Below are 43,413 nucleotides of genomic sequence, written 5' to 3'. Positions count from 1 at the left end.
ACCAGCATCGTTACATTCACGAGGCTTTGGGAGTGCTTAAGGCCTGTATGAAGCGTATCGATGCGGGAGACAGTCGGCCTCTGATAGATTACGTCGATCGTTTTGATGATATTGATCGGCAAGATGACCAAGCCTCTGTGTCCTTATCTGTTAGTGCTCCAGAAGTAAAACCAGAAGTCACGCCTAGCGTCACCGTAGCGTGCCTCTTTGAGCAATACGAAGCGGAGAACGCTCAGAACTGGAAGCCCGCCACCTTAAGGGAAAACAAAGCGTCACACGCTGCGTTAATCGAAATATTCGACCATCTGGGTCTCAATGCTGAAGCCAGTAGAGCAGACATGCTCAGAGTTCGTGATGTGCTCCAGCAGTTACCTAAGAACCGTAAGCAGCGCTTCAAGGATGCCTCATTGGCTGACCTGCTAAGCCGTGATGATAAGACTGATTGTCTGGATGTCGTTACCATCAATAATAAGTATCTCATCAAGATGGCGGCTGTCTTTAAGTGGGCTGTGCGTAATGACTTGATTAAAAAGAACATGACTGAGGGGTTGGAACTTAAGGTTCCCCAGCGTAAAGCCTCTGAGGCCCGTAACGCCTTCTCTACGGAGCAGGTGGGGCAACTACTGGTTGCCGCTAAGTCATACTCTCAGAAGACTTCTGGCAAACCTTATCACTACTACGTTACCGCTTTGGCTGCTATCACTGGGGCAAGGCTTAATGAAGTCGCACAACTTCAGGTCAAGGACGTTAGGACCACCGAGGCCGGGACCGTTTATATTCATATCAATGAGGATGACAGCAGCCTACCCGGTAAGAGTATCAAGAACGCTCACAGTGATCGCTGTGTGCCTCTGGTCGATGGTGCCTATGGTTTTGTATTGGCTGACTTTATGGCGCTTGTAGAGACCCGTAGAGGCTCTGGTGGTGATGACGCTATGGTCTTTGATGGTTTGCGCCTAATGAAGAACGGTTACGGTGAGCAGGTGAGTAAATGGTTTAACCGTACGCTGTTACCTAAGGTTGTAGCTGACCGTGACGGATTGGCGTTCCATTCGTTTAGACATACAGTTGCGACTCAGTTAAAACAACAAGGTGTCGAATTGGCGTATGCTCAGGCAGTCATGGGGCATAGCTCTGGGTCAATTACCTATGACCGATACGCTAAAGAGGTTGAAGTGGATAGATTAGTTAATGTGCTGGCTGATATTTATAAGGAGACTGGTATCAATGGCTGAGTATCATCCGGCTGTATTTAGGGCTGCGGCTTTCAATTGTCCTTATTGCAATGTTTACTCAAAGCATGAATGGCTCCCCTTAAAGGGGACTCGGGTGGGAATTGCTCTTGACCTATTTACTAAGATGTACGTTTCAGTGTGCCTGTGCTGCTCAGAGGAGGCTTATTGGTGTGATGAGCGGTTGATAATCCCGGCATCAACTGATGTCGAAATGCCCAGCCCTGACATGCCGGAGGACTGTAGGTCCGACTACATGGAGGCTAGAAGCATCGTCAATCTGTCTCCTAAAGGGGCCGCTGCGCTTCTCCGTCTGTGTCTTCAGAAGTTAATGGTCCACTTAGGCGAGCCGGGGAGCAACATTAACGCCGACATAAAGTCTCTCGTGGAGAAAGGATTACCTCCTCGCATTCAACAAGCAGCAGACATCTGTCGTATCGTAGGGAATCAGGCGGTCCATCCCGGAGAGATTAACCTTGATGATGACCCACAGTTAACGCATGGCCTCTTTAAGCTGTTGAATATCATTGTCGATGACCGAATCACAAGACCAAAAGAAATCGAGGCGATGTTCCAGAGTATGCCTGAGGGACCACGGCAGGGCATCGAAAATCGGGACAAAAAGAGCGCTTAGGGTTAACGACTCACTGTAGAGAGAGAGAAGGCCTCTGAGGAATCGACGATTAGCTCGTACTCATGCCTTAACTCTCATTCATACACTTATTGTGAAGTCAACAGAATTAATAACGACTCACTATAAGGAGAGAGAAGAGAAAAAGTTTTCCCTCTATGACAACTGCTACTTCAAGGTAGCTCTAACCGTAACTTATCGCATCCTTTCAGGGGCGGGATGACCAATTACAGACACCAAGCGTTCACTTAAAGTGAGTGCTTCCTGTGTGCTCTGGGTCAGTCGATAAGTGAATAGCCAATAATAGAAATCATATTAATTATGGTCTCTGGTCTACAGGGGCTAAACTTAAAGTTTACTTAAAGACCTTAATGTTATATTACTTGTTTACACAAGATAATAATAAGAACTTAAGGTATTACTTAAAGACCATTTAGAGTCATCCATTGATTTTGTCATTATTAATCCTTTAATAACTAATAGTGTCTCCGCAAGACACCTCTCCTATCAATCTCAAAGACATTCTAAATGTGCATCCTTTGTCCTGCTGGTCTCCCTATTGCTTGGGGACTTTGAGTAGGTCAGTAGGGTGCGGCTTAGGGTGCATATTTAAAATGAGGTAATCAAGCAATGAGTAATCGACATAAACATGCAGGCCATATTATCACTATTGAAAGTCACAGCTTCAAGGCCAATGAGTCAGGTATGTGGAATCTTACCGAAATATGGAAGGTCCTCAGCTTGCCTAACAATAAGTTACCTTCTCAGTGGCGCGGTAAAGTGACTAAGAGACTCACCGACATGCAAAAAATGCACGTCGAGAAGATTGGTATTGAAAGCATAACCTATGCAGACAAACAGGCTACCCTAAAGTATGCCGGATGGGTCTCCGAAGATTTTGAGGATATGGTCTACGCAGCCTTTGAGGCTATTCTTGAGATGCCGGAAGTTGCTGAGGCAGTCGCTAATAAGATGGTCGAACTTGGTTATCATGCTGAAGCTGAACTATTGGAACGCCATAAGGACGACTATCGAGAAGCGATGCAGACTCTTAACAAGATAGGTAAACGTGTTGACGGTAGAAAGCCTGAGCGTATCTACAGGGCTGTGCTTAGCGGTAACCTGACGAAACCCCAAGGTCTATCCATGATTCCCCGTAGTAGCGTCTGGTACGCCAGAGTGGTGAATATATGATAGCTATCGACCACGTCAAAATTGACTCTCAGACAATAGAGGGCCGTAAGGCGTTGCGACTGATGACAATCAATACAGCTTCCATTGTGTCCGCTCTGGGTCTACCACCTCTGGGTGAGCGTCCTGTCTATTCAAAGGCCGCCTTATGTCTCATGGCGGTAGCTGCTGGATTATCCCCTAAAGACTTTCATCATCGCCATCATTAATTAACACTACCTCAAATAACCTTTTGAACTGACCGAAATGCGGGGAGACACCGTAGGGATTATTACGCCCTGTGGTCGACCGATAAGTTCAATCAATTCAGACTTCAAAAGGAGATAAATATTATGCCTATTTCATATCGTAAATTAAATATCACTCTGAGTGCTGACAAAGAGACCGTGTTGGTATTCGGTCAGGAGCTATCTACAAAGTATTTCACTGAGATTGTCGTTACAACCATGCTCAATTCCACCGGGTCTGACATGGCTAAATCAAATCGTATTCTTAACGATATTCATGCCATTGGTCTTAATGCCTCTGATTACGGAAAGTATTCCCGCTGGTGGGCTGAAAGTAATGCACAGGAACGCCAAGAGGCTGAGCGTCGACGTAAAGAGGCTGAGGAACATCAAGAGCGTATGGCCGCTATTCATGCAACGCCAGCAGAGATTGCTAAAGCTGCCGCTGAACGTAGAGCACGCGACGAAGACCTGATTAAACGCTTCGGCAATAAAGGGGCCTCTTTCGGATACTAACTGATCACTTTCGGCGGCGCTGCTTGGATTCTGAGATAAGACCAAGGGTGTCGCCAACTACTTTCTACGTAGCGCACTTATATACTAAGGAGATATTTATCATGGCTATTATAAATCAAATTAACAAAGTAACCTCACTGGCTTCTCTGCGTCAGCCTCAGCGTGACAAAGATGGTCAAATTATAAAAGGGTCTGTATGGGGTACTGACACCTCACGCACTGACTATGTTCAGATGACCAACGGTCAAGACGCCCAAGTTCTCAACGTAGGCTTCACGGACCGCTCAGGTCGTCCGATGGCCTTCGGGAATGACTCACATGATTACGTTCAAGCGCTGGAGGACTCTTTGGACGAGACCTTCAACGATGGTGATTTCCGCACTGCTGTAATGGAGCATGTCTTCCCCTGTGAGTTTCGCCCATACGGCACTGACCCTACGCCTATTCGCCGTCAGGCTCTCCAGAATCGTACCGTCCGCTTTAAGCATAATGGTGCGTTTAACCCAGCTAAGGATGCTCCGTCTACTACAGCCATCACCGGGGCAAGTGTAACTGTCACCCCAGTGTTGAACCCTGAGACCAATAAGACTGGCATTCTGTGTTCTGCTGCTACTCATGTATCTGACTTCGATATGATGGGAGGGTGGACTGAAGGGGCGCTAATCCAGACTGTAGGCGATATGCAGGTCCAATACTGTCGTCAAATGTTTGCCGCTGTGGTCGATGTCCTGAAAGATACACCAGACCTACAAGTCATCGAAGCGGTCCCACTGAGTGGGAAACCCTCTGACCAAGCTGAGGACCTTCTGGACATCTTAGCGCTGAATCTTCCGGTCGAGTTGGGTAACACACTGCCTGACTATGCTGTATTGGTCCCTGAGAAACTAGAGGCAGTCTTGGACCGATCTGCTCAACGCGCAGGCCATGAAGATATTAGCGACCTGCTGGGCTGCACAGTATGCGGCTATGCGGGTGATGATACAGGTGTCTATCTCCTGCCTAAGCGGTTCGCTTCTATCTCTTTCAGGTCAACTAAAGGCGCTAAGACCGTGGATGTAAAAGTGACTCGTAATAGCAATACCGCTGGGTATGACCTTGAGTTAATCAGCGTGGTCGATGTGTTGGCTACCGGTTCCGTTAAGGTGAAAACTGGAGCATTCGACGTTGAGACAGACGCCTCTTTCCCGTTGGTCCATGCTATTCGTTTTACTGCCGTAGAGTAGCTATAAACCCTGAGTGAACATACGGAGGACCCCATGAACTTACAGGAGTTGTATGTGTTCGTCCTCTGCGTCCACTTGGTCTGCCAGATACTCTAAAGTGAGTGATAGATACTAGCGATCAATTTCAGTTTACCGATCGAGACAAACGATCATCAGTATGCCCGCATCCGGGCTATCCTTTAGACTCCGTTTTTATGGTTATTTAAAGGAATATCAACATGTTGAAAGGTATCGGGTCATTTATCGGGATGGCTTTACTATTACTGGCTGCTGGTTGTATGGCTGGTTACATCTATGGTGGGGTACAGTGGTCAACATATCGGGCGCTTGCTAGGGCAGTGAGTGCCTTTTGGTGGGCCTCCGGGGCTTTGTTCTTGCTGGGCATCGTGTACCGTATTGTCTTCAATAGATTATCGTCGGTTTGTGGCGTTCTCTTTACTGCCGCAATCGCCATTGCTCTGGTGCTAACTGGTCTTCACTTTGCGGTCGGTGGGGGCTGGTGGCACTAGCAGATGGTTCTTGTGCTTAAAATTCCTCACAAAAATCTCCGCAGGTATCTAATATATAAAGTTTAACGACTTCCCCCTGTAGCCCTCTCAAAGTTGTTCCCTGAGCAGTGGGGGCTACCATCTCTTGATGTTTAAACATTAGGACATTACAGCACTTCTCAGCTTGGTTCTATTCCTCCGAGGGGAACATTACGTTCATTCAGCCTTGACCAGAGATCACTCAATGTGTAACCATTACTGTAACCAAAAGGATTCATGATTCTTTATGAAACAAATGGTTAGTGAGTGATTGTCTTCGATGCTTCGATTCCCTTCGCCCGCTCCAACGCTTTTCTTTTGTTAGTAGTCTACTCAAAACCCTTCACAATGTTGCATGTGGATTTTTAATCGTGGCTAGCGAAATTAGCTGCATGATCGTTACGGCCGGCATTTGGCAATTCACTTCACATAATTTTTAACTGCACCGTAGAATATTGATTACTGCACAGCATCTGCAGTGATTTCTCTGAGTGAATATATAAAAAGGGTTAGCACTTAATCGAATGAATTTTATATATAAACTCAAACATAAAGAAAGAAGGGGAGATAGCCACTGCGAACGTGACTATCTCCAGTTATATCCCGAATCAGGAATTCGGTTTATGGTTTTCAACTACCCAGACGGTGAGTTCTTTTTCCAGCGTTTTATCTCCCGTCATTGCCTTCACCCTCACCCAACTTTCACCAGCGGTATCCGTTCTCAGCTGTGAGTAGGCATTGCCTAACGTAAAGTTGGTTTTATCCGGCGTCATCGTAAAGGTTCCGCTGCTGGGTTGGGCTTTGCTGCCCGCGCTAAATTCGACACTGCCGTTTAACGGGTTACCGAACTTATCCTGCAATCGGGCCATAAAGCCTACCGGTTCAAGGTTGGCAACGGCATAGCCAGGATCCTGCTCCAGAGTGAGTACCGGATTCTGGGCATCAGCATTCAGCGTCAGCGAAGCATTTGCCGAGACGTTGCTACCGTGTTCAGCCAATGTGGCGGTCAGCGTGTAACGACCCGCCTTATGGCCGTGGACATTCACGGTCGCAGTACCGGAGTCATTGGTGGTGACAAGCGTATTATCAATCTGCAGAGGATCGCGTGACGATGGGCCTGTGGCCGTAATTTTCAGCTTACGGTTGCTGACGTTGTTACCCGATGTATCGCTCAGATGCAGGGTAAACGCCACGTTATCCACATCACTCACTATGGCTGAGGTGGTTGACGGTTCGATCGTCAAGACTGCATTTTGCAGATCCGATACCACCTCCACTGCCTTACTCGCCGTAACGCGTTTACCCTCTTTGATGAAGGTTGCCTGCAATTGATAGTGCCCGGCTTCTGCGGCAACAAAGGTTGTTGATGCCATTCCTTTCTCATCCAACGTCAGTTCGGACTGGCCCAGTTTTAATCCACTGGCGGGGTCGCTGGTCAGGCGCACGTCGCCGCTGAACGGATTATTTTCACCGTCAGCAACCTGTACCTGAATGTTGTGCGCCGCTGATGCGTTCGCCACGATGCTCTCTGTCGGTGCGGTCAAATTCACTACCGCGCTGTTGATATCTGGTACAAAGCCCAGTTCGACGGTCGAGGACTCAATACTCTGTTTCCCGTCTGTAGCCATGGCTTTCACGGTGTAATTACCCGCCTTAACCGTGGTTAACGTCACCGTTGCGTAACCGTCTTTATTGGTGGTGATTTTGTCCGGGTATACGAGCCCTTGCGGCGCTACGATAAGCTCCACTTTCTGTCCTTCAACCGACGCGGCGGTATTGTTGAGCCTGATTTCAAGCGTGGCGCCATCGCGACCGTTTGCTGCAATATGGGTGATTGCGCCATTGTCTTTGGCTGCCAGAGACAATGTTGCGCCCGTCATTGAAGAGGCAAATGTTACGCGCAGTGATGAGCTGATGTTCCCCGCGCTTAGCGTAATCTCATATGTTCCCGGCGTTGAACTGATCAGTGAGAATGTTGCTTCACCTTTGGCATCGGTCTTCACAACGCTCTCCCCATTCGCGATCTTGACCTGTGGCGGTAACGCCAGGGTAACCGTGTATCCGGACAGCGCGTTGCCATAACGGTCGGTCAGGGTAACGACCGCGACATTACTCTGTTTGCCATCCGCCAGCGCATTGTCCCTGGTCAGGTTAAACGCCTGAACCACCGGCTGCGTTTTGTCGGCAATCCAGGTGGCTTGTTTTTCCAGCCCGGAGAAATCATGTTTTTGTGATGCCACACCAATGCGTGTCGCCTGAGCCAGTTCAGACGTTGCCTTAGCGCGGTACACGCCGTCTTTCTCTTCTACGGCAGTAAAACGAACCTCGCCGCTGGCTGAAACAGCATAAAAACGTAAGCTGTCGTCGCTGGTAATGGCATTCCCGTCTTTATCTTTTGCCTCTAACGTCAGGCTAATCGGGTGCCCAACGATCTGTTCCATGGGCATTACCGTCAACGTCGATTTTGCCGCCTCGGCGGAAACCGCTTTTAGCTTTACCGTCAGAGTTTCTGTTTTACCCAGGACTTTAGCGGTGATGCGTGCCGTACCCGCCGTTAAACCCGACGTCAGCGTCGCGGTATACACCCCGGCGCGGGTTTCCTGTACTTCGCCGAGCTTGGGTGCCTGTGCCGAACGCTCAAGGTTTTGCTGGGCGTCAGGCGTAAATGCCAATGACAACTCAATGTCATGGGCAAGCCCTGTTAACGGTTTACCATTGGCATCTTTTAGCACCAACGTAACCGGATGCTGCGACTGCCCGTCAGCCGCGATGATCGGTTGATGCTCGCCGTTTAATGTAAAATCCATTGTGCCGATTGAGGCTGAACTCCCCGTCACTGTCACGTTCATCACCGCATAGTTAGAGACGTTTCCTTTAACATCTCGCGCCGTTGCGCCGATCTGCCAGTGATTGGTACCGCCAGGCGTATACGCTGGCAACGTCAGTTGCCATGACGTGCCGCTACCGGAAATACGCCCGCCAGCGGCGGCAAATGCGCTATCGTTCCACTCGACCGACTGAATGCCCCATTGGGATTTATCCAGCGAAATAGTCACCGGAATAACGGCGCCGCCTTCCCCCTGCACGCTTTCAGGCAGGCGGATCTTCAGAACCGATTTTTTGCGGTATTCCAGAACAATGTTGTTATTACGTTCGACAAAATCGTAGCGCCCGTGCTGAACTTCGCGCATCACCGCAACGTTATCGCCGTCCAGTTGCTTCGCCAGCGGGATGCCGGGGCGATAGTTAATTTCAATGCCGAAGCGTGAATCATGAGTATTACTCTGCCCCTGCTTGTGTTCAGCAGAAAGCGTAACCAGCGGAACCGGCGTGTAGCTGATCCCGCCCGTAAAGGCGTATGGATTTTCCTGCAGATGATCGCTGCCAAAGAGGCCGACATTCTTGCCGTAATACTTTTCATATTTAAGCGATGCACCCAATTGCGGATATGACGGCAACCAACCTTCGGTATAGATATCCCAGCCATCCGCCGGACGTTCCTGATAATCGCCCAGATCGTGGGAATCCTTCCATTTTGACAATCTTAAATAAGCATTCGCGCCTGCATGTAAATAATCTCGCCAGTACTCAACGCCTGCACCCATACGTGCGTGATGCCGACTTAAATCGTAGTCATAAAATATGTTCGCGCCCAGCATTGAATTATCCGGCGTGAAGTAACGATAACCCATACCGATATTGGTTTGGGTTCTGTCATCGGTACGGTGAAGCGATGTCTGGCTAAATAAAACATGCTGCTTTGTATCAACCCACGGATAAAGGAAATCGAACGCCGAATCTTTCAACGAGAAAGCGTCATCGACATTGAGTTGAATACGCGCATTACCGTATTGCTGCAGCCATTCTACCACCTCCTTCGTTGCCTGCGCCGAGACGGTATTGGCAGCAAAACTGCCCGCATTGCCGTTTTCAAGGCTTCTGCCAGCCTGCGCGGCGAGGGAAGACAGGCCGCGCAGTTCTTGCTGCTCATCTGCGGCCTGCGATGCCTTAACGGCTGAAGCATGGCTGATGGTCGGCGTGAAGCTGAGAAGGGCTGGATACAGAGCCTGTAAAGCGATTGTTGACCATGCGACAACCTTATTAACGGAGCCTGTTGCCCCATTGTTCCGCGAAATTTTCTTATTTGACATTCGTAACTCCAATATCAATTAAAAAAATTAAAGGTTATTCCATGTACTGAACGGGATGCGTAATATATGTATTTAGTGGGAAAATTCAAGAGCTGTTCACCGCGCAGTTAACTGGATATTTTTACATTGTGCAGAGCCGGAGTAGCTATGATGTCGAACGTTTAAATAACGGGTGCTGTAAAAATACTTTTCTTTTTATAGTGGTGAGTTTAATATTGGCGTCTGTATTTTAACCATGAACGTACGCTGCAAATAAAAATTATCAGGAAATTAATCTGCCTGTTCGTATTCTACCGTCATTCATAATACTCCGCGTTGACCTGACCGACGTCGGCACATTCGTAGGATGTGCATGCTGACCGGTAGAGACATCTCAGAGATCTCTCTGTCTACCGCCCAAGTTAGTTAACAGGCAAACAGTTACGTAACGTTCTTATATTTTTTTGAAATATTATCCGCAATGGCATGGTTTTGCCGCCAAAATTAACCGAAACGCAGTGTTCAATCCCAGGAGTATTAGGAGAACATGGTCTAAAATACTTTTTTTGCTTAAGAGTTTTCCTATCGCGTAGCAACCGTGTTCGCGTAGTGTTAAAATTCATGAGTTTTTGATCTCCTCCTTGTACTAGTGGATGAGGTGCTGGTCGTCAATAAGACGAAAGAATTAAATGGGTTACAACCACATTGCTAAATAAGCGGCACTGTTTCTTTACATGGTCGGCAACCGTCAGGGAGTGACGATAACCTATTGATAACGCTTATTTTTACTCTGGTGTAAGATATAAGGGAAGATATGTTCAGTATGCGTCGACATGCCAAATTCATTACACGCTTTAAGTCTGTAAGTTGTTTATTTACGGCCAGCGTTCTTTTCCCCCTACAAATCTCTGCGGCAGTATCAGATTATGATGCGTTGATTATTGAAGCGCGAGGGGGTAATAGCGCGCCACTATTGCGCTACCTTGAAGATCAGGGAAAGAAAAGCGCGCTCACGCCCAATCAGGTTGCCGACTGGCTGCAAGTCTCCAGTTGGGTTGATAACAACGACAAAACAACAATTGCTATCTGGCAGCAGTATCGCGGGAAGATGGATGTGCCTGCGCGCGGTAAAGTTGCCGCTGCGCGTGCGTATCGCAATCAGAAAAGCTGGAATGATTCCTTAGCTATCTGGGAAAGCGTGTTGCAGGAAGAGCCTGATAACGCGGATGTTCGTACCGGCTGGATAATGACGCTGGCCGATGCCCGTTACAATCAACAAGCCCTGACCGAGGCGAATAAATGGGCGCGAGCGCATCCGGGAGCCGATTCCGATGCCCTGCTTGCCTACGTGTACCATTCGCAGAATAAAAACTGGGATGCATTGCTTGTCGCCAGTCAGGCGGTTGACGTTGATCCGGGTAACAAAAATGCAAAATCAACGCTGTTGTCCGCGCTGGCAGCCAACCGCATAGCCGAACCTGCGTTGGGACTGGCGGAAGAGGTTCCCACATCCGATCCCGTGAAGCGTCGCCTTGCGCTTGATGCCGCGGCCGAAAAGGTGCGCTCTTCGTATACGACCGCGCGCAATGAAGAAGAACGTTTTATCGTGGCGGACAAAGCCCTTGCCCGCTATGACCAACTGCTTGCTGCCTGGAAAGATGATCCCGCAGCCCAGGGCGATGTGCGTCGGGCGAGAATAGACCGTATGGGGGCCTTGCTGGTCCGCAAGCGTACCGCTGACGTTATTACCGAATACGAATCACTGTCATCCGAAGGCGAAGTCCCCAACTATGCAAAACGTTGGGTGGCTTCCGCGTGGTTAAGTGAACGTCAGCCGGAAAAAACCGAAGCGATGCTGATGAGCATCTACTATCCGAACGGGCCGATACCCGTTACGCCGCTTAGCCCTGAAGATCAACAGGATCTGTTCTACGCGCATATCGATAATGAAAACTTTGTTGATGCCAAAAAACAGGTCGATGCGTTAATCAAAGACAGCCCGTACCTGCGACGGATCTATGGTTCGCCTACGCCGCAGCCTAACGATAACTGGCTGCTTGGCCAGACGCTACTCGCGCAATATCACATTGCCGCTAATGAGCTGCCCGAAGCCGAAAAGCTGACGGAACATCTGGCGCGTACTGGCTCGGGTAACCAGGGGCTACGTATCCTCTATTCTTCCGTACTCGAAGCCCGCGGTTTGCCGCATGCCGCTGAGAAGGAGCTGAAGCTTGCGGAAGTGATCGAGCCAAGCAACCTGGAGCTGGAGCGTCAGCAGGCTTACGTGGCGCTGGATCTTCAGGAATGGAAGCAGGCCGATGAACTGACGGATGACGTCATCGCCCGTAGTCCGGATGATGAGGCGACGCTGCGTCTCGCCCGCATTCGCGATGTGCATAAAATGTCTGAACTGCGGATCAGCGGCACGCAGGGGATCTCCTCTGATAGCCCGGTCAGCGGTAAGAATGACTTCAATATCAATACCGCCATTTACAGCCCGCCGATCAATGACAACTGGCGACTGTTTACCGGTTTCAACTTCGCCACCGGTGAATTTGAAGAAGGTAAAGGCATCAGCCGCGATCTGGCGGCCGGTGCGGAATGGACCTCCCGTGACTACTGGGCTGAAATGGAAGTTTCAGGTCGTAATTATGGCGATGGTCAGAAAATAGGTGGCCGTCTTTCTGGCTGGCATGATTTCAACGATAACTGGCGCGTCGGCGGTTCGGCGGAGCGTCTTTCGCGTAATACGCCCCTACGTGCATTGCGTAGCGGCGTGTACGCCAACGGTGGAGATGTGTTTGTACGCTGGTATCAAAACGAACGACGAGAGTATCAGTTGTCGTTTGCCGCATCACATTTCTCGGATGGTAACGATCGCATCGAGTACGGGCTGAGTGGAAAAGAGCGTCTGTGGACGACGCCGCGCTTTACGCTGGACTTCACGCCGGGTATCGGTGGCAGTACCAACACCAAAGAAAATGTGCCGTATTACAACCCCAAAAGCGATTTCTCTGTGGTACCCGGCTTGAGCGCGGAGCAGGTCCTTTACCGACACTATGACACGGTCTGGACCCAGCAAGGCGTGGGCGGTGTGGGTAACTACTGGCAGCAAGGCGAAGATGGCGGTGCGATAGTTCAGTTAGGTTACGGACAGCGGCTTAAATGGAATAACGTCGTGGATGGCGGGGTGATGCTGATGTGGGATAAACGCCCCTACGACGGTAAACGTGAGCGGAATATCTCCCTCGCTTTCGATTTGAATGTTAGGTTTTAAGGATAGAACATGCTGAAAAGATGCCTGTGGCTTGGCGCACTCATCGCTGGCTGGTTGATGATCACCGCGTGTAGTAGCGCGCACAATACGACGCCTCGCTATGTTCCTCCAGGAGAGAGAACCGAGCTGACGGCGGACCATCCGTGGCCAAAAAATAGTTTCCTGGTGTTGGGTTATCACGATGTTGAGGATGGCGCAGCGGATCAACGCTATCTTTCTGTACGTACCAGTGCGCTGAGCGATCAGATCGGCTGGCTGCGTGACAACGGCTATAACCCGATCAGCGTGCAGCAAATTCTCGATGCCCATGACGGCAAAATCGTGCTGCCTGAAAAAGCCGTATTGCTCACCTTCGATGACGGCTATAGCAGTTTTTATACCCGCGTCTGGCCGCTGCTAAAAGCCTACAACTGGCCTGCGCTATGGGCGCCGGTGGGAAGCTGGGTGGATGCCCCTGCCAACAAAAAAGTGGATTTTGGCGGTCTGATGACGGCCCGAGACAAATTCGCTACCTGGAAAATGGTTGAGGAAATGGGTAAGTCACCGCTGGTGGAGGTCGGGGCGCATACCTGGAACTCACACTTCGGCGCAGAGGCGAACCCGCAGGGCAGTAAAGAACCGGCGGTGGCGAACCGTTTGTATGACAAGAAAACCGGTACGTATGAAACGGATGAGCAGTACAACCGCCGCATAAATACCGATATCTCGTTGATCACCAACAAAATTAAGTCAGTAACCGGGAAGTCGCCTCGCGCCTGGGTGTGGCCGTACGGTGCCGCTAACGGTACGACGTTGAATTTGGCCAAAGAGCACGGCTATAAGATGGCGTTTACGCTCAACGAAGGGCTGGCGAATGCAGCGTTTCTTGATGATATTCCGCGTGTACTGATCTCAGATAACCCTTCTCTTAAGCGTTTTGCCAGCCAGGTTGCCCAGGTACGCGAGCCGCAGACCATGCGCGTAATGCATGTCGATCTGGATTACGTGTATGACAAAGATCCGGCCCAGCAGAAGCGAAACATCGATAAGCTGATCCAGCGTGTATACGACATGCGCATTTCACATGTCTTCCTGCAGGCGTATGCCGATCCCAAAGGCGACGGGAATATTCGTGAACTCTATTTCCCTAACCGTTGGCTGCCGATGCGTGCCGATCTCTTTAACTACATCTCTTGGCAATTACAAACGCGTGCTGGTGTGACGGTTTATGCCTGGATGCCGGTGCTGGCGTTTGATCTCGATGCGTCTATTCCACGCGTAACGGCATGGGATCCAAAAACCGGACGCAGTGCGATTAATCACGAACAGTATGTGCGTTTGTCTCCGTGGAGTGGCGAGGCGCGTCAGCGCATTACCGAGATCTATGAAGACCTGGCGAAGCACGCCAGCTTCAAAGGCATATTGTTCCATGATGATGCATTCCTGACAGACTTCGAAGATGCCTCACCGGACGCGTTAGCCGCCTACCGCGCAGCAGGCCTTCCGGACAGCATTGAGAAAATCCGTAACGATCCGCAGGCATTTGAGCGCTGGACTCGGCTGAAAAGCAAAATGCTGATCGACTTTACCCAGCAACTGACGCGTTCGGTGCGTAATATTCGCGGCCCGCAGGTGCAAACAGCCCGCAATATTTACGCTATGCCGGTACTGGAGCCAGAAAGCGAAGCCTGGTTTGCGCAAAACCTGAATGACTTCCTCAATACCTATGACTGGACGGCGCCGATGGCGATGCCATTCATGGAGCAGATCCCGGCCAATGATGCCAACGCATGGCTCGACCGACTGGTGAATGCCGTTGCACAAACCCCTGGAGCGCTGGATAAAACCGTGTTTGAACTGCAGGCACGAGACTGGCGTAAATCCGGGGATCAGGCTGAAATCAGCGGAAAACAAATAGCCGAATGGATGCGCCAGCTTAAGTTAAGCGGTGCAGGTAACTACGGTTATTACCCGGATGATTTCATCAGCGACAAACCCGAGATGTCAGAGATTCGCTCGACGTTCTCATCATACTGGTACCCGCAAAAATGACTGATCGCATTATTGCTTTCCTGATCCTGTGCCTGATGTTCAGCCTGCCGTTTGGCGTGGCGGTCGTCTTTACGGGTGAAGTGATGTTGAACTTTGTCTTCTTCTGGCCCTTGTTCATGTCTGCTTTGTGGATAAGCGGTGGGGTGTACTTCTGGTTTTACCGTGAGCGCCACTGGAAATGGGGGGACGACACACCGCCACCGACGCTGGAGGGGAATCCGCTGGTTTCGATTTTGATCCCTTGTTACAACGAAGGGATCAACGCCCGCGAAACCATCGGCGCTGCGCTGGCGCAGCGTTACAAGAACATTGAAGTTATTGCCATTAACGACGGTTCAACGGATGACACCCACGACGTGCTGGAACAGTTGGCGATTGAGTACCCCAGCCTGCGGGTGATTCATCTGGCTGAAAATCAGGGCAAAGCGTTGGCGCTCAAGACCGGCGCAGCCGCTGCGCGCAGCGATTACCTGGTGTGTATCGATGGCGATGCGTTACTGGATCGCGATGCTGTGGCGTATATTGTCGCCCCGCTGATCCAGTTCCCGCGCGTCGGTGCGGTAACCGGGAACCCGCGTATCCGTACCCGTTCCACGTTGATTGGCCGTGTGCAGGTCGGCGAGTTCTCGTCGATCATCGGCCTGATTAAGCGCACCCAGCGAGTCTATGGGCAGATCTTTACCGTCTCTGGCGTGATTGCCGCGTTTCGTCGTCGCGCGCTGGCGGAGGTGGGGTACTGGAGTCCGGACATGATCACCGAAGATATCGACATCAGCTGGAAGCTGCAGCTGCGCCACTGGTCGGTATTCTTTGAACCGCGGGCGCTGTGCTGGATCTTAATGCCTGAAACCTTGAAAGGGTTGTGGAAACAGCGTTTACGCTGGGCGCAGGGTGGGGCCGAGGTGTTTATTGTTAACATGCGCCGCCTGTGGTCGTGGGAATTCCGCCGCATGTGGCCGCTGTTCCTCGAGTTCTGTTTTTCGACTGCCTGGTCGTTTGCCTACGCGGTCAGTATCCTGCTGTTCGTGTTAGGACTGATCATGCCGATGCCGGATTCGTTGTACGTGCAGCATCTGTTCCCGCCAGCCTTTACCGGACTTATCCTCGGCGTGGTCTGCTTGCTGCAGTTTGCCGTGAGTCTGATGATCGAACGACGCTATGAAAAAGGCATCGGCGCCTCGTTGTTCTGGATAATCTGGTTCCCGGTGGTGTACTGGATGCTGAGCCTGTTTACCACGCTGGTGGCGTTCCCCAAAGTGATGCTCAAACGCAAACGCGGGCGGGCACGCTGGGTGAGTCCTGACCGTGGAATAGGGAGGATCGAACCATGAGCCAGCCACTGATCTTTACCGAGCGGCGTCTCCTGCCACGCATAATTGACGTGCTGTTGACGCTGATTGCCTGGGTTGGGTTTCTGTACCTGATTTATAAAGGGCTGATTACCGCGCTGGCGCACTCACCGTATATGGGCGTGCGGCCGTTTTTCACCACCCTGGATACGGTGACTTTTTACATGCTGGTCGCCTTAATCAACGGACTGGTGCTGATTGGCTGGGCGAAGTACAACCAGTACCGTTTTCGGGTGGAACGACGCAACCGCAGACCTGGGCTTGAACATCATGAGCTGGCAGAAAGCATGCGTATTACCCCGGAACTGGTAACAGAGCTCAACAAAGCCAGGGTGCTGACGGTGCATCACCATGAGAATGGTGAAATCAGTCACGTCGATGTGGACAAGCACATTGCCGATAACCGGTTGCCACCGCCCACGCCGGCCATGCTGACGATGCTGCCGGAAAGAACGCTCGAGTCTGAAGACGCAAAATAATGACCCTCAGGCGGCATGAGACAATTTGTGCCGCCTGTTACATCCTTCAACCCTGCATCGGACTATGATTAGACTCGGTACAATAAAAATAACTGAGGCAATGTCATGGATAAGGAACTACTGGATGCAGGCTACCGGGCCTATACCGGTGAGAAGATCGACGTCTATTTCAATACGACAATGTGCCAGCACTCGGGAAACTGTGTGCGCGGCAGCGCGAAGCTGTTCAACCTCAAGCGTAAACCGTGGATTATTCCTGATGAAGTTGATGTTGCCACGGTTATCAGGGTTATCGATACCTGCCCAAGCGGTGCGCTGAAATACCGTCAGAAGTAAGTGAGGGAACCATGGAAATTCTTGCAGGCCATAACAAATTTTATGTGAATGATGCGCAGGGCAACCAGGTCGCTGAAATCGTCTTTGTGCCGACTGGCGAGCATCTGAGCATCATTGAACATACCGATGTTGACCCGAGTCTGAAAGGTCAGGGCGTAGGTAAACTGCTGGTGGCGAAGGTGGTGGAGAAAATGCGCGCCGAAAACCGCAAGGTTATCCCGCTGTGCCCGTTTGCCAAACATGAGTTTGATAAAACCCGCGAGTACGACGATATCCGCGCCTGAAGTCTGATTTCCGCCGGATAGCGCTATCCGGCACATTACTCCCGATGCAGCAGATCCTGATAAATTCCCGTCAGTACCCCGTGTGGACCAAACTCTTTTTTAATCCACTGCGTTACGCGACCTGTTGCCGAGTGCTGGGTTGCCAGCAGCATGCGGGAATCCTGTCGCGGGTTGTGGATTTGCCGTGTCACCAGCAGCGACTTTTCCATCGCCTCGCGCACCATATAGTCCGGCAGGAAACCGATGCCTTCGCCGAGGATTTGGCACTGGCACTTGGTATTAAAATCGGGAACCAGAATAGACTCCTGCCCGTGCAGCAGCCAGCCAACCTTCTTGTTAATGGTATGCGCGGTGTCTTCCACCATAATATTCGGGTACAGCCGCAGCTGACTTTCTGAAATAGGTTCAGGCATAAAGGCCAGCGGGTGATCCGGGGCGATGGCAAACGACCAGCGTATCGCCCCTATTTCGGTGTAATCAATCCCGCCGCCGTCCAGCAACGTATCCGGCGCGCCAATGGCGATATTGGCCAGATTATTAATAATGGAGTCCCAGACGCCGTTATACACCTCGGTGGTTACGGTTATCTGGCAGGTTGGAAACTGCTTTTTGAGGGCCTGCAGCAGCCGCGCGGTATGCTGCGGGGTGTAGAGCAACTGGTTAATGCAGATGCGCACCCGCGCTTCAATACCCTGAGCGATGGTATCAATACTGCGTTTGATGGCGTGGAAGTCGTTTAGCAGGTCGGTCGCCTTACGGAAGAAATAACGCCCGGACTCGGTCAGCTCAATGCTGCGGGTATTGCGAGTAAACAGCACCACGTCGAGCCCGGTCTCCATTCGCTTAATGGTGTAGCTGATGGCGGAGGTGGTTAAACCCAGCTCCTCGGCGGCTTTGCTGAAACTGCTGTAGCGTGCAGCCATGGTGAATGCCAGCAGGTTCTCCTCGGTAAAAATTGAATTCATCCTCTCTCCCCTCGGGCGCGTCTACCCCCTGCCATACGTTGATTGTTGAATGTATTTGTAATCCTTATGCAGAGCAACCAGTTTTGAACAGAATTTAACACCAGGTTCACATTTGATTTGAAGGCAATCACACTTCTGTCTTTTAGTTGCAGGCCGCTATCCGTGCAGCATCCCGCTTTATTTCCCGGATGACTGAATAATGTCTAAAAGAGCAGCGGTCATAAGAGAAAGATTGCACTACAGCACGTTTTTGCTCTCATTATTAAATACTATTCAATAATCGACTCGCTAACGATGAATGAAATTTAAGCGGATGTTATTCCCATCTCTCTGTTGCTATTCTCAGGTTATCGGAATTTTAAAAAGCCTTAAAAACTGCAGGAGAAGGATTATGTCAGAGAAAGAACTTATTACTGAATTTCTGCTGGCGGCAGAGCAGGGCAATGCGCAGGGATTAACATCCTGTCTGGCAAAAAATGTGGATATTAATGCGACCAATCGCCAGGGACGTACCGCCATCATTATTGCCAGCCTGAATAAACATTATGACTGCGTGTCTTTATTGATTGAGGCTGGCGCCGATATTAATAAACAAGATCAAACCTGTTTTAATCCCTTCCTGATTAGCTGCCTGACCAATGATTTAACGCTGCTGCGTTTGGTGTTACCGGCTAACCCTGATCTCAATGTTCTCAGCCGTTTTGGCGGCGTTGGCATTACGCCTGCCAGCGAAAAAGGCCACGTGGAGATCGTGCGTGAACTGCTGCTGCGTACCGACATCAACGTTAACCACACCAACTTTGTCGGCTGGACGCCGCTGCTGGAAGCCATCGTACTCAACGACGGCGGCGCAAAGCAGCAGGAAATCGTCAAGCTGCTGCTCGACAATGGTGCGAATCCGCACATGACGGACAAGTACGGCAAAACCCCGCTGGAACTGGCGCGGGAGAAAGGGTATCACCAAATTGCCGAGCTGCTGATTGCCGCCGGAGCTTGACCGAGGAGCGCCACTATCGCCACGCCATCACGGCGATGCGTAACGGCGCTAACCGCCGACGGCGCGTTTCTTGAATTTCGGGGAACGGGGCGTGTAGAACAGGTTTTTTCCCGCGCGGTAAACCTGTTCATACCCGAGTTGCAGCGATTGTTCACCTTACTGAGCGAGAGCGGCGATAACGCGCCTAACAGTTGTCGGCTGGCGCTGACGCATTGTGAAGATCTGTTTCATCCCGGCGAGCCGGTGAGTTTTACCGAGACGGGAATAGCCGTTGGCACGGATAAATGGATAGCAACCTCCGGGTGCCAGACCTGGCAAATGCCGAGTTGGTCGCCAGATGCAGACCGCTTCGCAGCAATTTCCTGGCGTTGCTGGGCAGAGGTTATCCGCCAACAGCTGAATCACCGCGACACATTATTTTTGTACCAGGGCGATAACCCGTTTTATCAGGAAATCGCCCGTGAATTACAGAACCGCCGCCGGGCATTAATCGCCGCCCTGAATAATGGCGAAAATATTTCTTTCGCAGTTGGCCAGTTAATCGGTCTGGGAATTGGCTTAACGCCATCATCCGATGATTATTTAGTGGGGCTGAGCACGGTTTTATTTATTAACGGTCACCCGTTAAAAAAGTATCAGCACGATTTTTTAGCAGCATTACGGATTGCCGGAAATAACACAACGCTGCTCAGTAAAATAACGCTGGAAGAGGCTTTTCATCAGCGTTATCGGGAAAGCGTTGCACGACTGGTAACCCATATTATTACGCGGCAACACCACGTTGCTATGCCATTTATTACTGACATTAAAAATATCGGCTCAAGTTCTGGCTGCGACATGCTGTATGGCATGGCGGATGCCTGCGCCCTGAGCCACCGGTCCGGAGGGAATTATGTCGATCAGGATAGTTGTTAAAAAGAACACGTATTTTGATTCTGTGTCACTGATGTCTATCTCAACGCGTGCGAATAAGCTCGATGGCGTGGAGCAGGCATTCGTGGCGATGGCAACGGAAATGAACAAAGGCGTGCTGAAGAATCTCGGCCTGCTGACGCCTGAACTGGAAGAGGCGAAGAGTGGCGATCTGATGATTGTCATTAAAGGCGCGAGCGACGAAGCAAACGCGCAAACGCTGGTGGCCATCGATGAGCTGTTCACGCATAAAGAGCAGGGCGGCCAGCACGAAGCGCGTTATGCCACGCTTGCCAGTGCGAAGAAACACGTTCCCGACAGCAACCTGGCGGTCATTTCAGTTAACGGTCTGTTCGCGGCCCGTGAAGCGCGTCAGGCGCTGCAAAACAACCTTAACGTGATGCTGTTTTCTGACAACGTTTCTCTTGAAGACGAGCTGGCGCTGAAACAACTGGCGCACGAAAAAGGGCTGTTGATGATGGGGCCAGACTGCGGGACCGCCATTATTAACGGGGCGGCGCTGTGCTTTGGCAACGCCGTGCGTCGCGGCAATATCGGCATTGTCGGCGCATCCGGCACCGGGAGCCAGGAGCTCAGCGTGCGCATTCACGAGTTTGGTGGCGGCATTTCTCAACTGATTGGCACCGGCGGTCGTGACCTGAGCGAAAAGATTGGCGGCCTGATGATGCTTGACGCGATTGCCATGCTGGAAGCCGATCCGCAAACCGAGATTATTGCACTGATCTCCAAACCGCCTGCGCCTGCGGTGGCCCGCAAGGTGCTGGACCGCGCGCGTGCCTGTCACAAACCGGTGGTGGTGTGCTTCCTCGGACGTGACGCCGCAATGGCGGACGAAGACGGATTGCAGTTCGCGCGCAGCACCAAAGATGCGGCGCTGCGCGCGGTTCTGCTCAGCGGCGTGAAAAAAGAGAGCCTGGATCTGCACCCGCTCAACTGGCCGCTGATTGAAGAAGTGCGCGCCCGTCTGACACCGCAGCAAAAATATATCCGTGGGCTGTTCTGTGGCGGCACGCTGTGCGATGAGGCGATGTTTGCCGCGATGGAAAAACATGCCGAGGTGTACAGCAACATTCACCCGGACCCGGCGTTCCGCCTGCCGGATATTAACCGCAGCGTGGCGCATACCTTCCTCGATTTTGGTGATGACGACTTCACCAACGGCAAGCCGCACCCGATGATCGACCCGACCAACCGCATCAGCCGTTTATTGCAGGAAGCGCGGGATCCTGAAGTCGGCGTGATCGTGATGGATTTCGTCCTCGGCTTTGGATCGCATGAAGATCCGGTGGGCGTGATGATCGAGGCGATCGCTGAGGCGAAAGCGATCGCTGCCGCAGACGGACGTCCTCTGGAGATCCTCGGTTATGTACTGGGAACCGACCAGGATACGCCATCACTGGAAAAACAGTGCCAGATGCTGACCGATGCCGGGGTTATCTGGGCGAGCAGCAGCACCAACACCGGATTGCTGGCGCGTGAATTTATCTGTAAAGGGGAGGAAGCCTGATGAGCCAGACGCTGTTTACCCAGCCGCTGAACGTGATTAACGTCGGCATCGCGATGTTCAGTGATGACCTGAAAAAGCAAAATGTACCGGTGACCCAGCTCGACTGGACGCCGCCGGGCCAGGGCAATATGCAGGTGGTTGCCGCGCTGGACGAGATTGCCGATTCGCCGCTGGCAGACAAAATTGCTGCCGCAAACCAGCAGGCGCTGGAACGTATTATCCAGTCGCACCCGGTGCTGATTGGTTTTGATCAGGCCATCAACGTGGTGCCGGGCATGACCCGCAACACCATCCTGCACGCCGGTCCGCCGACCCGTTGGGAAAACATGTGCGGCGCTATGAAAGGGGCCGTGACCGGGGCGCTGGTGTTTGAAGGACTGGCAAAAGACCTCGATGCCGCCGCCGAGCTTGCCGCCTCCGGTGAAATCATCTTCTCGCCGTGCCACGAGCACGACTGCGTCGGATCGATGGCGGGCGTCACGTCGGCCTCGATGTTCATGCACATTGTGGAAAACAAAACCTACGGCAACCGCGCATATACCAATATGAGCGAGCAAATGGCGAAGATCCTGCGTATGGGGGCGAACGATCAGAGCGTTATCGATCGCCTGAACTGGATGCGCGACGTGCTGGGACCGATGCTGCGCGACGCCATGAAGTTGGCGGGGGAAATTGATCTGCGCCTGATGCTGGCGCAGGCGCTGCATATGGGCGATGAATGCCACAACCGCAATAATGCCGGGACGGCGCTGCTGATTCAGGCGCTGACCCCATGGATTATCCAGACCGGCTATCCGGTGGCACAGCAGCGTGAAGTGTTCGAGTTTGTCCTTAGCAGCGACTACTTCTCCGGGCCGACGTGGATGGCGATGTGCAAAGCCGCGATGGATGCTGCGCACGGTATTGAATACAGCACCGTGGTGACGACGATGGCGCGCAACGGCGTTGAGTTTGGTCTGCGCGTCAGTGGGTTACCAGGCCAGTGGTTTACCGGCCCGGCTCAGCAGGTGATTGGCCCGATGTTTGCGGGCTATAAGCCGGAAGATTCCGGGCGTGATATCGGCGACAGTGCGATTACCGAAACCTACGGCATTGGCGGTTTTGCCATGGCGACGGCGCCGGCCATCGTGGCGCTGGTCGGCGGTACGGTTGAGGAAGCGGTCGACTTCTCCCGCCAGATGCGTGAAATCACCCTTGGCGAAAACCCGAACGTCACTATTCCGCTGCTCGGTTTTATGGGCGTACCTACCGCTATCGACATTACGCGCGTTGGTAGCACCGGCATTCTGCCGGTGATCAACACCGCCATTGCGCACAAAGATGCGGGGATCGGCATGATCGGCGCGGGAATTGTCCATCCGCCGTTTGCCTGTTTTGAAAAGGCGATCCTTAGCTGGCGCGATCGCTACTGCCAATAACAATACCCGGGGCTAACGCCGTTAGCCCCACGGTAGCGAAGTGCAAAACGTTGCTTACCTGCAGGGCTGGGCGATCCCCGCGATCGCAAACGATGCTTAACCTGTAAAGGATATTCCATGAACAGCATAAAACTAGAATGGAAACGGGGTGACTGGGCGGCTTACTTTGGGCTGATGACCAACAACCTGACTAACCTGCTGACAATGATGGGGCTGCTCATTTTTGTCGTCGGGATCCCGACTGAAATTGTCTATGGCCGTATTGCGCCAGCCTTTGGTCTGGCGGTGCTGGTGGCCAGCGTCTGCTACGCCTGGTTTGGCCTGCAGATGGCGAAACAAACCGGGCGTAAAGACGTGACGGCGCTGCCGTCCGGGCCGAGCGCACCGTCAATTTTCACCGTTACGTTCCTGGTGCTGATGCCGGTGTATCAGCAAACCAAAGATGCCAACTTCGCCATCCAGATAGCCCTGGTGTGGTGTTTTGTCGAAGCGTTGATCCTGGTTGGCGGCTCGTTCCTGGGCGAGACCATCCGCAAGATGATCCCACGCACGGTGCTGCTCTCTTGTTTATCCGGCCTGGGTCTGCTGCTGCTGGCGATGAACCCGATGCTGCAGGCGTTTGAAGCGCCAACCGTATCGTTCATCGTGCTGCTGCTGATCTTCATTAACTGGTTCGGTAAGAAGCCGATTTTTGCCCGTATCCCTACCGGCCTGCTGCTGCTGATCGCCGGTACGGCATTGGCGTGGATCTCCGGCCTGCAAAGCCCGGAAGCGATCAAAGCGTCGATGTCTTCCTTTGGCTTCAACCCGCCGGAAATTCACGTCGACAGCTTCCTGCAAGGCTTGCCGCACGCACTGCCGTATCTGGCTTCTGCGGTTCCTCTGGGACTGGCGAACTACATTTTTGACCTTGAGAACATTGAAAGTGCGCACGCCGCAGGCGATGAGTACAACACCCGTAAAGTCATGATGGCGAACGGCTTTGCATCAATGCTGGGCTGCATGTTGGGTAATCCGTTCCCGGTTACCGTGTATGTCGGACACGCGGGCTGGAAAGCGATGGGGGCCAGTATCGGCTATACCCTCGCGTCGGGGATCACCATGTTTCTGGTGCCGTTGTTTGGTCTGGGGGCGTTTATGCTCGCCATTATTCCGATGACCGCGATCGTGCCGATACTGGTGTTTATCGGCGTAGTAACCGCCAACCAGGTGGTGCGAGAAACGCCCAAAGTTGAGGTGCCCGTCATCTTCATCTGTCTGTTCCCGTGGATTGCCAACTGGGCGTTAACCATCGTGAACAGCGTGATGGGGGCGGCGGGAACGTCAGCGGCTAAACTCGGAACCGACCTGCTGCACAGTAAAGGCGTGTACTACGACGGGCTGGTGCACCTCGGTAGCGGCGCGCCGCTGGCCAGTATGCTGTGGGGTTGTATCGCCATCTTCGCCATTATCAACAAACCATTACGTGGGGCGATTGCCTCCGCCGGTGGGGCGCTGCTGTCGCTGTTTGGCGTGATCCACTCCCCGGCCGTTGGGTTTGCTGAAGGCAGTTCGCTGATGTTTGTCATGGCCTACCTGATGATGGGCGGGATGTTCGTGATAAAGCATGTGCTCGACAGCCGTGAAGCGGTGACTGCCCTTGAGCAGCAACCGACCAAAACCTCCTGAATCGCTTTGCTGTGGAAGATGACGCTATGAAAGAACTTGTGGTCGTTGCCATTGGCGGCAACAGCATTATCAAAGATAACGCCAGCCAGTCGATTGAGCACCAGGCTGAAGCCGTAAAAGCCGTTGCCGATACGGTGCTGGAGATGTTGGCATCGGACTACAACATTGTGCTGACGCACGGCAACGGGCCGCAGGTGGGACTCGATCTGCGGCGCGCAGAGATTGCCCACGAGCGTGAAGGCTTACCGCTGACGCCGCTGGCAAACTGCGTCGCCGATACCCAGGGTGGCATTGGTTATCTGATCCAACAGGCGCTGAATAACCGTTTGGCGCGGCGTGGCGAACAGAAGGCGGTCACTGTGGTCACGCAGGTGGAGGTCGACAAAAACGATCCGGGATTTGCCAACCCCACCAAACCGATCGGCGCGTTTTTTAGCGACGCTCAGCGTGATGCGCTACAGCTGGCCAATCCGGGCTGGCGCTTTGTTGAGGATTCCGGGCGCGGCTACCGTCGGGTCGTCGCTTCGCCGGAGCCGAAGCGTATCGTCGAAGCTGAGGCGATTAAAGCACTGACCCAGCAAGGCTTTGTGGTGATTGGCGCGGGCGGCGGTGGGATCCCGGTGGTACGTAGCGATCAGGGGGATTACCAGAGCGTAGATGCGGTGATTGATAAAGATCTCTCCACCGCGCTGCTGGCGCAGGAGATCCGCGCCGACGTGCTGGTGATCACCACCGGCGTTGAGAAAGTGTGTATTCATTTTGGCAAGCCTGAGCAGCAGGCGCTGGACACCGTGGATATTGCAACAATGACCCGCTACATGCAGGAAGGGCATTTCCCGCCGGGCAGCATGTTACCCAAAATCGTTGCCAGCCTGACGTTCCTCGCCCGTGGCGGTAAACGGGTGATCATCACCACGCCGGAATGCCTGCCCGCCGCGCTGCGCGGTGAAACAGGCACCCATATTGTCCATTCCTGAAAGGAGATGCGAATGAAGGAAAGTAACAGCCGCCGTGAGTTTTTAAGCCAGAGCGGAAAAATGGTCACCGCTGCCGCGCTATTTGGAGCGGTCGCTCCGGTCGCGTATGCTGCGGATCCTGTCGGGACAACCCGTTGCGCGAAGAACACGATGACGATTAACGATAAACACTACTACCTGGATAACGTCCTGCTGGAAGCGGGATTTGATTACGAAAACGCCGTGGTGGTGCATACCCGTACCGCGCTGCAAACCGTAGAGATTCAGGACGGGAAAATTGTTGCGCTGCGTGAGAATAAGCAGCATCCGGATGTCACGTTGCCGCACTACGATGCAGGCGGAAAGCTGATGCTGCCCGCCATGCGCGACATGCACATCCATCTGGATAAAACCTTTTATGGCGGTCCGTGGCGCTCACTCAACCGCCCGGCGGGCACCACTATTCAGGATATGATTCGCCTGGAACAAAAGCTGCTGCCTGAACTGCAGCCGTATACGCAAGAGCGTGCGGAAAAGCTTATCGACCTGCTGCAATCAAAAGGTACCTCGATTGCCCGCAGCCACTGCAATATTGAGCCGGTTTCCGGGCTGAAAAATCTGGAGAATCTACAGGCTGTGCTGGCGCGTCGTCAGCCGGGTTTTGTCTGTGAGATCGTGGCATTTCCGCAGCATGGCCTGCTGTTATCGAAGTCTGAACCGCTGATGCGTGAAGCGATGCAGGCGGGGGCGCAGTACGTAGGTGGGCTGGACCCAACCAGCGTGGACGGGGCGATGGAGAAATCCCTCGATACCATGTTCCAGATTGCGCTCGATTACGATAAAGGCGTGGATATCCATCTGCATGAAACCAGCCCGGCAGGCGTGGCGGCGGTGAATTACATGGTGGAAACGGTAGAGAAAACCCCGCAGTTGAAGGGCAAGCTGACCATCAGCCATGCGTTTGCGCTGTCTACGCTGAACGAGCAGCAGGTGGATGAACTAGCGACCCGCCTGGTGGCGCAGCAAATTACCATTGCCTCGACGGTGCCGATTGGCACGATGCACATGCCGCTGAAACAGCTGCGCGACAAAGGCGTGGTGGTGATTACCGGCACCGACAGCGTGATCGACCACTGGTCGCCGTACGGGCTGGGGGACATGCTGGAAAAGGCGAATCTGTACGCGCAGCTTTATATTCGCCCTAACGAACTCAACCTGTCGCGGGCGCTGTTCCTTGCCACCGGCGATGTGCTGCCGCTCAACGATAAAGGCGAACGCGTATGGCCAAAAGCACAGGATGAGGCCAGCTTTGTGCTGGTGGATGCCTCCTGTTCTGCCGAGGCTGTCGCTCGAATTTCTCCCCGTACCGCAACCTTCCATAAAGGCCAACTGGTGTGGGGGAATGTGGCGAGCTAGTCAGGTTTCACGCGCAGCGGCAAAGGTCGCTGCGCGCTATTGTGACTCGTGTTACCCCACGATCCCCATATAACCGTGAATGCCCATATATACGCCGACCATAGCAATCAACACACTGGAAAAATAGGGGGCTTTGCGCGCCAGCGTGTTAAACCCGCTCCAGCGTTTGGCTGCCTGCTGCACGCTGATGGCCGCGCCTACACCCACCGTAACCAGCGTTATTGCCAGACCGACGCTAAAGCACAACACCATGGTGGCCCCCAGCGTAAAAGCTTTGAGCTGGATGCAAATCAGCAATACGGTGATGGCGGCAGGGCACGGGATCAGCCCGCCGGTCAGGCCAAACAACAAAATTTGCCCGTTGGTAACCTCTTTACCCGCAAAGCGGCGCTGGATATCCGTGGCATGCGCCCGTTCGTGGGCATCCTGATACTCTTTTGAACCTTCAGCAAAGCCTGCCAGCGCGGCATGATCGTGTTCGTGGTGATGATCATGATGATGATGAGCGTCGTGGTGAGCATGATGATGGTGGTCATGGTCATGGTGGTGATCATGGTGATGATCGTGCCCGTGGTCGTGATGCGCGTCGGCCAGCCAGTTCTGCTCCCCGCGCCATGTGCGCCAGAACATCCACAATGCGGTACTCAGAATAATAATCGCCGAGACAAACTGTAACCAGGGTTCGACCGCCTGGGCGGTAAAGGCTTTGCTGATATACATCCCACCCAGCGCAATCAACCACACCACGGCGGTGTGCGACAGCGTCGCCGCCAGTCCCAGCATGATCGCCTGTTTGATGGTGCCTTTAATGGCGATGATAAAGGCCGCCATCATGGTCTTGGAATGCCCCGGCTCCAGGCCGTGCAGCACGCCCAATAAAATCGCACTGGGAATAAAGAACCAGGCGTTGCCCTGCTGAAGAAGCGTCGAAAATTCACCCATGAGAATGATTCTTAGTTGGTTTGTTTCGTCAGATTCTACTCCCCCCCAGTACCGAATACTACCCCCCAGTAGATCGGCACGGTATAGTACGTCATGATTTATGCAACGGGGACAGGACGATGTCACATACGATCCGCGACAAACAAAAGCTCAAAGCCCGCGCGAGTAAGATTCAGGGGCAGGTAGCTGCGCTGAAAACTATGCTTGATGAACCGCATGAATGCGCCGCCGTTTTACAGCAGATTGCGGCAATTCGCGGCGCGGTAAATGGATTAATGCGTGAAGTGATTAAAGGTCATCTGACCGAGCATATCGTGCATCAGGGTGATGAAATCAAACGTGAAGAGGATCTGGACGTCGTGCTGAAGGTGCTGGACTCCTACATCAAATAATTCAGTTTAACGGCTCATCCACATAGTGGAATGAGCCGTTAAACAACACGTTCTAGCCAAAAAACATCACAGATACGCACAGCAGACCGACAATCAGGGTGATCAGATTGCCTATCGAGCGGTACGGCTTCAGGGTCGGGATCAGATAGGTAGACAATGTCGGCATGATGAACAAAATCATGGCGATCAGCGGCCCGCTAATCGCGTAAATCATTGAAATTGCATTTGGATTAATGCAGCAAATGATAAACGTGATGGTGGAGACCAGCATAATAGACAGGGCGCGGTTAAAGGCCTGGCTTTTCTTCACACCGACCTGGTGCAGAGACGTTTTGACCAACTCTGTCGCCCCTTCAATCACGCCAAAGTAGGTGCCGAGGAACGATTTTGACATCGCCACTACGGCGACGATGATCCCGGAAATCGACAGCCATGCGGGCGCGTTGGGCATCATCGACAGCGCGGACAGAATGGTCACGCCCTCGTGCTTCGCATCTTCAATGTAATTTACCGGAATCGACATCAGACAGCTGAAGACGAAAAACAGCACGCTCAGGCAGATGATAACGTAGGCGACTTTCATGATTTTTTTGCATTTACCCATGGCCTGCTCGCCGTATTTCTCACGCCTGTCGATAGCAAACGTGGAGATAATCGGCGTATGGCTAAAAGCGAAAACCATCACGGGAATCGATATCCAGACCTGATGTAGCGTGTGCTGATCAAACGACATCTGGCCGGTGAGTAACGTTGGCTGCCAGCTTCCGGTCAGGTAGAGCGACAGAAACAAAAAGTAAGCGATCAGCGGGAATACCAGAAAACCCATCACCCGAATGGTGGCCTGGCGACCCATCAGAAAAATCAAATTCAACACCAGCACTACGCCGAGACTGACCAGCATACGTACGCGGAGATCGATCACGATATGTTTTGCCAGCTGTTCGGTGAGTGAGTTGGTGATCGCCACGGCGTAGATCAGCACCACCACAAAGAAGGCCACAAAATAGAGGGTGGTAATCAGGCTGCCTATCTTTTTGCCGTAATAGTGGGTGACTGCGCCAGTGATCCCTTCACCCGCTGAGGTTTTGGATGACAGAATAAACTGGCACAGCGCTTTATGTGGCCAGTAGGTTAAAGGCCAGGCGACGAGTGCGGTGATAAACAGCACCACCGCGCCAGCAGAACCCAGCTGTATGGGGAGGAAAAGGGTTCCTGCGCCGACGGCAGTCCCGTATAACGCGAAGCTCCAGAGAGTCTCTTCTTTTGACCAAATTTTCGACATTATTTGAACGTATCAACTATAAAATAAACAAAAAGAAGCGCAATTTACCACAAATGAGCGGGGCTGGGGGAGGTGTGAACACGTGGGCGGGAGAAGGGATGAATAGCCGGAATGGAGATAATTCCGACTATTCATTGGATTATCAGGCAGTAACGCGCTGCTGGCGACGTTTCATTACGCGTTCGCGTAATGTGTCATACGCCCAGTTATAAAACATGGTGTACGGCAGGAAGAACAGGAAGAAACCAATTTCCAGGGTGAATGCTTGCAGCAGGCTGACGTTCAGCACATACGCCATAATGCTCACTCCAATCACAATAAACCCACTTTCAAAACCTAACGCGTGAAATGCGCGGACCTTAGCCGTACGTTTTACCAGGTGAGTCGGCCATAAGCGGTCAAACAGGGCGTTATAAATGATATTCCAGATCATCGCCGTGGTCGCCAGAAGTATGGTCAATCCGCCCATTTCCAGCACTGAGCGCTGCATCAACCACGCGGCGGTTGGCGCGAGAACGGCGGTGGCAATACCCTCAAAACAGACGGCGTGAAAAATACGTTCCATTAACGAACGGCGTTGGACTGTATCGTGTTGCATAACCTAAAACCTTCTTTGATGCCCGGATAACGGAATAGTGGTAATTTTATCGTTTTATGTGATATCTAAAAGATAGAATCCATCGATAAAGTAGATAGTTCATGCGCTACTCTCCTGAAGCATTAACGGCATTTGTTGAGACCGTCTCCTGCGGCTCATTTTCTGCGGCGGCGCGGCGGTTACGCAAAAGTCAGTCCACCATCAGCACGGCGATAGCCAATCTGGAAGCCGATCTCGGCTTTGCGTTGTTTGACCGCTCTTCACGTCAACCCACGCTCACCGAGCAAGGCAAGCGGATTCTTGGCTATGTGCAGGCGATTCTGTCGGCCAGCGAGCGGCTGGACGAGGCGGCGATTTCGCTGTCGGGCGCAACGGAAGCACGTCTGACTTTTGTGCTTTCGGACACCCTGCATCCGGATGTGTTGGAAGATTTGATGGTGCAGTTTGACCGACTGTTTCCGCACACCGAGTTTGAATGTCTGATTGGCGAAGATGAGGACGTAATCGATCTGCTGCAAAAGGGACGTGCGCAGGTTGGTCTCCTTGAAGCGCGCGAGGATTACCCCACGGACATGGGCGTCACACGCCTGCCGATGCAAACCTTGATGGGATTGTACGTGGCGGTTTCGCACCCGCTGGCGGCGCAGGAAAAACTGCAGTGGGAGCAACTGCGTACCTGGCGCGAGCTGCGGCTAAATACCTATCTGGAAAGCGGCACTAACGTGGCGCGCGGTCCGGTGTGGTCAGCGCCTAACTATTTATTGTTGCTCAGTATGGCGGTGCAGGGATTTGGCTGGTGTGCGCTGCCTTGTGCGCTGGTGGAGGAGTTTGCTGCGGAAAAACAGCTGGTACAGCTGAAAGTGCCTGGCTGGCCAAAGGCTATTTCTATCGACCTGCTGTGGAACAAGAAATCGCCGCCTGGCGTGGCGGGAAGCTGGCTACGCGATCACTTACAACAGGGTGGCGTTTCGATGATAGATAAATGATACACATTTCCTTTGTGATAAGACTCACCATTTTTTAAACAACTAAGATAACTATTCTTAACAATCATCTACTATTGCGCTGTCATTTTGCGCTGAGGTAGTGATGAAAGAGGTTGTGATAGTGGGGGCGTTGAGGACACCGATTGGCTGTTTCCAGGGTACGCTGGCACGCCACTCTGCCGTTGAGTTAGGCAGTATGGTGGTCAGGGCGTTAATGGAACGCACCGGGGTGGATGTTCACTCTATTGATGAAGTGATCCTCGGTCAGGTCCTCACGGCGGGGGCAGGGCAAAATCCGGCACGCCAGTCTGCCATTAACGGAGGACTCCCCAACACCGTTTCCGCCATCACCATTAACGACGTTTGTGGCTCGGGCCTGAAGGCGTTGCATCTGGCGACGCAGGCTATCCAGTGCGGTGAAGCCGACATTGTGATTGCCGGTGGACAAGAGAATATGAGCCGCGCCCCGCATGTTCTGACCGACAGCCGCACCGGGGCGCAACTCGGTAATAGTCAACTGGTCGACAGCCTGGTGCACGACGGCTTGTGGGATGCTTTCAACGATTATCACATGGGCGTTACCGCGGAAAACCTGGCGCGGGAATACGGTATCAGCCGTGAATTACAGGATGCCTACGCGCTTCACTCGCAACACAAAGCGCGTATGGCGATCGATGCCGGACGGTTTAAAGATGAAATTGTGCCCGTGGTCACTCAGCGTAACGGACAATCGATAGTGGTGGATACCGACGAACAGCCGAGAACCGATGCCAGCGCAGAAGGGCTGGCGCGTCTGGATCCTACCTTTGATCGCTTGGGTTCCGTTACGGCGGGTAACGCATCATCAATAAACGATGGTGCTGCTGCCGTGATGATGATGAGCGAAGCCAAGGCCCAGGAGCTGAACTTACCCGTGCTGGCGCGCATTCGTGCCTTTGCCAGCGTCGGGGTTGATCCTGCGTTGATGGGCATTGCGCCGGTGTACGCGACGCGACGTTGCCTGGAACGAGTTGGCTGGCAATTGGCGGATGTTGATCTTATCGAAGCCAACGAAGCGTTTGCCGCGCAGGCGCTTTCTGTCGGCAAAATGCTGGAGTGGGATGAACGCCGGGTGAATGTGAACGGTGGGGCCATTGCGCTCGGTCATCCGATTGGGGCGTCCGGCTGCCGTATTCTGGTTTCACTGGTCCATGAAATGGTGAAACGCCGGGCGCATAAAGGTCTGGCAACGCTGTGCATCGGCGGCGGTCAGGGTGTGGCGTTGGCCATCGAACGTGACTGATCCGCTCTAAATTAATCCTCTCAAATACGCCTTCCTGCCGCGCTGTCCATGCAAATGTGACAGCGCTCACCTGTTATATTTTGAAATAAGTAAAATCTATTCAGAAAAACTCTGAAGCAAAATCCCTCCTCTGATTTACCCTTTTCGCTTATAACTTAATTAATAATACAAAAGTGTATAATTATCACAGGTAATATAACTTGCGTTATTAACTGCGTGTTTTGTTGTATCTCATTGTTTTTAATATAAATTGTTGTGATTAATACTTCTGCCATTCATTTTAAATAAAATGAACCGTGATCATGATCTTTGTTTTCGGGTTTTTAGATGATTTTTGTTTGATATTCATCACGCTGTTGTTGTCCATTTTTTTTGAAACAAATAATTACGATCATGATCACTAAAATAGTGGTGTTAAAAAAATAAAATGCAATTCCATAAAAAAGGAACATCATTTTAATTTGAGGGTAGCATATGTTTAAGAACACTCTGGTGCTTGCGTCTTTAATTGGTGCGTCATTTGCAGCGCAGGCTGTCACCGTTGACTTACGACATGAATATATTGATAGCGGGTCTAATGCTGATCGCGTGTCGGTGTCGCATCGTTTTGAAAATGGTTTAGGTTTTACCGTTGAAGCAAAATGGAAATCGGGTGGTGATAAAGCTGACCAGCCTTTTGCTGATGTAGTGGGTAACGGTCATGAAGACTCAATTAACTGGCGTTGGAAAGCAACCAGCAATATTGCGGTAACGCCAGGTCTGACACTTGAAAGTAATGACAGCCGCACCATCTACAAACCGAACCTGCACCTGCAGTACAGTTTTGAGAATGGTTTCTATGTAGCTACCCGCTATCGTTATGAATATACACGCTATCCTTCAAGCTCCAATAAAGAAGATGATAAGGTAAACCGTGGGGATGCGTGGGTTGGTTTTGTGCTGGGTGACTGGCGTACTGAGCTGAACTATGTTTACGCCAAAAGCACCGAAGGTGTCGCGCGTAATAATAATAAAACCTACTCCAATGAATATAACGCCAAGTTAGCCTATAAGTGGGATAAAAACTGGGCACCGTATGTTGAAGTCGGGAACGTGGGTGTGAAAACAACGGATGAGCGTCAAACTCGTTTCCGTATGGGCGTCGCCTATTCTTTCTAAATACCATCAATAGCTGGCGAAATACCCCGGAGATGTTGGCCGGGGTTTTCTGCTGCTTATTATTTATAGTATTGAGCTTTTCTATTAATAAAAAAAGCCCTCCGCGAGGAGGGCAAGGCCAGTTACAGAAACATTAAATTAAAAACAGGGCACAATCATTTCGGGGACTACAGTTGAAACAGTTCCGGCTGCTCGGGCAGTTTGGCAATGTACAACGCCGGTTTGCCATCTTTGTCTGAGCTAAAAAGTACCGCGCGATCGTCTGGTGTAAACGACGGATGCGGGTGGGTGACCTGACGGCTGTTTGCCACGGTAGCCCAGGAAGTATCGTGGCGTGCGATGCGGAAACAGCTTTTCTTCGCTACATCAAATCCATACAGATAAGGGTCGTTATCGATGGTGTAACCGCCAGTATCCTTCACGTCTACCGGTGTACCTGAACCATCGCCGACCAGCAATGTGCCATCAAAATTGCTCATTAAATGCGAGCAGGCAGGCATTAACATTACGGCTTCATTAACGCCGGTATCAGGATTGTAGCTGGAGATGGTGCGTCCTTGCTGACCTTTCAGGTACGAGACATAGACCAGCGCCGAGCCGTTCGGGACCCAAAATTCATGGGTGCAACTTTCACCCTGCGCATGATCCTTAACTTTACGCACGTTACTGCCGTCTTCATTGACCAGCCACATTCGCGCATCGACCAAATCGTGCGGACCTTCATGGCAGAAAGCGACGGTGTTATCGTCGAACGGACGATAAATCGGATGACCCAGCCAGTTTTTCTCTTCGTGAATCACCGCGCTGTCGCCGGTACGTAAATCGACGCGCAGCAGTCGGCAGTGCGGGCCTTTATGGAAGAAGTCATGGAACAGCTGCCAGCTGTTTAACGGTGTCCAGTCGCTTTTAGCAATTTCGATACCGACCAGTTTTGTACAGTCACTGTTGGCAACCCAGGTACCGTAGCCCACCCAGTCATCAGACACGCGGTACACTTCGCGTTCTGCCAACGTCTTGAGATTCACTTCCAGCAGGGTGCGGTCGTTTTTGACATAGTAGAGGGCGCTGTCGTCCGGCGATAAAAAACCGCCGAAGGTATTATCACCTGCGCCTTCGGTCAACTGAACGGCTTCGGCTTTGGCAAGATCCAGTAAATAGTAGTTCCAGTGACCGTCAAACTCACCGGCGAACAGCAGGTGACTGCCATCATTAAAGAAGCATTTCTGATAGAAATAGTTTCGATGACAGGTTACTTCCGGTGGGGTCAGTCGGGTGACTTCCACGCCTGTATCCGGATCGCGGCTGATCTCATAGTTCAGCTTGACCCGCATGCCTTTAGCCATAATGCACTCCTTTTACCGTACGCAGGATTTCAGCAATCTGCGTCAGCACCCAGATTTATGATGAATTTAAAAACCAAGTGATAATTTATCAAAACAGTGTTTCATCATGTGTGATTGATGACGCAATTTGTAACAAAAAGCATAAGAAAGCATTTCTGCGGCGAGAGGTTGTTGAATGCTTTATCTCTACCTCCATGGAGTTATCATTTCTTATTGTTTTACATCTATCTGTTTTATATGGTTTTTAAATCCAGTTGTTTTTTGTTATCTGCCGATTTTCCGTCACTAGCGTGATCGCAACTACACTTTTGATAATAAGATGCAGAAAAAGTGAAACATCGTTTTAGTTGTAATTGAAAACGCGTTCCGAGAGAGATATCATTAACGCATTAGGAAAAACGGAACGATGTTTCGCTATCCGATAACGTATTCACGGTCAATTTATCACTGGAGGTAAATGTGGACGTAAGACAAAGTATCCACAGTGCGCATGCTAAAACCCTGGACACCCAGGCGCTGCGTAACGAATTTTTGGTAGAACAGGTATTTGTCGCAGACGAATACACCATGGTTTACAGCCACATCGACCGTATTATTGTCGGCGGGATTATGCCGGTGGCCAAAACCGTTTCCGTTGGTGGTGAAGTTGGCAAACAGCTGGGCGTAACGTATTTCCTCGAACGCCGTGAGCTGGGCGTGATCAACATCGGTGGTCCGGGCACGATTACCGTCGATGGTCAATGCTATGAAATCGGTCACCGCGATGCGCTGTATGTCGGTAAAGGTGCCAAAGAAGTGGTGTTTGCCAGCCTTGATGCGGCAACTCCGGCGAAGTTTTACTACAACTGTGCACCGGCACACACCGCGTACCCAACCAAAAAAGTCACGCCAGCAGACGTTGCGCCGGTGACGCTGGGTGATGATCTCACCAGTAACCGCCGTACCATCAACAAATACTTTGTGCCGGATGTTCTGGAAACATGCCAGTTGAGCATGGGTCTGACTGAACTGGCGCCGGGTAACCTGTGGAATACCATGCCGTGCCATACCCATGAACGCCGCATGGAAGTCTATTTCTACTTCAATATGGAAGAAGACACCTGTGTATTCCACATGATGGGGCAGCCTCAGGAAACGCGCCATATTGTGATGCACAACGAGCAGGCCGTTATTTCTCCAAGCTGGTCTATCCACTCTGGCGTGGGCACTAAAGCCTATACGTTTATTTGGGGAATGGTCGGCGAAAACCAGGTCTTTGATGACATGGATCACGTTGCAGTAAAAGATCTGCGCTAGTCGCGGGCGGCCACTCAGCCTGTCGGTGATGGGCACTATAAAAAATAAGGATTAACAATGATTTTGAATGCATTCTCTCTTGAAGGTAAAGTCGCCGTTGTGACAGGTTGTGACACCGGTCTGGGCCAGGGTATGGCGCTGGGTCTGGCGGAAGCGGGCTGCGATATCGTGGGTATCAACATTGTTGAGCCGACAGAAACTATCGAACGTGTTACTGCCCTGGGCCGTCGTTTTTTAAGCCTGACCGCTGACCTGCGTCAGATTGACGGTATTCCGGCACTGCTGGAGCGCGCAGTGGCTGAATTCGGCCATATCGATATTCTGGTGAACAATGCAGGTCTTATTCGTCGTGATGATGCGATCGATTTCAGCGAAAAAGACTGGGACGACGTCATGAACCTGAACATTAAGAGCGTATTCTTTATGTCCCAGGCGGCGGCGAAGCACTTCATCGCGCAGGGCAACGGCGGGAAAATTATTAACATCGCCTCTATGCTCTCCTTCCAGGGTGGCATCCGCGTGCCGTCTTACACCGCATCAAAAAGCGGCGTGATGGGCGTAACCCGCCTGATGGCGAACGAGTGGGCAAAACACAACATCAACGTCAATGCGATTGCACCGGGCTACATGGCGACCAACAACACGCAACAGCTGCGTGCTGATGAGCAGCGTAGCGCAGAAATCCTCGATCGTATCCCGGCAGGCCGTTGGGGTCTGCCTGACGATCTGAAGGGGCCGATCGTATTCCTGGCCTCCAGCGCATCTGACTACATCAATGGTTATACCGTTGCAGTAGACGGCGGCTGGCTGGCGCGTTAATTCCCTCTCCAGTATTAAAAAACCTGCCAACGGCAGGTTTTTTTTGGTTTTAAGTTATTTTAATCCATATTATGGTTATAAATTAATCCATAAATAATTTTATATGTATGAAATGGTAATATTTAATACTCTTTAATATCAGTGCATTAAATTTTATTGAGTAATTATCTATAAATTTTAAAATTGTAATGTCCATCACATAACGGTATGGGGTAGCTATTTTATCCATAACTATGCCGTTTCCAGCCTGACGCCCCTGGCAAGGGATCCCTTATTTTCAGTTTTATGTCTTACTCTGTTTCTGGCAGGAAAAAATGGTCTCAATTAATCATGATGCTGCTTTAGCACCGCGCGCAATGCGCGACACGCGACGTATGAATCTGTTTGTCTCAGTTTCCGCTGCTGTCGCAGGATTATTATTTGGTCTGGATATTGGGGTGATCGCGGGTTCGCTGCCGTTTATCACTGAACACTTTGCGCTAAGCAGTCGTTTGCAGGAGTGGGTAGTCAGCAGCATGATGCTGGGTGCGGCAATTGGCGCACTGTTCAACGGCTGGCTCTCTTTCCGCCTCGGGCGAAAATACAGCCTGATGGTCGGGGCAATCCTCTTTGTTCTCGGATCGTTGGGATCGGCATTCGCGACAAGCGTTGAGCTTCTGATCGCCGCCCGGGTAGTACTGGGTGTAGCCGTCGGGATTGCTTCCTATACCGCGCCGCTTTATCTCTCCGAAATGGCCAGTGAAAACGTGCGCGGAAAAATGATCAGCATGTACCAGCTGATGGTCACGCTGGGCATTGTGCTGGCCTTTTTATCCGATACGGCGTTCAGCTACACCGGCAACTGGCGGGCCATGCTCGGCGTGCTGGCCCTGCCTGCGGTGGTGCTGATTGTTCTGGTGGTGTTTTTACCGAACAGCCCGCGCTGGCTGGCGCAAAAAGGGCGTCATATTGAAGCCGAAGAAGTGCTTCGTATGCTGCGAGATACCTCGGAAAAAGCCCGCGATGAACTGAATGACATCCGCGAAAGCCTGAAGCTAAAGCAGGGCGGATGGGCGCTGTTTAAGATCAACAGTAACGTGCGTCGTGCGGTTTTCCTCGGTATGTTGCTGCAGGCGATGCAGCAGTTCACCGGGATGAACATCATCATGTACTACGCGCCGCGGATTTTTAAAATGGCGGGCTTTACCACCACAGAACAGCAGATGATTGCCACACTGGTGGTTGGCTTAACCTTTATGTTTGCTACGTTTATCGCCGTCTTTACCGTCGATAAAGCCGGGCGTAAACCGGCGCTGAAAATTGGTTTTACCGTGATGGCGCTGGGAACATTGGTGCTGGGCTACTGCCTGATGCAGTTTGATAACGGCACGGCATCCCGCGGGTTATCGTGGCTGTCCGTCGGCATGACCATGATGTGTATCGCCGGCTATGCGATGAGCGCCGCACCGGTGGTGTGGATCCTGTGCTCGGAAATTCAGCCGCTGAAATGCCGTGACTTTGGTATCACTTGTTCCACCACCACCAACTGGGTGTCGAATATGATCATCGGGGCAACGTTCCTGACGCTGCTCGACAGTATTGGCGCGGCCGGTACATTCTGGCTTTATACCGCGCTGAATGTCGTATTCATTGGTATTACGTTCTGGCTTATTCCTGAAACCAAAAACGTCACCCTGGAACATATCGAACGCAAACTGATGGCGGGAGAGAAGTTGCGGAACATCGGCGTGTAATGTTAATGCCCGGTGGCGGATTTCGCTTACCGGGCCGACAGGTTCGCATTGGCCGGGTAGGGCGAAGCCGCCACCCGGCTTTTTATTTAGCGCATCGCGCGTTTCAGGATACGTTCAGCCTGACGCTGGAAGTCTGCGGCAGCTTCTTCCACGGTTTTCTGACCGTAGTCGATGTACTGCAGTGACGTACCGAACTGCGCCACGATCTGCGGGTCATCAAAGTATGGCGACACGGTGAGTTTGGTTGGCAGCGACTGCGCCAGACGTAACCCAGCGACGGACGGATCGTTTTCTTTGATGGTGCCGTTTTGCGTCAGGATTTCAACGGCTGCTTTACTCAGCGGCACGCCGCGCTCCAGACCCAGCGTTTCGACACCTTCTTTGCTGTTCAGCAGGAAGTTAATCACTTTCGCGGCGGCTTGCGGATTTTTCGTGGATTTGCCAATAGACAGCATCTGCGCAGGTTTAAAGAACAGCCCTGCGTCCGTGGCACCTTCCATCATCGGGTAGCTACCCAGATCCAGCTTCGCCGGTGGCTTCAGGTTATCTGAATACTTGTTAATGGTGGAGTTCCACATGTAGGTGCCACCCCATTCGCCCTGGATCCACGGCTTCATTTCATACATGTTGCTCTTACCAAACGACGCATAGTATTTGGTGTCTGGCATTACGTGGCTATCAACCAGCTTTTTATAGGTCTGGAAGAACTCAACCCACTGCTCTTTGGAGTAGGAGAATTTCCTGGTCTTTTCATCTACGGCTGGAATGTTGTACTTCTGGATCATGTACGAGTTCAGCAGCGCCAGCGTATCCTGATGCTCCAGTACCACCGGGTAGTACTGTTTGCCGAGCTTGCTTTCGAACGTTTTGCCCGCCGCCATCAACTCATCCCAGGTTTTCGGGTATTCAACGCCCGCTTTTTTCCAGGTTTCATCGTTAAAGTAGAACACGCGCGCGGTGACGGAAATGGGGATCCCGTTCAGCTTGCCGTTAACGGTAGTGGACTGCAGTTCTTTAGGATCGAACTGGCTTAAGTCGATCACGTCCTTCAATTTGTTCAAGTCGTAAAAACCGTCGCCATTTTTCGAGAAAATCGGCAGCCAGTTCCAGTTGGTTTGCATCACATCCGGCTCGGTACCGCCTGCAATCTGCGTGGTCAGGCGGGATAAGTGACCATCCCAGCCGGTATATTCGGCTTTGACGGTGATATCCGGGTTCAGCTTGTGAAACTCTTCTAACGCTTTCAGCGTGACCTGGTGGCGGCCATTGCCCCCCCACCAGGACATACGTAAATCAACATCCTTTGCCATAGAAGGCAGCGCGGTCAGGCCCAGAGTGGCGGAGATAGCGGCGCTTAAAAGCACTTTTTTCATTTTTATAACTCCATTAGAGAGAGATGTTCTTTTCAGTTTTTGCGTCAAAGAGATGACATTTATTTATATCGAACTTGAAATGCACCTTGCGGTTAAGACCTTTATCAATCATTGGCTTAGCTTTATCTGAAGGGATGCGAGCAGTCAGTTCGTAATCTGCCACTTTCAGGTAAACAAAGAATTCATGGCCCATGTTCTCCACGCGTACCATTTCGCCACTACAGTTGCCTTCGGCAAAAGGCTCTTCGGCGACGTCGACGAATTCCGGACGGATGCCGTAGAAGACATCCTGACCGACATAAGAAGAGACTTTCTCCTGCTTTTCGTCGTTCAACGGCATGGTTTCATTGCCGATGGCAATGTGCAGACGTCCCTCTTGTTCCACCAACTTGCAGGGGCGAATGTTCATCTCCGGTGCGCCGATAAAGCCAGCCACGAACATATTTTTCGGCTTGTGGTACAGGTTATCCGGGGTATCAACCTGCATGATGTGTCCCAGTTTCATCACGCAGATGCGGTCACCCATGGTCATCGCTTCGGTCTGATCGTGGGTCACGTACACGGTGGTGGCCGGCTTGCCGGATTTCTTCAACTGCTTGTGCAGGTCGGAAATACGGATACGCATTGAGGCACGCAGTTTGGCATCAAGGTTGGACAGCGGTTCGTCGAACAGGAACACGTCCGGTTTCTTCACAATCGCACGGCCAACGGCCACACGCTGTGCCTGACCACCGGAGAGCTGGCGAGGCAGGCGCTCCAGCAGTTCTTCCAGTTCGAGGATCTTCGCTGCTTCGTTTACCTGGGCATCAATCTGTGCCTTCGGCATTTTGCTTAGCTTCAGGCCGAACGCCAGGTTCTCACGCACCGTCATGTGCGGGTACAGCGCATAGTTCTGGAATACCATCGCAATCCCGCGCTCCTTCGGTGCCAGATTGTTCACAATCTTCTCGCCGATACGCACTTCGCCGCCGCTGATGGTTTCCAGACCTGCCAGCATACGCAGGGTGGTGGACTTGGCGCAGCCGGATGGCCCGACAATCACCATGAATTCCCCTTCTGCGATTGAAAGGTCGATACCATGTACCGCTTTGAAGCCGTTGGAGTACACTTTTTCCAGTTTATTAAAAATCACTTCAGCCATGATATTTCCCTCTTAACCTTTAATTCCGCTGCTGGTAACGCCCTGTACGAAGTAGCGTTGTGCCAGGAAGAACACAATGATGGATGGCAGAATGGAGATACTCGCCATTGCCAGAATTTCGTTCCACGGCGCACCTTCGGTAACGTCGATGGACATTTTCAGCGCCAGTGCAATCGGGTATTTATCCACGCTGTAGACATAAATCAGCGGCCCGATAAAGTCGTTCATTGACCACATGAACTGGAACAGAGCGACAGAGATGATGGCCGGTTTCAGAATCGGCACCACCACGTACCACAGCACCTGGAAGGAGTTACAGCCGTCAATCTGCGCCGCTTCTTCCATGTCACGCGGTACGCCGCGCAGGAACTGAATCAGCATGAAGACAAAGAACCCTTGCGTGGCGAAGGCCAGCGGCAGGTACAGCGGCATATAGCTGTTCAGCATGCCCATTTCACGGAACATCAGGTACTGCGGGATCAGCAAGACGGTGCTTGGCAGCAGCATGGTGGTGATGAGCGTGGCGAACCAGAATTTCTTCCATGGGATCTCGAAGCGGGCAAAGCCGTATGCCACGATGGTGGAAGAGATAATGGTCAGGATGACTTTCGGAATCACATACTTAAAGGTGTTCAGCATGTAATGGCCGAAGGTGTATTCGGTACCGGTTTTCCAGCCGTTGACGAAGCCATCCCAGGTGGCGTTTGCAGGCCACAGGCTCAGGGTGGTGAAGATCTCGTGGTTCGGTTTGAACGAGGCCGAGAACATCCACACCAGCGGGTACAGCATCAGCAGCCCTACCAACAGCAGGATCACGTAGCGGATGGCCGCGTTAATTTTTTCCCGACGCAGGGTGCGGGCAACTTCACGCTCAGCGATGCTCTGAGCTTCAGAGATTTGTTGGATATCAGCCATTTTTGCCTCCCTTATCGGCGGAATAGAACACCCAGTATTTCGAAGACTTGAAGGCAATGGCCGCAAAGACCGCAACAACCAGGAACAATACCCAGGCCAGCGCCGCGCCGTAGCCCATGTCAAAGTACTTGAAGGCCGTGTCGTAGATGTACAGGGAGAACAGGTAGGTGGAGTAGGTTGGTCCGCCGCCGGTTATCACGTACGGGCCAGTAAACTCCTGGAATGCCTGTGTGGTCTGCATGATGAAGTTGAAGAAGATAACCGGCGTAATCAACGGCACGGTGACTTTCATAAACATCTGCCATTTGGATGCGCCATCGATCATTGCCGCTTCGTACTGAGACTGCGGTACGTTTTGCAACGCCGCGAGGAAGATAACCATCGCGGAGCCAAACTGCCAGACGCGCAGCAGGGTCACGGACATCAGTGCCAGCGAGGGTTCACCCAGCCAGTTAACCGGGTCAAAGCCTAATACACCGATAAAGCTGTTCAGCAGACCGTCGATGGCAAACAGCGCACGCCACAGCACGGCGATAGCCACGGAGCTACCGAGGATGGACGGAATATAGTAAGCCGTACGGAAGAAGCCGATACCGCGTAATTTAAAGTTAAGAACAAACGCAATCCCTAATGCAAATGCCAGTTTCAATGGGATTGTCAAAAATACGTAGGCGAACGTCACGCCCATGGATTTCCAGAAGAGAGCATCTTCTGTCAGCATGTAGCGATAGTTCTCGATGCCGTTAAACACCGGCGGACTCATCAAGTCATACTCAGTAAAACTGAGGAAGAAAGATGAAACGAATGGGAAGGCGGTAAAGATTATCAACCCTATGATATAGGGTGATATCCACGCCAAT

The 43,413-nt window shown here is 52.0% G+C and carries 36 protein-coding genes (1 of these 36 only partly in view); 26 read left to right on the top strand and 10 right to left on the bottom strand.

Annotation, left to right across the window (positions count from 1 at the left end; all coding sequences use genetic code 11):
• From QNN86_RS12615 to QNN86_RS12590, 6 genes are all read left to right on the top strand, one after another.
• On the top strand, positions 1 to 1,235 hold a 1,235-nt coding region (locus QNN86_RS12615; RefSeq protein ID WP_414211199.1), incomplete at its 5' end, for a site-specific integrase.
• Positions 1,228 to 1,866: a DUF4145 domain-containing protein gene (locus tag QNN86_RS12610; RefSeq protein ID WP_414211198.1), complete on the top strand. Its 639-nt coding sequence runs from the start codon at positions 1,228 to 1,230 to the stop codon at positions 1,864 to 1,866. The genes QNN86_RS12615 and QNN86_RS12610, both read left to right, overlap by 8 nt.
• 627 nt (positions 1,867 to 2,493) lie before the next feature.
• Positions 2,494 to 3,057 carry a hypothetical protein gene (locus tag QNN86_RS12605; RefSeq protein ID WP_063940919.1) on the top strand — a complete coding sequence of 188 codons (564 nt, stop codon included), beginning with the start codon at positions 2,494 to 2,496 and terminating at the stop codon, positions 3,055 to 3,057.
• A 329-nt stretch (positions 3,058 to 3,386) separates the two neighbouring features.
• A complete protein-coding gene (locus QNN86_RS12600) occupies positions 3,387 to 3,797 on the top strand; it encodes a DUF6971 family protein (protein WP_130562374.1) in 411 nt (136 codons plus the stop codon).
• Between the two features lie 101 nt (positions 3,798 to 3,898).
• Positions 3,899 to 5,020: a hypothetical protein gene (locus tag QNN86_RS12595; RefSeq protein ID WP_016154339.1), complete on the top strand. Its 1,122-nt coding sequence runs from the start codon at positions 3,899 to 3,901 to the stop codon at positions 5,018 to 5,020.
• Positions 5,021 to 5,238: 218 nt separating this feature from the next.
• Positions 5,239 to 5,529 carry a hypothetical protein gene (locus QNN86_RS12590; RefSeq protein ID WP_016154338.1) on the top strand — a complete coding sequence of 97 codons (291 nt, stop codon included), beginning with the start codon at positions 5,239 to 5,241 and terminating at the stop codon, positions 5,527 to 5,529.
• 626 nt (positions 5,530 to 6,155) lie between these two features.
• On the opposite strand, the gene QNN86_RS12585 is transcribed toward QNN86_RS12590, so the two are convergent.
• Positions 6,156 to 9,698, bottom strand: coding sequence for an inverse autotransporter beta domain-containing protein (locus QNN86_RS12585; RefSeq protein ID WP_414211197.1), 3,543 nt, complete (start codon positions 9,696 to 9,698; stop codon positions 6,156 to 6,158).
• Between the two features lie 793 nt (positions 9,699 to 10,491).
• Between QNN86_RS12585 and pgaA the strand changes: the two genes are divergently transcribed.
• The 6 genes from pgaA to QNN86_RS12555 all read left to right on the top strand — a co-directional run bounded on the left by pgaA (position 10,492) and on the right by QNN86_RS12555 (position 17,433).
• Complete coding sequence (pgaA, locus tag QNN86_RS12580) at positions 10,492 to 12,954, top strand: poly-beta-1,6 N-acetyl-D-glucosamine export porin PgaA (protein WP_279277723.1); 2,463 nt, start codon at positions 10,492 to 10,494, stop codon at positions 12,952 to 12,954.
• Between the two features lie 9 nt (positions 12,955 to 12,963).
• Complete coding sequence (gene pgaB, locus QNN86_RS12575; RefSeq protein ID WP_182269219.1) at positions 12,964 to 14,985, top strand: poly-beta-1,6-N-acetyl-D-glucosamine N-deacetylase PgaB; 2,022 nt, start codon at positions 12,964 to 12,966, stop codon at positions 14,983 to 14,985.
• Positions 14,982 to 16,316, top strand: coding sequence for a poly-beta-1,6-N-acetyl-D-glucosamine synthase (gene pgaC / locus QNN86_RS12570; protein ID WP_181617784.1), 1,335 nt, complete (start codon positions 14,982 to 14,984; stop codon positions 16,314 to 16,316). The genes pgaB and pgaC overlap by 4 nt, the downstream gene beginning before the upstream one ends.
• Positions 16,313 to 16,813 (top strand): poly-beta-1,6-N-acetyl-D-glucosamine biosynthesis protein PgaD, encoded by a 501-nt coding sequence (gene pgaD, locus QNN86_RS12565; RefSeq protein ID WP_279277724.1) that lies wholly within the window; start codon positions 16,313 to 16,315, stop codon positions 16,811 to 16,813. The genes pgaC and pgaD overlap by 4 nt, the downstream gene beginning before the upstream one ends.
• A 105-nt stretch (positions 16,814 to 16,918) precedes the next feature.
• A complete protein-coding gene (yjdI, locus tag QNN86_RS12560) occupies positions 16,919 to 17,149 on the top strand; it encodes a 4Fe-4S mono-cluster protein YjdI (protein ID WP_115257549.1) in 231 nt (76 codons plus the stop codon).
• Between the two features lie 11 nt (positions 17,150 to 17,160).
• Positions 17,161 to 17,433: a GNAT family N-acetyltransferase gene (locus QNN86_RS12555; RefSeq protein ID WP_096755814.1), complete on the top strand. Its 273-nt coding sequence runs from the start codon at positions 17,161 to 17,163 to the stop codon at positions 17,431 to 17,433.
• A gap of 35 nt (positions 17,434 to 17,468) precedes the next feature.
• Here QNN86_RS12555 and QNN86_RS12550 read toward each other — a convergent pair whose 3' ends face one another.
• Positions 17,469 to 18,398, bottom strand: a complete 930-nt coding sequence (locus QNN86_RS12550) for a LysR substrate-binding domain-containing protein (RefSeq protein ID WP_181617782.1) — start codon at positions 18,396 to 18,398, stop codon at positions 17,469 to 17,471.
• A 298-nt stretch (positions 18,399 to 18,696) separates the two neighbouring features.
• Between QNN86_RS12550 and QNN86_RS12545 the strand changes: the two genes are divergently transcribed.
• From QNN86_RS12545 to QNN86_RS12515, 7 genes are all read left to right on the top strand, one after another.
• Entirely contained in the window at positions 18,697 to 19,395 is a 699-nt protein-coding gene (locus QNN86_RS12545; protein ID WP_338075331.1) for an ankyrin repeat domain-containing protein, read from the top strand.
• Positions 19,396 to 19,410: 15 nt separating this feature from the next.
• On the top strand, positions 19,411 to 20,310 hold the full coding sequence (locus QNN86_RS12540) for a DUF2877 domain-containing protein (protein ID WP_414211205.1): 900 nt from the start codon (positions 19,411 to 19,413) through the stop codon (positions 20,308 to 20,310).
• Positions 20,288 to 21,835, top strand: a complete 1,548-nt coding sequence (gene fdrA / locus QNN86_RS12535; RefSeq protein WP_414211196.1) for an acyl-CoA synthetase FdrA — start codon at positions 20,288 to 20,290, stop codon at positions 21,833 to 21,835. Before QNN86_RS12540 ends, fdrA begins: the two co-directional genes overlap by 23 nt.
• The gene (locus tag QNN86_RS12530; protein ID WP_414211195.1) at positions 21,835 to 23,253 is read left to right on the top strand and encodes a DUF1116 domain-containing protein; all 1,419 of its coding nucleotides are present in this window, start codon (positions 21,835 to 21,837) and stop codon (positions 23,251 to 23,253) included. The genes fdrA and QNN86_RS12530 overlap by 1 nt, the downstream gene beginning before the upstream one ends.
• 117 nt (positions 23,254 to 23,370) lie before the next feature.
• Positions 23,371 to 24,921, top strand: a complete 1,551-nt coding sequence (locus QNN86_RS12525; protein WP_414211194.1) for a xanthine permease — start codon at positions 23,371 to 23,373, stop codon at positions 24,919 to 24,921.
• Between the two features lie 26 nt (positions 24,922 to 24,947).
• On the top strand, positions 24,948 to 25,898 hold the full coding sequence (locus QNN86_RS12520) for a carbamate kinase family protein (RefSeq protein WP_115257552.1): 951 nt from the start codon (positions 24,948 to 24,950) through the stop codon (positions 25,896 to 25,898).
• A gap of 12 nt (positions 25,899 to 25,910) precedes the next feature.
• Positions 25,911 to 27,293, top strand: coding sequence for an amidohydrolase family protein (locus tag QNN86_RS12515; protein WP_414211193.1), 1,383 nt, complete (start codon positions 25,911 to 25,913; stop codon positions 27,291 to 27,293).
• A gap of 51 nt (positions 27,294 to 27,344) precedes the next feature.
• On the opposite strand, the gene QNN86_RS12510 is transcribed toward QNN86_RS12515, so the two are convergent.
• Positions 27,345 to 28,235 carry a nickel/cobalt efflux protein RcnA gene (locus tag QNN86_RS12510; protein ID WP_279277727.1) on the bottom strand — a complete coding sequence of 297 codons (891 nt, stop codon included), beginning with the start codon at positions 28,233 to 28,235 and terminating at the stop codon, positions 27,345 to 27,347.
• Positions 28,236 to 28,354: 119 nt separating this feature from the next.
• On the opposite strand from QNN86_RS12510, the gene rcnR reads away from it, so the two are divergent.
• Positions 28,355 to 28,627: a Ni(II)/Co(II)-binding transcriptional repressor RcnR gene (gene rcnR, locus QNN86_RS12505; protein ID WP_016154292.1), complete on the top strand. Its 273-nt coding sequence runs from the start codon at positions 28,355 to 28,357 to the stop codon at positions 28,625 to 28,627.
• Positions 28,628 to 28,679: 52 nt separating this feature from the next.
• Here the strand turns inward: rcnR and QNN86_RS12500 are convergent, their stop codons facing one another.
• Both QNN86_RS12500 and QNN86_RS12495 read right to left on the bottom strand, forming a co-directional pair.
• Positions 28,680 to 29,909 carry an amino acid permease gene (locus tag QNN86_RS12500; protein ID WP_414211192.1) on the bottom strand — a complete coding sequence of 410 codons (1,230 nt, stop codon included), beginning with the start codon at positions 29,907 to 29,909 and terminating at the stop codon, positions 28,680 to 28,682.
• Positions 29,910 to 30,051: 142 nt separating this feature from the next.
• Entirely contained in the window at positions 30,052 to 30,507 is a 456-nt protein-coding gene (locus tag QNN86_RS12495) for a multidrug/biocide efflux PACE transporter (RefSeq protein ID WP_115257555.1), read from the bottom strand.
• Between the two features lie 101 nt (positions 30,508 to 30,608).
• Here QNN86_RS12495 and QNN86_RS12490 point away from each other — a divergent pair, with 101 nt between their 5' ends.
• From QNN86_RS12490 to QNN86_RS12480, 3 genes are all read left to right on the top strand, one after another.
• Positions 30,609 to 31,493, top strand: coding sequence for a LysR family transcriptional regulator (locus QNN86_RS12490; RefSeq protein WP_117343813.1), 885 nt, complete (start codon positions 30,609 to 30,611; stop codon positions 31,491 to 31,493).
• Between the two features lie 103 nt (positions 31,494 to 31,596).
• The gene (locus QNN86_RS12485) at positions 31,597 to 32,775 is read left to right on the top strand and encodes an acetyl-CoA C-acetyltransferase (protein ID WP_096755827.1); all 1,179 of its coding nucleotides are present in this window, start codon (positions 31,597 to 31,599) and stop codon (positions 32,773 to 32,775) included.
• Between the two features lie 474 nt (positions 32,776 to 33,249).
• Positions 33,250 to 33,933 (top strand): oligogalacturonate-specific porin KdgM family protein, encoded by a 684-nt coding sequence (locus QNN86_RS12480; RefSeq protein WP_096755828.1) that lies wholly within the window; start codon positions 33,250 to 33,252, stop codon positions 33,931 to 33,933.
• A gap of 167 nt (positions 33,934 to 34,100) precedes the next feature.
• Here QNN86_RS12480 and QNN86_RS12475 read toward each other — a convergent pair whose 3' ends face one another.
• Positions 34,101 to 35,276 (bottom strand): oligogalacturonate lyase family protein, encoded by a 1,176-nt coding sequence (locus tag QNN86_RS12475; protein ID WP_096755829.1) that lies wholly within the window; start codon positions 35,274 to 35,276, stop codon positions 34,101 to 34,103.
• Between the two features lie 459 nt (positions 35,277 to 35,735).
• Between QNN86_RS12475 and kduI the strand changes: the two genes are divergently transcribed.
• The 3 genes from kduI (at position 35,736) to QNN86_RS12460 (ending at position 39,124) form a co-directional block, all read left to right on the top strand.
• A complete protein-coding gene (gene kduI / locus QNN86_RS12470; protein WP_096755830.1) occupies positions 35,736 to 36,572 on the top strand; it encodes a 5-dehydro-4-deoxy-D-glucuronate isomerase in 837 nt (278 codons plus the stop codon).
• A gap of 57 nt (positions 36,573 to 36,629) precedes the next feature.
• The gene (gene kduD, locus QNN86_RS12465) at positions 36,630 to 37,391 is read left to right on the top strand and encodes a 2-dehydro-3-deoxy-D-gluconate 5-dehydrogenase KduD (RefSeq protein ID WP_096755831.1); all 762 of its coding nucleotides are present in this window, start codon (positions 36,630 to 36,632) and stop codon (positions 37,389 to 37,391) included.
• A gap of 314 nt (positions 37,392 to 37,705) precedes the next feature.
• Positions 37,706 to 39,124: a sugar porter family MFS transporter gene (locus QNN86_RS12460; RefSeq protein WP_115257557.1), complete on the top strand. Its 1,419-nt coding sequence runs from the start codon at positions 37,706 to 37,708 to the stop codon at positions 39,122 to 39,124.
• Between the two features lie 86 nt (positions 39,125 to 39,210).
• On the opposite strand, the gene QNN86_RS12455 is transcribed toward QNN86_RS12460, so the two are convergent.
• The 4 genes in view from QNN86_RS12455 to QNN86_RS12440 are tightly spaced (at most 13 nt apart) and all read right to left on the bottom strand, a layout consistent with a single transcriptional unit that may run on beyond the window.
• Positions 39,211 to 40,497 (bottom strand): ABC transporter substrate-binding protein, encoded by a 1,287-nt coding sequence (locus QNN86_RS12455; RefSeq protein ID WP_414211190.1) that lies wholly within the window; start codon positions 40,495 to 40,497, stop codon positions 39,211 to 39,213.
• A 13-nt stretch (positions 40,498 to 40,510) separates the two neighbouring features.
• A complete protein-coding gene (locus QNN86_RS12450; RefSeq protein ID WP_181617772.1) occupies positions 40,511 to 41,638 on the bottom strand; it encodes an ABC transporter ATP-binding protein in 1,128 nt (375 codons plus the stop codon).
• 12 nt (positions 41,639 to 41,650) lie between these two features.
• Positions 41,651 to 42,553, bottom strand: a complete 903-nt coding sequence (locus QNN86_RS12445) for a carbohydrate ABC transporter permease (RefSeq protein WP_096755835.1) — start codon at positions 42,551 to 42,553, stop codon at positions 41,651 to 41,653.
• A protein-coding gene (locus QNN86_RS12440) for a carbohydrate ABC transporter permease (protein ID WP_096755836.1) crosses the window boundary here: on the bottom strand, positions 42,546 to 43,413 show its 3' portion. Its footprint extends 23 nt past the window's final position; 868 of the gene's 891 nt are visible here — the last part of the coding sequence; its start codon lies off the right edge, out of view; it ends in the stop codon at positions 42,546 to 42,548. The genes QNN86_RS12445 and QNN86_RS12440 overlap by 8 nt, the downstream gene beginning before the upstream one ends.

Source organism: Citrobacter sp. C348 (assembly GCF_047467975.1).
Classification (GTDB): domain Bacteria; phylum Pseudomonadota; class Gammaproteobacteria; order Enterobacterales; family Enterobacteriaceae; genus Citrobacter; species Citrobacter gillenii.
This window is presented reverse-complemented; position numbering and strand designations above follow the sequence as displayed.

Bases quoted from the DNA above. Each gene is read 5' to 3' on its own strand.
- QNN86_RS12610 (WP_414211198.1), top strand. From the start codon at position 1,228: ATGGCTGAGTATCATCCGGCTGTATTTAGGGCTGCGGCTTTCAATTGT.
- QNN86_RS12605 (WP_063940919.1), top strand. From the start codon at position 2,494: ATGAGTAATCGACATAAACATGCAGGCCATATTATCACTATTGAAAGT.
- QNN86_RS12600 (WP_130562374.1), top strand. From the start codon at position 3,387: ATGCCTATTTCATATCGTAAATTAAATATCACTCTGAGTGCTGACAAA.
- QNN86_RS12595 (WP_016154339.1), top strand. From the start codon at position 3,899: ATGGCTATTATAAATCAAATTAACAAAGTAACCTCACTGGCTTCTCTG.
- QNN86_RS12590 (WP_016154338.1), top strand. From the start codon at position 5,239: ATGTTGAAAGGTATCGGGTCATTTATCGGGATGGCTTTACTATTACTG.
- QNN86_RS12585 (WP_414211197.1), bottom strand. From the start codon at position 9,698: ATGTCAAATAAGAAAATTTCGCGGAACAATGGGGCAACAGGCTCCGTT.
- pgaA (WP_279277723.1), top strand. From the start codon at position 10,492: ATGTTCAGTATGCGTCGACATGCCAAATTCATTACACGCTTTAAGTCT.
- pgaB (WP_182269219.1), top strand. From the start codon at position 12,964: ATGCTGAAAAGATGCCTGTGGCTTGGCGCACTCATCGCTGGCTGGTTG.
- pgaC (WP_181617784.1), top strand. From the start codon at position 14,982: ATGACTGATCGCATTATTGCTTTCCTGATCCTGTGCCTGATGTTCAGC.
- pgaD (WP_279277724.1), top strand. From the start codon at position 16,313: ATGAGCCAGCCACTGATCTTTACCGAGCGGCGTCTCCTGCCACGCATA.
- yjdI (WP_115257549.1), top strand. From the start codon at position 16,919: ATGGATAAGGAACTACTGGATGCAGGCTACCGGGCCTATACCGGTGAG.
- QNN86_RS12555 (WP_096755814.1), top strand. From the start codon at position 17,161: ATGGAAATTCTTGCAGGCCATAACAAATTTTATGTGAATGATGCGCAG.
- QNN86_RS12550 (WP_181617782.1), bottom strand. From the start codon at position 18,398: ATGAATTCAATTTTTACCGAGGAGAACCTGCTGGCATTCACCATGGCT.
- QNN86_RS12545 (WP_338075331.1), top strand. From the start codon at position 18,697: ATGAAATTTAAGCGGATGTTATTCCCATCTCTCTGTTGCTATTCTCAG.
- fdrA (WP_414211196.1), top strand. From the start codon at position 20,288: ATGTCGATCAGGATAGTTGTTAAAAAGAACACGTATTTTGATTCTGTG.
- QNN86_RS12530 (WP_414211195.1), top strand. From the start codon at position 21,835: ATGAGCCAGACGCTGTTTACCCAGCCGCTGAACGTGATTAACGTCGGC.
- QNN86_RS12525 (WP_414211194.1), top strand. From the start codon at position 23,371: ATGAACAGCATAAAACTAGAATGGAAACGGGGTGACTGGGCGGCTTAC.
- QNN86_RS12520 (WP_115257552.1), top strand. From the start codon at position 24,948: ATGAAAGAACTTGTGGTCGTTGCCATTGGCGGCAACAGCATTATCAAA.
- QNN86_RS12515 (WP_414211193.1), top strand. From the start codon at position 25,911: ATGAAGGAAAGTAACAGCCGCCGTGAGTTTTTAAGCCAGAGCGGAAAA.
- QNN86_RS12510 (WP_279277727.1), bottom strand. From the start codon at position 28,235: ATGGGTGAATTTTCGACGCTTCTTCAGCAGGGCAACGCCTGGTTCTTT.
- rcnR (WP_016154292.1), top strand. From the start codon at position 28,355: ATGTCACATACGATCCGCGACAAACAAAAGCTCAAAGCCCGCGCGAGT.
- QNN86_RS12500 (WP_414211192.1), bottom strand. From the start codon at position 29,909: ATGTCGAAAATTTGGTCAAAAGAAGAGACTCTCTGGAGCTTCGCGTTA.
- QNN86_RS12495 (WP_115257555.1), bottom strand. From the start codon at position 30,507: ATGCAACACGATACAGTCCAACGCCGTTCGTTAATGGAACGTATTTTT.
- QNN86_RS12490 (WP_117343813.1), top strand. From the start codon at position 30,609: ATGCGCTACTCTCCTGAAGCATTAACGGCATTTGTTGAGACCGTCTCC.
- QNN86_RS12485 (WP_096755827.1), top strand. From the start codon at position 31,597: ATGAAAGAGGTTGTGATAGTGGGGGCGTTGAGGACACCGATTGGCTGT.
- QNN86_RS12480 (WP_096755828.1), top strand. From the start codon at position 33,250: ATGTTTAAGAACACTCTGGTGCTTGCGTCTTTAATTGGTGCGTCATTT.
- QNN86_RS12475 (WP_096755829.1), bottom strand. From the start codon at position 35,276: ATGGCTAAAGGCATGCGGGTCAAGCTGAACTATGAGATCAGCCGCGAT.
- kduD (WP_096755831.1), top strand. From the start codon at position 36,630: ATGATTTTGAATGCATTCTCTCTTGAAGGTAAAGTCGCCGTTGTGACA.
- QNN86_RS12460 (WP_115257557.1), top strand. From the start codon at position 37,706: ATGGTCTCAATTAATCATGATGCTGCTTTAGCACCGCGCGCAATGCGC.
- QNN86_RS12455 (WP_414211190.1), bottom strand. From the start codon at position 40,497: ATGAAAAAAGTGCTTTTAAGCGCCGCTATCTCCGCCACTCTGGGCCTG.
- QNN86_RS12450 (WP_181617772.1), bottom strand. From the start codon at position 41,638: ATGGCTGAAGTGATTTTTAATAAACTGGAAAAAGTGTACTCCAACGGC.
- QNN86_RS12445 (WP_096755835.1), bottom strand. From the start codon at position 42,553: ATGGCTGATATCCAACAAATCTCTGAAGCTCAGAGCATCGCTGAGCGT.